The following is a 57,671-nucleotide window of genomic DNA, read 5'->3' on the forward strand; positions in this document are numbered from 1 at the left end:
ACGTTCACACATTGCATACAGTCGATACAATCCCCCAGGTCCTGCGCTTCTTTCCTGAATTTCCCGCGCGGTTCGCCTCTTCCGTAATCATATGCCACCACCACGGAATTCTTGTCGAGCAGTACGCTCTGCAGGCGCCCGTACGGGCATACCACCGTGCATACCTGTTCCCTGAAAAACGCGAACACGGCGTAGAACACGAACGAGAAGGCGATCATGGCGAGGAAGCCGCCGAGGTGAACGCTGAGCGGGTCTGTGATGATGTGTTTCAGTTCGCGGACGCCGATGATGTAGGCCAGGAAGGTATTGGCGATGATGACAGACAGGAGGAAGAACGCGGCGTGCTTGCCGGATTTCTTTACGATCTTTTCCGTGTTCCACGGCGCGCGGGCAAGGATTTTCTGCTGCGCTGCGTCTCCTTCGATCCAGTATTCAATTCTCCTGAAAAGCATTTCCATGAAGATCGTCTGCGGACAGATCCATCCGCAGAAAATCCTCCCGAAAGCCATGGTAAACAATACGATGAAGAGGATGAACGCGAGCATGGCCAGGCCGAAGATGAAGAAATCCTGCGGCCAGAACACGGCGCCGAAAATGGTGAAGCGGCCGTTGGGAATGTCGAAAAGGAACAAGGGCCTGCCGTTGATTTGAACGAACGGCAGGCTGAAGAACAGTAGAAAATAACAGATGCTCAGTACCGTTCTGGCTGAATATAGCTTTCCTGACGGTTTCTTGGCATAGATCCATTTGCGTTTTCCTTTCTCGTCGATGGTGGCCAGATGGTCCCTGAACATTTCTTGCGCTTCCATTTTTACCTTGTTTTATTCCGTAACCTCCGCGCCTTCGGGCGCTTTGGGATTGGCCGGCGTCGTGCCTTTTATAGAGTGGATATAGGCGCACAGCTGCGCGATCTGTTTGGGGGAGAAATCATCTTTCCAGGATTTCATCCCTTTATCGGGCACGCCGTACTTGATGGTGGAAAATACTTCGTTCACTTTTCCGCCATGCAGCCAGAATTTATCGGTGAGGTTGGGCCCCACGAGCCCCTGGCCTTCCGGACCGTGGCAGGCGGCGCAGTTGGTGGCGAACATTTTCTGTCCGGCGCCGATGTCTGCCGCTTCGGTGAGGAGTTTCACGTTATTTTCGTCGATGTTGTTAGCGGAATTCTTGAGATATGCTGCTTTCGCTTCCGCCGCTTTCGCATCGGCGATGGCCAGTTCCTGCAATTGCAGCGGCGCGGTTTCGGAGATGTGGTAACGCCAGATGTAAATCACGCCGAAAACGATGCTGAGGTAGAATGCCCAGCGCCACCAGGGCGGGGTAGGGTTGTTCAGCTCGCGGATGCCGTCGTAATCGTGTCCCAGGTCCACTTCTTCTTCGGATTCGGCATCGAGGCTGCGGGTCTTGTTGAGCCGCTCCATCCAGGTGATGCGCGGTTTGCCGGGAACGGCGGCCTTCGCCACTTTTTCCTTTTTCTTCCGGGTGATGCCGGTCAGGATGCGCAATGCCTGGAGGAGGAACAGCAGCACGAGGATCTCGAGCCCTACCACCGTGAGCAGCATATAGAAAGTGGTGTCCGACAATCCCGCTACAACGGGTTGAGACACTTTTTCCACCGCCGCTTCCGCTTCCTGTGCAAAGGCGCCGTGGCCTGCGGCGAGCAGGAGCAATACGAGCGGGAGTTTTTTCATGCGGTCGCGGAAGATGTCGATCGCAGAGATGACCGTATTTCCGAGCACGATGATGGCGATCAGCAGCCCGAACGCGATGGTGATCAGCAGGATGGCCACCGGGTGCGTGAGCTCGCCGTAAGGATCGGGCGGCGCACCGGCTGCGAATGCCTGCAGGGTGAAGATGGTCAGCAGAAATGTAAGAATGCGTTTCATGGGCTTGCTATTTTTCAGGTGCGTCGTTGTCGATCGGGTAATGACTGATGGCGTCCATCGTCTGCTTGTCTGTCCGGAAGGCGAGGTACGCCGCGGCGAGGAAGAAGACGGAGAAAAGGATCAGCGACACCATCGGGTAAATGCTGACGTCTTGTATCGTTTTGAGATAGTTGATGAATTTCATGGCGATCAGTTGTTGGATGCGGTGGTTTTAATGTCTTTACCAAGTCTTTGCAGGTAGGCGATGAGGGCTACGATCTCACGGTCTGCCGGAATTTCCAGTTTATCCTTTTTCAGGTTGGCGGCGATTTCGTTCGCCTGTTTTTCCAGGTCGGCTTTCGACTGCTGCTCGTACCCTTCTGCGTACGGTACGCCGATCTTGCGCATGACGTTGATCATGGCGGGCGTCTTGCCTTTGTCTATCCGGTTGTCGAACAGCCAGGGGTACGAGGGCATGATGGAACCGGGGCTCATCGATACGGGGTCGAGCATGTGGTTGAAGTGCCAGGAGTCCGGGTACTTGCCGCCGAGCCTGGCCAGATCGGGCCCTGTTCGTTTGGAGCCCCATTGGAACGGGTGGTCGTAAATGAACTCGCCTGCTTTGGAATATTCGCCGTAGCGGGCCACTTCGTCGCGGAAGGGGCGCACCATCTGGGAGTGACAGGTGTAACAGCCTTCGCGGACGTAAATGTCGCGGCCATGGAGCTCCAGCGGGGTATACGGTTTCACGCTGCTGATGGTGGGAATGTTGCTGCGTACCAGGAAGGTGGGCACCATTTCCAGGATACCGCCGATCCCAACCACGATAAGGCTGAACACGACCATCTGCACGGGGCGCTTCTCGATCCAGTTGTGCCAGTGGCCTTTGTCTTTGCTGTTGGCTACGGCCGCCACTTTCACGAGCGGCGCGGCTTCTGCGGGCTCGTCGGCCACGAAAGTTCCGCGGCGGACGGTTTTGCTGATATTTACGATCATGAGTACCACACCGGAAACGTAGAGCAATCCACCGAGTGCGCGCAGGGCGTACATGGGAACGATGACGTTCACGGTTTCGATGAACTGGTATTTCAGCGTTCCGTCTTCCGTAAACTGTTTCCACATCATGCTTTGCGTAAACGCAGCCCAGTAGAGGGGAATGGCGTAGAAGATGATACCGAGCGTACCGATCCAGAAGTGGGCGTTGGCCCATTTGCGGGAGTATAATTGGGTGTTGAACAGCCGGGGGATCATCCAGTACAGGATGCCGAAGGTCAGGAAGCCGTTCCAGCCGAGGGCGCCTACGTGTACGTGCGCGATCGTCCAGTCGGTATAGTGGCTGATGGCGTTCACGTTCTTGAGCGAAAGCATCGGTCCTTCGAAAGTAGCCATACCATAAGCGGTGAGCGCCACTACGAAGAATTTCAGCACGGCGTCTTCCCGCACACGGTCCCACGCGCCACGGAGTGTCAGCAGGCCGTTGAGCATACCACCCCAGGAGGGCGCGATGAGCATGATGGAGAATACGGTGCCGAGGGATTGCGCCCATTCAGGCAATGCGGTATACAACAGGTGGTGCGGCCCGGCCCAGATGTAAATAAAGATCAGCGCCCAGAAGTGGATGATCGACCAGCGGTAGGAATAAACCGGGCGGTTGGCGGCTTTCGGTACGAAATAGTACATAAGGCCGAGGTAAGGCGTGGTGAGGAAGAATGCCACGGCATTGTGGCCGTACCACCATTGCACCAGCGCGTCCTGCACACCGGCGTACCAGGAATAGCTCTTGAAAAGCGAGAGCGGCATCTCGAAAGAGTTCACGATATGCAGCATGGCGATGGCCACCCAGGTACCGATGTAGAACCAGATGGCTACGTAGAGATGGCTCACGCGGCGCTTGAGGATGGTGCCGAGCATGTTGGCGCCGAACACCACCCAGATGAGGGTAATGGCGATGTCGAACGGCCATTCCAGCTCCGCGTATTCTTTACCGGTGGTGTAACCGAGGAACAGGGTGAGCGCGCCGCCGGCGATGATGGCCTGCCAGCCCCAGAAGTGGATTTTGCTGAGCAGATCGCTCCACATGCGGGCTTTACAAAGGCGCTGCAGGGAATAATACACCCCCATGAAAATGCCGTTGCCCACGAATGCGAAAATCACTGCATTGGTGTGCACAGGCCGGAGGCGTCCGAAAGTAATGGGCGCGAAGCCGAGGTTGGCGCCGGGGATGACGAGCTCCAGCGCAGCCCAGAGGCCCGCCAGCATGCCGATCAGACCCCAGAAAATGGCGGCATAGGCAAACCATTTGACGGTGCGGTTGTCGTACGAGAATTTTTCAAGAGACATATGAACGGAGGTTTATTCTTTACTGGTTTTATCGTCGAAAAGGATCCGGTGCGCGGGAGAGTAATCGTCGTCGTACTGCCCGTCTTTGACAGACCATATAAAGGCGACCAGAAAAAAGATGGCTACGGCGAGGCTGGCGCACAACAGCATGATGATCACACTCATTTGTTAAAGTTTTTGTAATTGTGGTGTAAAAGTATCGAGGCGGCCGCCGGTATTGGATGACACGCGTCAAACCACCCGATGATGCTCATCAACGCAACAGTTTCCTGCCGGCATATTCGCTCATCCCCCAGGTCAGCAAGATGATGCTGATGGAGCTGGAAGGCATGAGGATGGCCGCTGTCAACGGGCTCAGTATCCCCTGCACGGCGAAGAAAAGGCCGGTCAGATTGTACACGATCGAGTATACGAAAGCGATGAGAATGATGCGTTTGTTGATTTTGCTCATCCGGATGAAAGCCGGCAGGCGGTGGAGCTGCGATGCTTCCAGGATGCCGTCGCTGGCGGGGGTGAAGTTGTTGGAGTCTTCGGTAAGACTGATCCCGCAGTCGCTCTGGCGCAGGGCGCCGGCATCGTTCAGCCCGTCTCCGATCATCAGTACTTTTTCCCCTTTTTCCTGCAACTGCACGATGCGGTCGAGCTTGTCGTGCGCCTGCTGCTTGAAAAGCAACGTGGCGTTGGGGCCCATCATCCTGCGGAGGTTGTCCGCTTCCCCCGGCTGATCGCCCGAAAGGAGCGTGAGTCCGAAATGGCGCTGCAATTCGTCCAGCATTTCGGGAATGCCTTGTCTGTAAGCATGTTTCAGCAGATAATACCCCGCATGGTCGCCGTTTATATTGACATGGACCACGCTGGCGCCGGGCGTTTCCGCATCGCGCGCGCCGGTGTAGGCCGCGCTGCCGAGCTGAACGTGCATCTGGTGCACCCATCCCTGCAAGCCCTGCCCCGTCTGTTCGCTGAACCGGTCGATGGTGTGTACGATAGGTTTACCTACGAACTCGCGCACCTGGCGACTGGCCGGGTGCTGGGAATGCGCCGTCAAAGCCGCTACTGCGCTTACTTCCGCATGCGTCAGTTCCCGCCCGTGCCACGTTACGGTAGTGCTCGATTTGCCCGTCAGCGTCCCCGTTTTGTCGAACACGATATGCGTGAGCCCCGCCATCCGCTCGATGGCCTGGGCGTTGCGGAGGTAAAGTTTATGCCGGCTGAGGATGCGCAGCATATGGCCGTTGGTGAAGGAGGCGGCCAGCAGCAACGCGCAGGGGCAGGCGATGATGAGGATCGCCGTCACGGCGGGCCAGATCTTCGCACTGTCGTAAATCCCCCAGTAAATGGCGGTAACGGCGGCGATGATCAGCACCACCCAGGTGAAATATTGTCCGAGCAGGTGTATGAACGAGGGTTTGCCGGGATTGTCCTTCCGCAGTTCCTCGCGGTTCCAGAGGCTGGTGAGGTAACTTTGCGCCACTTCGCGGATGGTGAGGATTTCCATGTTCCCGTCCAGCTGGCGCCCGCCGGCGTAAATGATTTCGCCCATCTGCTTGCGCACCGGCACGGATTCTCCCGTCACGAAACTATAATCGATCAACGCGGAACCCTTTACCAGCAAGCCATCGGCCGGTATCAGCTCCTGGTGGTGGATGAGGAGCGTATCGCCAGTTTTGACGTCGGGCAACTGCGTGGGCGCTTCTTCCCCGTTTTTCATCACGGTAACGGCAATGGGGAAATAGGCGGTATAATCCCGGTCGAACGAAAGCCCCCGGTACGTTTTATCCTGCAACAGCCGGCCGATGAGCATGAACATGACGATGCCGGTCATGGAGTCGAAATACCCGCCGCCCGAGCCGGAAAGCACATCCACCACGCTGCGGGTAAAGGTGGTGACGATGGCGAGCACGATAGGCAGGTCGATATTGAGGAAACCATGCTTCAGGCCTTTCCAGGCGGGCATATAGAAAGCCTGGGCGGAGTAGAAGAAAACGGGAAGGGAGAGGAGGAGGTTGAGGTATCTGAAAACCACGGTCATCTGGCCTTCCATATGCCCTTCGCCTGAAAAGTATTCGGGGAACGACAGTAGCATGATGTTGGAGAAGCAAAATCCGGCCACGCCCAGCTGATAGATGAGTTTGCGGTTGGGCGCGGGTTTGCGGGCGCGGAGGTCTTGCAGGGAAATATACGGTTCATAGCCGATGCTGGTGAGCGTTTCGGCGATTTTTCGCAAAGTAGTTTGAGAAGGATCGTAGATGATGTGGGCTTCCTTTTCCGCGAAATTGACTTCGGTGCGCTGCACGCCGGGGTCGAGGCGATGGAGGTTTTCCAGGAGCCAGAGGCACGAGCTGCAATGGATGTGCGGAATGTGGAAGGTGACGTGGGCCTGCTTTTCGTCGCGATACCGGAGCAGCTGCTGCTGGGTGCGCTCGTCGTCCAGGAAAGCGAATTTGTCTTTACGGACGGTCTGGCGCTGCGCTACGCCCGGTTTTTCGTTGATCTCGTAATACCGGCAAAGGCCGTTATCGTTCAGCAGTTCGTACACTGCCTGGCAACCCTGGCAGCAGAACTGGTCTTCGGGTGGGCAAGGTTCACCGCAATGCGCGCACTGGTGGCTGACTTCCCGGGCTTGTTTGATCATGGCCCAAAAGTATCCGCCATTGCGCGCATGGGCGATGAGTGGCATCACGCCGGCCGATGATCGTCATCAGCTTCCCTGCAGGGAAAGTATGAACCCGGTCAGTTGCGCGATCTGCCGGTCGCTCAGCTGTTTCTCCCAGGCCTGCATGCCTTTGAGGGGCACACCGAACTTGATGGTTTTGAAAATCTCGTTGGGGCTGCCGCCGTGGAGCCACTGGTCGTCTGTCAGGTTTGGCCCGATCGTTCCTTTGGCGTTCCCGCCGTGGCAGGCGGTGCATTTGCGGCTGAAAAGCTGTTTCCCGGCCTGTATGTCGGCCGCATCCGTGAGCAGTGGCACGTTGGCGGGGTCGATGGGCGCTTCCGCGGCCTTGGGGACTGCGGCCACGGCGCCTTTTTCGGCGGGAGCCGCGTTCGAAGGGTTGTTCAGCGCAAAAATCCATACGTAGCCCAGAACACCGGCGAGGATGAAGGTGCTGGCCCAGGCCTTGTTGCCCACGCTGATGCCCGTCAGGAAGCGGAGGAGCCACAACAGCGCCAGGATCACCACTACTTCCAGGATGAGCACGGCCGCCAGGGTGGCGAACATATCGTTGGGCAATGCGGGTACGATAGCCGCGGCAGCAAAACATTTGCCCAGTTGTTTTTTGATGTGTTTTTCGCGGTATACGTCCATCGCGGAGATAACCGTGGAGCCGAGGAGGGCGATGACAAGCAGCAGGCCGATGGCCGTCAGGAGCATAAACAACGCTACGGGGTGTGTGAGCTCCATCCAGGTGGAATCGTTCATAGGTTCAGATTTGACAATAGAAAGCTACGAAGGGGCGTCATGACAGGGGATGAGGCGCCTCAGGCGGGCGGCTGACTTTGATCAGTTGGCCGGCCGGGAATGTTGTAATAGAAGGACATAATTGTGTAACGACGGGGCCGCGGGGTTGGGGTACCTTTGCTTTATCATTCAAAATGCGCCATTTATGAAATTGATTAAAAGCATATTCCGATTTATCGGTTCACTCTTTGTGAAGAAAAATTGTTGCAAGTAAAAAATCAGAGCATGAAACGAATCACACTACTGGCCTTTTTGACGATCGCCACCATATCCGCCTTCGCGCAGCACGAGCATCATCAGATGCCGAAAAAAGATACCGTTCCCGCGAAAGACCCGCACGCCGGCCACAACATGCCGATGCAGAAAGACACCATGCAAATGGACCACGCCGGCCACGATATGGGCAATATGACCCACGCCTACAGCCTCAACCTTCCCATGAGCCGCAACGGTTCGGGAACGAGCTGGCTGCCCGATAACAGCCCGATGTACATGTATATGACCGGCAACGACCGCACCAACTTCATGTTCCACGGCAACGTGTTCATCCGTTATACCTCCACCGACTTCACCGCCAAAGGGAGCCGCGGCGCCGCCAAATTCGACGCGCCCAACTGGTTCATGGGCATGATGAACCATCGGGTGGGTAAAAAAGGCCTCTTCAACGCCACGGTGATGGTCAGCTTCGATAAGCTCGTCATGGGTGGGGAAGGGTACCCGCTGCTCTATCAATCCGGCGAAACCTGGAACGGCAAGCCGCTGGTAGACCGTCAGCACCCGCACGATCTCTTCGCCGCCGTGAGCGTGGGCTACACGCACGCTATCAATAAAGACATGGACGTTTACGCTTACCTGGGCTACCCCGGCGAGCCGGGCATCAGCGCACCGGCCTTCATGCACCGCGTTTCGGCCATGAACAACCCCGACGCGCCGCTGGGCCACCACTGGCAAGACGCTACGCACATTACCTTCGGCGTTGGTACCCTGGGCTTCCGGTACAAACAGGTGAAAGCCGAATTCTCCAGCTTCACGGGCCGCGAACCGGACGAGAATCGCTATAATTTCGATAAACCGCTGTTCGACAGCTACGCTTACCGCGTGAGCTACAACCCCTCGCGCCAGTGGGCCCTGCAATTCTCCCAGGCGTTCGTCCACAGCCCGGAAGCCGGCGAGCCCGACGAAAACGTGACCCGCACCACCGCCTCGGCCATTCACACCGTCCCTTTCCGCAAACCCGGCAGCTTCGTGGCTTCCACGGCAGTTTGGGGATTGAATTCGAAGTCCGACGGACATAAGGAACATTCCATCCTCGCCGAAAGCAACCTCCAGCTGCAAAAGAACGCGGTTTACGGACGGTACGAATTCGTGGAGAAATCCACCCACGAACTGCAACTCGAAGACCAGTTCGGGGAAGATAAATTCGGCGTACATGCCTTTACGTTAGGATACGCCCGTACGCTCGGCACTTTCTGGAAAACGAACGTGGCACTCGGCGCACAGGGAACGGCACATTTTACCAATTCGGCACTCGACGGGCTGTACGGAAAGAATCCGCTCAGTGGTCAAATATACCTGCGGATCAGCCCCGCGATGCATAGATAAATATTAAGGATTAAGTAATTACATCAATTGTGAAAACCTGCGGGAAATACGTATTCCCCGCAGGTTTTTACGCATTATGGCGGAATCACACGTTCATTGCAGCACGGTCTTTGCAATAATCACTACATTCGACACCAAATTCAATCGGATCCAAAGAATGAGATACTGCAAGATCATACCGGCGATGCTTTGCATCATGGCTATGGGCGCCGCCTGCGGGCAGAAGAAGGGAAAACCCCGTCAGCAGGAAGTTGTTAAAAACGTTCAGCAACTAGACGAGGTAGTGCCGCAGCAGATCGTGGAAAGACTGCAATATGTAGACGGGAACGACGGGTTGATGGAAGACAGCGTGATGGCGCTCAGTCCAGCCGCGCTGCATGCCGCGTACGACGGGCAGGGCGGGAAGGCGATATGGTCGAGCAACGGGAAGGCGATCCCCCAGGCCGACAGTCTTTTCCGCTGGATCAGGGACGCCCGGTTATACGGATTGAACCCTGCGCATTACCACGCCGTCGCATTGCAGCAGGCGCTGGAACGAAGGAATACGGACAAGGAATCCCTCCGCGACGCGGCGCTCTGGGCGCAAACCGACGTCCTGCTCACAGACGCGTTTTTCAAACTGGCGAGCCATTTGCATTACGGCGTTATTCCGCGGGACAGCATTGCGTTGAGAAAGGATTCGCTGCTGACGGACGATGTCCTCAATATGCTCCTCCGGGAAGCCATTACCGGCAATCATATCAGCGAAATTTTACAATCCCGCGAACCGACGCACGAAGCGTACCGGCTGCTCAAAATCGGGCTGGCGGAATACGAATCCCGGTATAAGGATGTGGTGTGGGATACGCTGCCTTCCGAATACACGGATACCGTCGCTTTCCGGCACCAGCTGGCGGTGAGGCTCGCGGAAACGGGGCATCTCGATACGCTGGAAAATAACATCGGAGATACCGTGGCGCTGAAGAAAGCCGTCAAACAGTTCCAGCAGGAAATCAATTTATACCCGGACGGTGTGGCCGGTAAACGGACCATCCAGTACCTGAACCGCCAGCCGGGAGACTGGATCGAACAGGCCGGCATCAACCTCGACCGCTGGCGCAAAATGCCCGATACTTTACCGGCGCGTTACCTCATGGTGAACATTCCCGCATTCCGCTTGCAGGTGTGGGACGATTCGGCCGGCACCGTACTGGAATCCCGCGTGATCGTGGGAACGCCCCGCACGCGTACGCCGCAGCTCAGTTCCGTGATGACCAATTTCGTGCTGTATCCATACTGGCGCGTGCCGTACAGCATCGTGTTCAAGGAAATGCTGCCGCAGATCAAAAAGAACAGGCATTACCTCGTCGAAAAGAACCTCGAAGTGGTAGACCATCACGGCAATATCATTTCCCCCGATTCCATCGACTGGCAGAAGCTCAACAAGAATTACTTCCCGTATGTGTTGCGGCAGATGGATGGATTGGATAATTCGCTGGGCATTATGAAGTTCAACTTCGCCAACCGTTTCAGCGTATACCTCCACGATACCAATAACCGCAAGCTTTTCGCCAATTCCAACCGCGCCCTCAGCCATGGCTGCGTGCGGGTACAGGCCTGGGACAGCCTCGCCATGTACCTCGTGAGCAGCGATCCCCGGCCGGAGATGGCAGACAGTGTGCGGGCGTGGCTCAGCCGGGAAGAACAACGGACGTACGCCTTCCCGAAGCGGTTGCCCATTTATATCCGCTATTTCTCTTCCGAGTACCGCGACGGGCGCCTGCGGTTTTATGAAGACGTATACGGGGAAGACGCCCGCGTCCGGCAGTATCTTCGTTAATACCATTCATTCCTTAAATCATACGATTCACGAATCACGGCTTTTCACAGGGACGAACAAGGCGCACATTTGCCTTAAAAAGAACCCCCGATGAAAATGATCTTCGCATTGTGCCTGAGCGTGCTTGCCGCCAAGAACCTCGTGGCCCAAACGCTTCCCAAACAAACCGTGAAAGGCGTCATCACCGACAAATCCACCCATTTCCCGCTCCCCGGCGCCGCCGTTTCCATTCCGGCCCTGGGCAAAGGCGCGGCTACCAATGAAAAAGGCGAATTCCGGCTGGCCGATGTGCCCGTGGGCCGGCACAACATCCAGGTGAATATGATGGGATACGAGCCTGTGATGCTGCAAATGGTGGAAGTGAACGCCGGCAAGGAAACCGTCCTCGAAATCCCCCTCACCGAAACCGTCATCACCCTCAAAGGCGCCGAAGTGACCGTGAAGCGCGGCGAAGGGCCGGTGAGCCCCCTGGCGCTGGCCAGTGCGCGGCAGCTCAATATCGAGGAAGGGATGCGGTATGCCGGCACGCGGAACGATCCGGCCCGCATGGCGCAGAACTTCGCGGGTGTGTCTGGCGCCAACGACGGCCGGAACGATATCATCATCCGCGGCAACTCGCCCGCCGGTGTATTGTGGCGGGCCGAAGGCGTGGATATTCCCAATCCCAACCACTTCAGCACTTTCGGCGCTACGGGCGGCCCGGTAACGATACTGAACACCAACACCTTGCGGACGTCCTCCTTTTTGACGGGCGCTTTCCCGGCGGATTACGGCAACGCTTTGGCCGGGGCCTTCGATCTGCGGCTGCGCAACGGGAACAAAGACCGGTACGAGATGCTGGCGCAAGTGGGTTTTAACGGCTTCGAAGCCGCGGTGGAAGGGCCGATCGGGAAACCCGGCGGCGCCTCGTTCCTTGTGGATTACCGGTATTCCCTCATCGCCGCGGTGCACGCGCTGGGATTGAGCGTGGGCACCGGCGCCACCGTTCCCAAGTACCAGGACCTCACCATGAAAATCAACCTCCCCACCAAGCGGGCCGGGACTTTCGGCGTTTTCGCCATGGGCGGCCTGTCCAACATCCACTTCATCCCCGGAGAAGATTCCACCGATCTGTACAACTCGGGTAAATACGAAGTGCTGACGACCTCGAACACTGGCGTGGCGGGCCTCACGCACAGCTTCAACTTTTCGCCCAAAACGTATGGCCGCGCTTTCGCCGCCATTTCGGCCGCGGAAAGTAAAATGGATAATTTCGAAAACAAGGATGAAATACGCGGCAAACGCAGGATGGACCTCGATTACAGCCTGATCCGCACCAGCTTCGGCTATCGCCTCGATCATAAGTTCAATGCGCGGAACCAACTCAGCGTCGGCGCTTCCGGCGAAAAAATGCAGCTCGATATGCGCAACCGCCGCATCAAAGACGGTGACGACGACCTCAGCGAAATGGTGAACGCCAGCAACGGCGCCTGGCTGGGAAAAGGATGGATGAACTGGCAACATCGCGCCGGTAACGATTTTACGTTCAACGCCGGCGTCTACGGCCAATATTTCGGGCTCAACGATGGATTTGTGGCCGAACCGCGCCTCAACATGAAATACGACCTGTCGAAAAAGCAGTCGCTTACCCTGGGCCTTGGCCTCCACAGCCAGTTGCAGCAGCTGGAAGTGTACTACAACGAAACCGGCGGAAGCCTCACCAATAAAGATCTCGCGCCCACCCGCGCCATGCACGCCGTGCTGGGATACGACCAGCTGCTGGGCGAGCGCCTGCGCTTCAAGGCGGAAACGTATTATCAGCATATTTACGATGCGCCGGTGGAACGGGCGCCTTCGTCGTTCAGCCTGCTGAATTACGGCGCCGACTTCGGATTCCCCGACAAGCCGAACCTCTTCAACAACGGTACCGGTCGGAACTATGGACTGGAGCTGACGTTGGAGAAATTCCTGCACAAGGGGTTCTACTTCCTCTTCACCCAAAGCCTTTTTGATTCCAAATACCAGGGCAGCGACAAAACCTGGCGCAACACCGCCTTCAACGCGCAATACGTCACCAACTTCCTCATCGGCCGCGAATGGACGGTGAAGCCGGGTTTCAGCGTGGGGGCAGACAGTAAGGTGAGCGTGGCCGGCGGGCAATGGTACACGCCTTTCAATGAATCGGCCACCGTGGAAAAGGGGTATGTCGTGTACCAGGAAGACAAGGCGTATTCGCTGCGGAATGATATGTATTTCCGCTGGGACCTGAAATTTTCCTTCACCTGGGAGCTTGGCCGCACCACTCAGAAATTCTTTATAGATTTACAGAACCTGACCAACAGGAAGAATATTTATACCCGCACGATCGACACTGAAACCGGTGTGGTGAAGCAGGTGAACCAGATCGGGCTTTTCCCGAACGTTAACTACCAGTTTACCTTTTAAAGCAAACAGACGAGGCTTATGCGCAACAACGAAACGGCGCTTGGATTCAACGATAAATGGTTTGTGTTGCTGGGGATCCCGGTGCTGGGGTTCCTCACGCCGATCATGTACTTCGGCGTGAGGTTCACCCGCGAGCCGCGGTACTCCTGGCTGGCTTTCGCCTTCTCCGTGGCCATTACGGCGCTGTTCTGGCTCGGCAACCGCTGGATCATCATCCGCACGCGCCGGAAGTTCCCGCTGCTGGCCCAGGCGCCGAAACGGATCGCCATTATGGTTTTGCTGATGTTCGCATTCACATTTGCCGTGTCGAATTTTAACGGGATCACGCCGCCATTCTGGTCAAACGTAGTGTTGCCCTATCCCGACCTGAATATCGTGGGGATGGTCAACACCCTCATCATCGCCGGTATTTACGAAGTGATATGGTACCAGGCGCAACTGCGGCTGTCGATGCAGGGCCAGGAAGATCTGCGCAACGAAAGCCTGCAGGCACAGATCCGCGCGCTGAAAACACAGGTAGACCCGCATTTTCTTTTCAATAACCTCAATACCCTCAGCTCAGTCGTACACAGCGATCCCGACAAGGCGGAACATTTCATCCAGCAGCTATCCAAACTCTACCGCCATATGCTCGAAGTGCAGGACACGACGCTGGTTACGGTAAAGGAAGAACTGGGCCTGCTGGACGCGTACGTCTATCTTCTCAAAACCCGCTTCGGCGATAATCTCCGGGTAACCATCGACGTGCCCGAAGCGTACCACGACCGGCGCATCATCCCGTTCGCCCTGCAGATCGTCGTGGAAAACGCCATGAAGCATAATGTTGTGTCGGCAGCGCGACCGCTGAACGTGAAGATAGAAGTGGTGCAAGACAAGATCGTGGTGACGAACAACCTCCAGCGCAAAATGCACGCGGTGCCGTCTACCGGCAAAGGACTGGAAAACATCAATTCCCGGGTGCGCCTGCTGCGCGAGCAGGAGGTGGAATCCGTGGTGACGGCCGATCATTACATCGTTTTACTCCCCATATTCCCTGCAGTATGATCAAAGTGGTCATTATAGAAGACGAGGCCCCGGCCGCCAACAAGCTCAAAACCTTGCTGAAGCGCCATGACGAAGAAGTGGAAGTGCTCGCGGTGCTCGACAGTGTGGAGGAATCCGCCAAATGGTTCCGCCATTTCCCCGCGCCCGACCTTATTTTCATGGACGTGCAGCTGGCAGACGGCCTCAGCCTCGAAATCTTCAAACAGGCGAGCCTCAACGCGCCCGTGATTTTCACTACGGCCTACGACCAGTACATGCTCCAGGCCTTCCGCAACAACGGGATCGAGTATCTCCTCAAACCGCTCGACGAGGCCGAATTGCGCCAGGCACTTGCCAAATTCCGGCAGTTCTGCCAGCCGAAGCAAGAAGCCGGGGGGTGGGAAGACAAGATCCACCAGCTGCTGCAATACGTGCAGCCTTCGGGCCACAAGGAGCGCTTTCTCGTGAAAAGCGGGCAACAGTTGTATTACGTGAACACGGCCGACCTGGCCTGCCTCTATGCAGACGGCAAGCTCGTCTACGCCATTGATTTCGCGGGGAAGAAGCATGTGATGGAAGACAATCTCGCTACTATCGAGCAGCAACTGCCGGTGCGGGAATTCTACCGGGTGAGCCGCCACCTGGTGGTGCATGTGAAAAGCGTCCGCAGGGTGCATCCCTGGTTCAGCGGCCGCCTGAAGCTCGATCTGGAGCCTTCGCCGGCGGTGGACCTGGAAGTGAGCCGCGACCGGGTGGCGGGGTTCAAGGAATGGCTGGGGAAATAAGTTTTTAGTTTGCCATACAAAGAAAAAGGGCTGCCGGAGAAATCCGGTCAGCCCTTTATAATTCAACTGTGGTACGCTTATTTGATCACTTCCGCGAGTTTGGCGGCCAGTGCATCGCCACGGAGGTTCTTGGCGATGATTTTGCCTTGCGGATCGAGCAGGAAGTTCTGCGGGATGGCGCGCACGGCGTAAAGGGCGGCGGCTTCGTTTTTCCAGAATTTCAGGTCGGAAACCTGCGTCCAGGTGAGGCCGTCGTCAGCGATCGCTTTCAGCCATTTGTCTTTTGCATTGGGCTGGTCGAGGGAAACGCCGAGGATGGTGAAGTTTTTGTCTTTGAATTCGTTGTACGCTTTCACGACGTGCGGGTTTTCTGCACGGCAGGGGCCGCACCAGGAAGCCCAGAAGTCGATCAGCACGTATTTACCGCGGAAAGACGCCAGGGAAACGGGTTTCCCTTCGGTGTCGTTCTGGGTGAAATCGGGAGCGGTGGCGCCGATGGAAACGGCTTTCACTTTTTCGAGCATGTCTGCATAAGCCTTGCCATCTGCGCTGGATTGCACGGCGGGAGCCAGTTTGGCGAACATGGGCTGGATGGTGCCGTAGTCGGGCGCGGAGCCGGCGAATTGTTTCAGGGCTTCGAGGCCGGGGAGGGTTTTGGTATGCGTTTCCGCGAATTTCTTCATGATCGCATCTTCGTCATCGCCGATCTGTTTGCTTTCGGCCATGATGGCAGCCATCCAAACGGAATCTTTCTTCTGCTCGTCGGTAGATCCGTAGTATTTGGCCATGAGGGCTTTGTTCTTGTCCATCAAGGGTTTCAGCTGGGTTTCCAGGGCCACCTGGTCGGTGGTGTGCACGCCGCCTTTCACGGTAGCGTTTTTCAGGGAATCCGCGCTCTTGATGTTTACGGTGCCGGGCTCCAGGTAAATTTTTACCGATTCGCCGTTACGTGAAGAACGGGGGGCGTTCGGGCCGTAATCCATTACCACGGTAGCTTTGGTGATACCGGCAACGGAGCCGCTGAAGGAGAATTCACCGTTTTTCAGCGTGGAGGAATCTTTCTTCTGATCGCCGTCTACGGTATAAATAAGATAAGCCTGGGTGGGGGCGTTATGGCTGCCGACCTTGCCTTTTACGGCGTACTTGGTTTGGGCATGTACGAGCGCCGGCAGGAGGAGCACTGCAGGCAGGATCTGTAATCTTTTCATTTGATTGGTTTGATTTTACGTCCTAAAAGTAGGGAAAGAATTCGGTTGACAGGTTGCCGTTTGTCACAAAATACAGGGCTTACCCACCCCTTTGCTGCCGGTACTGGTTGGGGGATATGCCCATCAGCCGGGTAAAAAACCGCGAAAAATAGTACGGATCGCTCATGCCCACGCTGGCCGCCACCTCCTTGATCCGCATATCGCTGTACAACAGCAGTTCACAGGCTTTCTGCACCTTCAGGTTGTTGAAATACTCGATGGGCGTGTATCCCGTCTTCTTTTTGAACTGGTGCACGAAATGGGAAACGGACAGGTTCGCTTCCTCCGCCAGCTGCTGCAACGTGAGCTGCCCGCCGATCTGCAATTTCATCTGCCGGGTTGCCGTTGCCACGATCTCCCGGCTGTCGCCCGTTGTATCCGGGGTGAACCGTTCCGGGAAAAGGAGGGAGGCGAGGAATTGGCCGAAACAGAGGTTGGCATACAGGATGTTGTCGAGGTCGTACCCGCTTTCCAGCTGCCGGTAAATAGACCCGAACAGCGCGATGCGCTGGTCCAGCCAGGGAACGGTGCCCTTCAGCGACGCGGTTTTGTGCTCCAGCGTGCGGGCCACGGCGTCGGAGGCGCTTCCCACGAAATGCACCCAGTAAATCGTCCACGGATCGTCTTCGTCCGCACGGTAAGTATGGGCCGTTTTCCGGGGAATGACGAAAAAGTCGCCGGCGCCGATGGTAAACGTCTGCCGGTTGAACCGGGCGCTGCCCCGGCCGTCTACACAATAAATAAGGATATGCTGGTCTACCCCTTCCGGCCGCACCCGGTGATGGTAGCGGGCCTTGGGATAATAACCCATATCGGTAATGTAAAGTCCTGCCGTTAATTCATTTCGTGCGCACTGTTCCTCGAGAATTTTGCGGGGGATGACGATCGACTGCTGTCCGTCGAATCCATCTTTTTCTTCATACGTGGTATAGTTGAGGCTGGTCGTAAGATTGTCCATTTCAGGACAGCGGTTGCCGCTTGCCGGCACGTACCTTAAATATACGTTATGCCCGTGGTTTATTGTTAGCGTTTATTATCAAAGATCGATACAGGATTTGCAGGGCTCAAATCGGTGCCAATCTATTTCGGCATAAAATCCATCATTAACCTTCTCGCATCCATTTTCCCGATTGAATTACTCTTTTAGATTTGTTGCACAATACATTAGGAAAAAGATCAGCAATAAGTCAACCAAACCAGTTACTAAAGCATTAAAATCTCCGCTATGAAAGTGATCCACGTTCGTTTCCGAACGGGCAGGCAAGCGATTTGTCCGCCCGGGGAGAAACATTTTTCCCGATTCATCCCGATATTCCTGACAGCGCTCGTCTTTCTGGCGTTCCTGCTGCTTTCGCCCGGTCGGGCCGTTGCGCAGGAGAAGGGCGCGAATACGGTAACGGGCAGTGTGAAGGATTCCGTAGGCAACCCTTTGCCCGGGGTCTCCGTCATCGTGATGGGCCATTCCGGAAAAGGCACTTCCTCCAATGCCGACGGCCGGTTCATCATCGACGTGCCGCCCAACGTTACGCTGCAATTCGTGCTCATGGGCTATGAATCCGTGCTGGTGCCGCTGGCAGGCCGGCAATCCGTACATGTGGTGCTGAAGGAAAAGGTCAGCCAGCTGACGGATGTCGTGATCACGGCCTACGGTAAAAAGCAGCAGAAAGAGGCCATCGTGGGGGCGGTTACGACCGTCAACCCCAAAGACCTCAAAATCCCCGCCAGCAACCTCACCACCGCACTGGCCGGGCAAGTGGCCGGGATGATCGCTTATCAGCGGAGCGGACAGCCGGGGCAAGACAATGCCTCCTTCTTCGTGCGCGGCGTCACCACTTTCGGGTACAAGCAAGACCCGCTCATCCTCATCGATAACGTGGAGCTGACGACTACCGACCTGGCCCGCCTGCAGGTAGACGATATCGCCAGCTTCTCCATCCTCAAAGACGCCAGCGCCACGTCGCTCTACGGCGCGCGCGGCGCCAATGGCGTTATCCTCGTCACCACGAAAGAAGGAAAGGCCGGCAAGGCGAAAATCAATTTCCGGTTCGAGAATTCCATGTCGCAGGCTACCCGCAACCTCAAATTCGCCGACCCTGTGCAGTACATGGAGTTGTATAATGAAGCCATCGAAACGCGGGATTCCCTCGGTGTTCCGCGCTTCGACCAGAACAAGATCAACCACACAAAGAACGGCGACAACAAATTCGTGTATCCCGCGGTTGACTGGATGAGCGAGCTGTTCAAAAAACGGACGAACAACCAGCGCGCCAACCTCAGCGTAGGCGGCGGCGGGGAGATCGCGCGGTATTATGTGGCGGGCTCGTACAGCCGCGACAATGGTATCCTGAAAGTGAGCCCTGTCAACAATTTCAACAACAACGTGCGGCTGAACAACTATCAGTTGCGGTCCAACGTCAACATCAACCTCACTAAATCCACGGAATTGGTGGTGCGCCTGTCCGGCAACTTCGATGAATATACCGGGCCGATAACGGGAGACGCCTCGTTCAGCACCGATCTGTATTCGCAGGTGATGCATACCAGCCCCGTAGACTTTCCCGCGTTTTTCACGCCAGATTCCTCTACCTATTTCGAAAAGCATATCCTGTTCGGCAACAAAGCGCGGGAAAATGGCTCGCTGGGCGTGAACCCTTACGCACAGCTCATGCGCGGGTACAAAAACTTCTCCCAGTCGCGCATGTCTGCCCAGCTGGAATTGACGCAGAACCTTTCGTTCATCACGAAAGGGCTTAATTTCCGCGGGATGCTGACTACGAACCGGTTTTCGTTTTTCGACGTTGCCCGTCAATACAAACCGTTTTACTACCAGGTCAGCGATTACGATAAGCAGTCGGACAAATACCGGCTGATGTGGCTGAACAACAAGCCCAACGAGGCTACGGAATACCTGGATTACTCGCCGGGCAGCCGCAGCATTTCGACGTTCGTGTACATGCAGGGCATGCTGGATTACAACCGCAGTTTCGGCGATCATACCATCAGCAGCACTTTGATCGGCACGCGCCAGCAGACGCTGACGACCGATGGGTCTTCGCTGCAATCGTCGCTGCCGTACCGCAACCTCGGCCTGGCGGGGCGCGCCACGTATTCTTACCTGAGCCGCTATTTCCTGGAGTTCAACTTCGGGTATAACGGCAGTGAGCGCTTTTCGTCGAACAACCGGTTCGGTTTTTTCCCGACGATCGGTGCATCGTGGGTGATTTCCAATGAAAGGATGTGGGAGCCGCTGCGCGATGTGGTGACCCGCGCCAAAGTGCGGGCCAGTTACGGCCTGGTGGGGAACGACGCCATCAGCGGACAGCGGTTCTTCTATATGTCTGAAGTAGACATGAACGCGGGTTATGGTTCCATATTCGGGAAGAACAACGGTTACAGCCGCAATGGAGTCGCGATCCGGAACTACGAAAACCGCGACGTGACCTGGGAAACTTCCCGCCAAACGAACCTCGGCCTGGAACTGAGCCTCTTCGGCAAAGTGAATTTTATCGGTGAGGTATATCACCAGTTGCGGTCCAATATCCTGCAGCAACGCGCGTCCATCCCCAATACCTCCGGGCTGGAAGCGGGCATCAGCGCCAATATCGGAGAAGCGGAATCCCGCGGAATGGACCTTTCGCTGGATTACAAGCAGAATTTCGGAAAAGAGCTCTGGGCGGCCGTCCGCGCCAATCTCACCTATGCTACCAACAAGTACAGGGTGTATGAGGAACCCCAGTTCAAGGAGCCCTGGCGCTCCCGCGTGGGCAATTCCATCGGACAGACTTACGGTTTTATCGCGGAAAGATTGTTTGTGGACGACGCCGAAGTGGCCAATTCGCCCAAACAGAATTTCAACGGGTTCGTGCCCCGTGGTGGCGACATCAAATACAAGGACGTCAACGGCGACGGTGAGATCACCGAACGCGATATGGTGCCCATCGGTTTGCCCACCACGCCTGAGCTGGTATATGGCGCCGGATTCTCCGTGGGCTATAAAAGCTTCGACGTTTCCGCGTTTTTCCAGGGCCTGGGCCGCGAGTCGTTCTTCATCGATGTTTCGGATTACGACCGCCGGGGCGGGGAATATTACAACAGCACCATGCCTTTCATCGACAACGGGCAAGTACTCAAGGCATATGCAGACAATCACTGGTCGGAACAAAACCAGAACATCTACGCCATGATGCCCCGCCTGTCTGCCGCCATGAACTTCAATTCGGCGCCGTGGCCGCGTGAAGGGGAAACCATCGCCAACACCTGGTTCATGCGCAATGGGGCGTTCCTGCGGCTGAAAAGCGTGGAAGTGGGGTATACCATCCCGAAACACGTCCTCAAACGCTACCACATCGAAAACCTGCGGGTGTACTTCAACGGGCTCAACCTGCATACCTGGAGCAGCTTCAAGCTGTGGGACCCGGAAATGGGCGGCAGGGGCCTGGCTTACCCACTGCAGAAGGTGTTCAACATCGGCGTAAACATCAATCTGTAGCCATTTAAAACGCAAATCATGAGAAAAAACATACAAACGTGGATCGTGGCGGCGTTGCTGCTGGTCAGCTTTCCCTCCTGTAAAAAGTACCTGGATGTGATGCCGGACAACGTGGCTACCATCGACTATGCGTTCCGCAACCGGAATGAGGCGGAGAATTACCTGTTTACCTGTTACGCCACGATGCAGCGGAACCTGTTCTACACCTGGAATGATCCCGCGTTTACCATGGGCGGCGAGATTATTCACCCTATTCTCCAGGAAGGCGGCGGCGGCGATTTCGGGTTCCGCGCCCTTCGGTCGGGCAAAAACGTCATGTCTGTGGAGTTCGATCTGTTCAATGGCTCGAACGGGGGCGTAAAGCTGTACCAGGCCATCCGCCGCTGCAACATTTTCCTCGATAACGTGGATAAGCCGATCGATCTGACGCCGACTGAAAAAGCACGCTGGACCGCGGAGGCGAAATTCCTCAAGGCATATTACAATTACTGGCTGGTGCGGCAATACGGGCCTGTTCCCCTCATCCGGAAAAACCTGCCGCTGAACGCTTCGGTTGAAGATGTGCGGGTGAAGCGGGAGCATGTGGACACTGTTTTCAACTACATCGTGCAACTGCTCGACGAAGCCGTGCCCGGATTGCCGCCGGTGATCACTTCGGCGGCCAGCGAATCGGGGCGCATCACGAAAGCTGCGGCGCTCAGCCTGAAAGCGGAGGCGTTGACATGGCAGGCAAGCCCCCTGTTCAACGGAAACCCCGACTACATTTCGTTCCGCACAAAAGAAGGACAGACATTGTTCCCCGAAAAATTCGATCCCGGAAAATGGACGCGCGCGGCCGCGGCCTGCAAGGAAGCGGTGGAAGCGGCGCATGATGCCGGTATTAAACTGTACGATTTCGTTCCGCCCGCCAACCTGTCCAACATCAGTGACTCCACGATGAAGCTGCTCGCTTTCCAGGGAACGGTTTCGCATCTCTTTAACGACGAAGTGATCTGGGGCGCCAATCCCGTGCACGCTGATTTCCAATATTACTGCGTTCCGAAAATGACCCCGGAATCGCAGGCGAACGATATCATCTTCGGCAGCCTGTGCGCGCCGCTGGCCATCGCGGAATTGTTTTATACGGAAAACGGTGTGCCCATCAACGAAGACAAAACCTGGGATTACGCCAACCGCAATACGCCCCGCGCCAGCGACGATGCGCATAAATACTACATCCACAACGGCTACCAGACCGCCGGCCTCAACCTGCATCGCGAAATGCGCTTTTACGCCAGCCTCGGCTTCGATGGCAGCAACTGGTTCGGCAACGGTACGCTCGACGATGAGAACCAGCAATACATCCAGGGCAAGATGAAACAGGTCAGCGGCGCCGCGATGGCGATCAAAACCAATGCCACGGGGTACTGGATCAAGAAGCTCGTGTCTTACCAGAGCGAATTCCAACGCCAGAGCCTGCCGGTAGCCTTCGCTGTGCCCCGCATCCGGCTGGCCGCCATGTACCTGCTCTACGCCGAAGCCCTCAACGAAGCGGGCAACCAGGCCGAGGCGCTCGTCTGGATCAATAAGGTAAGGGAAAGGGCCGGACTGAAAACCGTGCAGGAATCCTGGAGCACCTATTCCAGCCAGCCCGGCAAATTCAATACCAAAGACGGTCTGCGGCAGATCATCCACCAGGAAAGGCGCATCGAGCTGGCATTCGAAAGCCAGGTTGGTTGGGACATGCGGCGGTGGAAGGAAATGAAGGACTACTTCAGCAGCCCCATCCAGGGATGGAGCGTGTATGAAGAATCCGTTGCCGGATATTACCGCCGGCGCACCATCTTCATGCCGGTGTACAGCACAAAAGAATATCTCTGGCCCATCAGCGACAACGATCTCACCGTGAACCCGAATCTCGTACAGACGCCGTTGTGGTAAACCAGCCCATCCATCAATAAAAATCAAGCAAGATGAAAACTTCACAAACCAGAATATTCGCACTGCTCGGCTTCATGGGGCTGGCAACCATATGGGGCGGCTGTTTCAAAGACGATATCTACAACGGGCCCACGGAAAAAGACGGTACCAAGCCCGGCCCGGTCTCCAACGTCCAGGTGAAAAACGTCAACGGTGGCGCCACCATCACCTACAAACTGCCGAATTCGTCTAACCTCCTGTACGTAAGGGCCAGATATAAAGCCAATGACGTAACTGCCCGCCAGACGCAGGTTTCCTACTATTCCAACAGTATCGAACTGAGCGGGTTCGCAGAGAAAAAAGAATATGAAGTGACGCTGACCGCCGTTTCGCGGGGAGAAGTGGAATCCGACCCGGTAATCGTGAAAGTGCACCCGGAAACACCCATCCACCGCCTCGTGCTGCCCACCGTTGAAATCAATCCCGATTTCGGCGGCATCTTCGTATCCGCGCAAAATCCCGTCCGCGAGAAGATCGGCGTCATCGTGATCACGGCCGACAAGAACGGAGAATTCAAGCCCATCGAAAGCAAATACCTCACAACGGCGGAAATCGGCTTCAGCGTCCGCGGATACGAAAGCAAACCCCGGAAATTCGGCGTGTACGTCGTAGACAGGTGGGGCAACAGTTCCGATACCCTGTTCGCCGACATTACACCGCTGTTCGAATCCATGATCGAAAAGAGCAAGTTCGCGGAATATCCCCTGCCTGGCGATGAGCCCATGGATTACGGATGGGCGCTGCCTTTCCTGTGGGACGATAAAACGGAAGAAGCCAACGGCAACGGTTTCCATACCACCACCGTAGGCGCGCTGCCCAAGCACGTAACGTTCGACATGGGCGCGAGCTACAACCTCAGCCGCTATAAAATGTGGCATCGTGTGAACGACTGGATGGCCTTCTCGCACGGCAACCCGAAGCGTTGGAAGCTCTGGGGCACGAACACCAAACCCGCTACCAACGGCAGCTTCGACGGCTGGACGCTCATCGGTGAATACGAAACGCCGACCAAGCCTTCCGGCAGGCCGCCCTACGACAATACACCGGAAGACGTGGCCCGGGCAAGGCAGGGCTTTGAGTTCAACATCCCGTCAAACACGCCGAAAGTAAGGTACATCCGCATCCAGGTCGAGGAAACCCTTTCCGGCGCCAACTTCTGGCACCTGATGGAAATCACTTTCTGGGGTCAATGATCATTCAAAACGCATTAACACATGAAAACACTCAATCCATATACCCTCCTGGCCGCCGGCTGCGCGATGCTCCTGGCTTTGGGCGCCTGCGACAGGGAACCGACCGATTACCGGGAATTCCTCGGCGGAAAAGAAAGCGTCTATCCCGGCAAGCCGAACAACCTCAAGGCCAGTCCCGGCCGCGACCGCGTGGAGTTTTCCTGGAATCCCAGTGCAGACCCCAGCGTGAAACGTTACCGCATCACCTGGAACAATGGCCGGAATGCTGCAATGGTAGACGCTTCCACCCATGATCCCGCGGAATTCATAAAAGTGGTCGTGCCGGCTGTGAATGAAGACAGGTATGAATTTGCGTTGTACGCCCTCGATGCGGCGGGCAACATATCGGTGCCCAGTCCGATTTCTGTTCGTACGTACGGCGCGCGGTACGAAAGCGGCCTGAACAACCGTGGCGTTCTTTCCAAGTGGTTCGAAAGCGAAACGCTCGTGATCCAGTGGGCAACGGCAGATACGGTGCACACCGGCTCCCGGATCGCTTATACCGATGTGAACGGACAGAAAAAAACGTACGACGTGCTGCCCGACGCTTTGGAAACGCGCGTGCCTAATTGTAAGGCGGGAGAAGCGGTCAGCGTTTTATCCGGCTACAAACCGGTGACGCTGGCTATCGACACGTTTTACGCATTGAAACCGGATACATTGAAATTTTAGTACACTGTACTGTTTGTATGTTGGCCCTCGGGAATAGACGCCCGGGGGCTTTTTTTATGGGGACAGGTGCCATAAAAAAAACGGCCTCCGCAAGGGAGGCCGTTCCTATCGCAAGTGATCGGATTACTTGGAGAGTTTGGCTTTCAGGCCTTTGTCCAGCTCTTCGAGGAATTCCTCGGTGTAGAGATAGTGCTTGCCGTGCTCCACTTTGTTGCCGTGGATGCAGACAGCGAGGTCTTTGGTCATTTTGCCGCTTTCTACGGTTTCGATGCACACGGCTTCGAGGGCGTGGCAGAAATCGATCAGGGCCTGGTTGCCGTCCAGTTTGCCACGGAACTCCAGGCCGCGGGTCCATGCGAAGATGGAGGCGATGGGGTTGGTGGAAGTGGGTTTACCTGCCTGGTGATCGCGGTAGTGGCGGGTTACGGTGCCGTGGGCGGCTTCCGCTTCCATCGTTTTGCCGTCGGGCGTAACGAGGGTAGAGGTCATGAGGCCGAGGGAACCGAAGCCCTGGGCCACGGTGTCTGACTGCACGTCGCCATCGTAGTTCTTGCAAGCCCAAACGAAGTTGCCGTTCCATTTCAGGGCGGATGCCACCATGTCGTCGATCAGGCGGTGCTCGTAGGTGAGGCCGTTCTTGTCGAACTCGGCTTTGAATTCCTTCTGGTAAACGTCTTCGAAGATATCTTTGAAGCGGCCGTCGTATTTTTTCAGGATGGTGTTCTTGGTGCTGAGGTACAGGGGCCATTTCTTCATGAGGGCCTGGTTGAAGCAGGCGCGCGCGAAGCCGTAGATGGATTCGTCGGTATTGTACATCGCCAGGGCAACGCCGTCGCCTTTGAAGTTGTACACTTCGAATTCCTGTACTTCACCGTTTTCGCCTTCGAACTTCACGGTCAGTTTGCCTTTGCCTTTGGTCACGAAGTCGGTAGCGCGGTACTGGTCGCCGAAAGCGTGGCGGCCGATGCAGATGGGAGCGGTCCAGTTGGGCACGAGGCGCGGAACGTTGCTCATCACGATCGGTTCGCGGAACACGGTGCCGTCGAGGATGTTACGGATGGTGCCGTTGGGGGATTTCCACATCTGCTTCAGTCCGAATTCCGTTACACGTTGCTCGTCGGGCGTAATAGTGGCGCATTTGATGCCCACGTTATATTGTTTGATGGCGTTGGCGGCGTCAATAGTCACCTGGTCGTTGGTGGCATCGCGGTGCTCCATGCCCAGGTCGTAATATTTAATGTCCAGCTCCAGATACGGTGTGATCAGTTTGTCTTTGATGAACTTCCAGATGATCCGCGTCATTTCGTCGCCATCCAGTTCAACCACAGGGTTTGCAACTTTGATTTTTTGTGACATCGATGTAATGTTTTGTGTTCTTCTTATAAAATCTTTATGAGACACGAAATCCCGCTACAGATTACGTTTTTCTATCAAATGATATTATTTGAATGTCGAAAGATAGTATTATCCTTCAAAAAAACGTAATCGTGGCGGGAAAATCGCTGTTAAGGCTATCTTAAAGCTGCTTGATGATCTCGTCTGCGAACTCGCTGGTCTTCACGAGCGTGGCGTCGTCCATCAGTTTGTAGAAGTCGATGGTAACGCGTTTGCGCATGATGGCGGTGCTGAGCCCGTGGGTGATGATATCAGCGGCTTCCTTCCATCCCAGGTATTCCAGCATCATTACGCCGGAAAGGATCACGGAGGAAGGGTTCATGGTATCTGTGTCGGCGAAGCGGGGCGCGGTGCCGTGGGTGGCTTCGAACACGGCGTGGCCGGTAGCGTAGTTGATGTTGCCGCCGGGCGCGATGCCGATACCGCCTACTGCTGCTGCCAGCGCGTCGGAGATATAGTCGCCGTTGAGGTTGAGCGTGGCGATCACGGAATAGTCCTGCGGGGCGAGGAGGATCTGCTGGAGGAAGTTATCGGCGATCACATCGTTCACGATGATCTTGTTATGCGCCTTTGCTACCGCGATTTCCTTGTTGGCCGCATCTTCGCCCAGTTCCTTCTTCGTTTTTTCCCATTGCTCCCAGGTATACACGTATTCGCCGAATTCGCGGGCCGCCAGTTCGTAGCCCCAGTTCTTGAAGCCACCTTCGGTGAACTTCATGATGTTGCCTTTGTGAACGATGGATACGGTAGGCTTTTTATGCTCGATGGCATATTTGATGGCAGCGCGCACCAGTCTTTCCGTACCTTCCTGAGACACCGGTTTGATGCCCAGCGATGAGGTTTCCGGGAAGCGGATCTTGTTCACGCCCAGTTCTTCGGTGAGGAATTTGAGGAGCTTGTTGGCGCCTTCTGTGCCATACATATATTCGATGCCGGCGTAGATGTCTTCCGTGTTTTCCCGGAAAATCACCATGTCCACCTTCTCGGGGTGCTTCACGGGGCTGGGTACTTTGTTGAACCAGCGCACGGGGCGCACGCAGGCGTAAAGGTCCAGCTCCTGGCGCATGGCCACGTTCAGGGAACGGATACCGCCGCCCACAGGGGTCGTCAGCGGGCCTTTGATAGACACCAGGTATTCCTTCAGCGCGTCCAAAGTCGTTTTGGGCAGCCATTCGCCCGTTGCCTGGAAAGCCTTTTCGCCCGCCAGTACTTCTTTCCACTCGATCTTCCGCTCACCACCGTAAGCTTTCTCCACAGCCGCGTCGAACACCCGCACGCTCGCACGCCAGATATCCGGCCCGATGCCGTCCCCGATAATAAATGGAATAATAGGATGGGCAGGAACCTTGATCTGCCCGTTGATCATCTGAATTTTTTCTGCCGGCATATTGCTTTTCTTTATTGACCGCAAAGGTAACACATTTACAACGGTCCCCACCCCCCGATTTGTGAGAATTAACTTAAATTCGGGATAGAATTGTCTGACCCGTAAATCCGGACTCCATGGAGCAACATATTGTCACAATATTGGATATAAGCCCTGTTACGCACGACGTCAAACGCTTCAAAATCCGTAAACCCCAGGGGTACACGTTCATACCCGGACAGGCGACGGACGTGGCCATCAACAAACCTGGCTGGAACGACCAGCTGCGGCCTTTCACCTTTACGGCGCTCAACGACTGGGACCATCTTGAGTTCACTATCAAGATTTATGACGACCACGACGGCGTCACCCACCAGCTGGGGCAGCTCCGGGCGGGCGATGAACTGATCATCCACGACCCCTGGGGCGCCATCCAGTACCAGGGCGAAGGCGTGTTCATCGCCGGAGGCGCCGGTGTTACGCCGTTCATCGCCATTTTCCGGCAGTTGCGGGAAGATGGGAAAATTGGAGGTAACAAATTGATATTCAGTAATAAAACGCGGGAAGACATTATCCTCGAGCCCGAATTCCGCGCCATGCTCGGCCCCAATTTCATCAATACCCTTACCGACGAGGCCCGGCCGGGGTACGATCATCATTATATAGACGAAGTGTATCTGCGCGATAAGGTCAAGAACTTCAAACAGCACTTCTATATCTGCGGCCCAGACCCCATGGTGGCCGCTTTGCAGCCCATTATCCGGAAATTGGGCGGCGAATCCGTCATCGTCGAGCTTTGACCGGTTTCACCGACGATTTCCCCCTTTTTACCGGTAAATCCACCCTCGCCCGCCTGATAGCGGTTGACCGGCGTATATGCGCTCCGTATGTTTGCATCATCAATCAAACAATCCTAACCTACAAAACGCAAACACTACAATTTATGAGCAGGTATAATCGTCAACATGAAAGCGGCAGCAACGGAGGACTCTGGGCCGGTCTCATCATCCTCTGTATCGGTATCTTCATCCTGTTGAGAAGAATGGGGGTTTTCTTCCCCGACTGGCTGTTTTCCTGGCCGATGATCCTTATCGCCGTGGGTTTCATCATGGGCGTGAAAGGAAAATTCCAGGGCGTGGCCTGGTTCATCGTCACCTTTATCGGCTGTATCTTCCTGGTGGGGGATATTGTGCCGTACGACTGGAACCTGCGACGGTTCCTCTGGCCCGCGATCCTCATCGTTATCGGGGTATATATCATCGGCCGGGCAACGAGTAAAAAGCAACAGTACGAACAGATATTTACGTCGGACGATAGCGCCAGCCAGGACGATTTCCTGCAGGCCACCACGGTTTTCAGCGGCACCAACAAAGTCGTGCTTTCCAAAAACTTCCTGGGTGGTAACATTACCACGATTTTCGGCGGTACGGAACTGAACTTTTCGCAGGCGGATATCAACGGAGAAGTGATCCTGGAGATCACGAACCTCTTCGCCGGTACGGAAATCATCGTGCCTTCGAGCTGGAACGTGAAAGTAGACATCAACACCGTGTTCGGCGGGATCGAAGACAAACGCGTTGTTCCGCCGGCCGTTCCGACCAACAAGACGCTTATCCTCAGGGGCTCCTGCACATTCGGCGGGGTAGACCTGAAAAGCTATTGATCCTTTCCTTCCGCCCATCTTTCATCCATCGTACGTTTCCCCCATTCCATCCATCCATCCTTTATATCACCGAAAACCTTTAAAACATGTATTGGTACGTAGCCAAGATCGTTTACCAGATCATTTGCGGAACAGGCGACCACCTCCCGCAATTCGACGAGCAGCTGCGCCTCATCAGCGCAACGAGCAAGGCAGAAGCCTGGAAAAAGGCGGTGCAGATCGGGGAGCAGGAACAGTATGCTTTCCGCAACCAGCGCGAAGAACTGGTGGAATGGCGATACATCAACGTTCCCGAACTGCATACGCTCGACGAGCTGAAAGACGGTATGGAGATCTATTCCCGCGTGGAAGAGCCCGATAACGCCAACAGCTATGTGGCCCTCCTGCAAATGAAAGCGGCGCAGCTGCAAACGCAGAAGATGTTCGAACTGAATGTTTAATCCGGAAAACGACTCCCTTGGCAACACATCTGTTAAAAGAAAAGCCCTTCCGGTGGACGTTCCTCATCGCCTGCTGCGTGTTCTCGGCCGTGCATGGTTTCATCCTGCATTACTGGCTCGGGGTAGACGGGCCCAACGCCTGGATGGACGCCAACATCCACAACATTCTCCTGTTCATCGCGGTGGCCGCCATCACCCAGATGCAGGCTTATTATAGACCGGTGAGGATGCGCTACGTGTATGTGGCCGTCCTCACCACCGTCATCAGCGCACTCTGGCTTTTGCTCACGCTGGTGATCCTCCGGGCGGTGTTCCCGAAAGACGCGGTATACCTGCAATGGCTGTCAGACACCGCGCCCGTGCGGTTCGCGCTGGGATGGCTTTTGCTCATGGGCACGGGGTTCCTCAGCTTCATCATGTACGAAATGGAAGACCAGCGCCAGGCGCTGGCGCGCAAAGACGCGGCGGAAAAGATGGCCCGCGAGGCCGAGCTCTACAAGCTCCGCCAGCAATTGCAGCCGCACTTCCTGTTCAACAGCCTCAATTCCATCAACGCGCTCGTTTCCATCCGGCCGGAAGAAGCACGGCAGATGATCCAGCAACTGAGTGATTTCCTGCGCGGCACGCTCAAGCGCGAAGATCAAGGCTGGATCCCCCTGCGCGAAGAGCTCCAGTATTTACAATTGTACCTCGATATCGAGAAAGTGCGCTTCCGCCACCGGCTCACGACAGAACTGGTGACAGACCCCGGGGCAGGGGAGTTCAGCATCCCGCCCATGCTCCTCCAACCCGCCGTGGAAAACGCCATCAAATTCGGATTGTACGACACCACCGAAGCCATCAGCATCCGCATCCACGCCTGGACCGAGCACGATGTGCTCTTCGTTTCCGTCACCAATCCGTTCGACGCAGACATGCCGGCCACCGCGCGGAAAGGCACCGGCTTCGGCCTCAATTCCATCAGCCGCAGGCTATACCTGCTATTTGCCCGGCAAGACCTGCTGGAAACGAAGACCGAAGGCAATATTTTTACCACACTCATTAAAGTACCTCAGCAGCATGATAAAGACCATTTTGATAGATGACGAGCCCCTCGCCCGCGAACTGGTCAGGGAATACCTGCGCGATTTCCCGCAGGTGGAAATAGTGGCCGAATGCAACGACGGTTTCGAAGGGCTCAAAGCCATCCAGCAACATCAGCCCGACCTCCTTTTCCTCGACATACAAATGCCCAAGATCAACGGTTTCGAAATGCTGGAACTGGTAGACAAGCTGCCACAGGTCATCTTCACCACCGCTTTCGAAGAATACGCCCTCCGCGCTTTCGAAGTGAGCGCGGTGGATTATTTGTTGAAACCGTTCTCCAAAGACCGCTTCGCCAAAGCCTTGCAGAAAATGCTGGAACGCAGCAGCGGCATCAATCCCGAGCTGCTCGACAATGCCGCCCGCGAAATGCCCATGCAGCAAAACCGCGTGGTGGTGAAGATCAACGGAAAGATCAAGATCATCCCCGTCCAGGATATCCATTATCTCGAAGGGGCAGATGATTACGTGAAGATCATCACGGCGGAAGGGGCTTTCCTCAAGAATAAAACCATGACCTTTTTCGAAAAAATGCTTGATCCGCAGCAATTCATCCGCGTGCACCGTTCCTATATCCTGAACGTTACGCAGATCACGCGCATCGATCCCTACGAAAAGGAAAGCTATCTCGCCATTTTGCGCGACGGCAGTAAAGTGATGGTAAGTAAAACGGGTTATCCGAAATTGAAGGAAGTATTGGGTTTGTAGCGTTTCAACTTTTCATATTCGAATCGAGAGACTGGAACAGCCGTTCCAGTTTTTCTTTTTTCAGGATCTTCTGACCCGTTTTTCCTTTGGCGACGAGCCTTCCGTTACAATGCGCTTCGAAACCGCAGATGATTTCATTTCCGGCGACGCTTTCGGCGACGGCGGTGAAATCCACGGTGGAACCTTCGGTGGCGGGACTGATATGTTCAACGGAAATCATGGTGCCGATGCCTTCTTCTTCGGTGGATTTGACATCGAGCACGAAGAGGCGGCAACACCATTCGGCATCGCGCGCGAGGGCGAAGGTGGCGTAAACGGGGTGAACGGAACCGCTGTCGAACGCAGCGCAATCTTCCGGGCGAACGTGGCGGCTGAAGCGGCGCTGCTCGCCGGGCTGAATGGGAATGGCCATTCCTGAAAGTACGAAAATTATTGCACGACCAGCACGGGGATGTGGACCTTGTGGCGGACGTAATTCACGGTTTCGCCATAGAGCCAGTCTTTCAGCCCGGAGTGGCCGTGGCCGCCGAGGATGAGCAGGTCTGCATTTTCCGCTTTCACGATCCGTGCGATTTCCTTGGCGCGGTGGCGGTAGCCCAATTGGCCGGTGGCTTTTACGCCGCGTTGGGCGAGGAGGCGGATGTAGGTGTCTAGCTGTTCCTGGTCTTTTTGCGTTTCGAAATCGTGTGCGTCTTTTCCGAAATAGCGGGCAGACGCGCTTTCCACGATATGGATGAGCACGTAATGGGTGCCCGGGTTCCCTTGTGCGAGGGCGTTGGCGATCACGCGCTCGTCTTGCTGCGAAAAGTCGAGCGCCATGGCGATGCGGCCGTAGACGGGCTTTTCGAGATCGCCGAGGGAAACGTTGGCCGGGTGCATCTGCGCCGAGCGCATTTTCCGGTAACGGCTGAGCCAGGGGTAGATCACGGTGATGACCAGCAGGGCGATGAAACCGAGGATCACCGTGAGGATGAGCCCGTCTACCCACCAGGGGTTATCGGCCGTGAAGAGTGCTTCCGCTTCGTTGTAAACCATCCGGATATTAAGATACACCAAAACGCTGGAAATGAGCCAGGCCGCGGCTTTCACATACGGTTTGATGGCGAAGATGCCCATCGTTTGCTTATCGCTCACGAAATGGATGAGCGGGATGATGGCGAATCCGAGCTGCAGGCTCAGCAACACCTGGCTGAACACGAGCAGCTCCCCGATCTTTTCTTCCCCCGCCACCAGGATCACGATCAATGCAGGGATAATGGCCACCAGCCGCGTGATCAGCCGGCGCAGCCAGGGGTTGATGCGCAGCCGCAGATAGCCTTCCATGACGATCTGCCCGGCGAGGGTTCCCGTAACGGTAGAGCTTTGGCCGGCCGCAATGAGCGCCACGGCAAAGAGGATAGGTGCGAGCTTGCTGCCCAGCAAGGGTTCCAGCATTCGGTGGGCCTCATGGAGGTCTGCGATGCCGGTATGGCCGGCTTTATAAAATACGGTGGCGGCGAGGATGAGGATGGCGGCGTTCACGAAAAACGCGAGGTTCAGCGCAATGGCCGTATCCGCGAAATTGATGCGCAACGCCCTGCGGATGCCGCTGTCCGTTTTGCTGATCTTACGCGTTTGCACGAGCGCGGAATGCAAATACAGGTTATGGGGCATCACCGTGGCGCCGATGATCCCGATGGCGATGTAGAGCGCCGTTTCATCCGGCAGCGCCGGCACGAAGCCTTTTACCACTTCGCCCATGGGCGGCTCCGCGATGAGCAGCTGTACGAGGAACGACGTTCCCACAATAGCCACCAGCGCAATGATGAACGCTTCCATCTTCCGGATGCCGTACCGCTGCAGGATGAGCAGCAAAAACGTATCGAGCACGGTAAGGCTAACGCCCCACATGAGCGGAAGCCCCGTCAGCAGCTGGATACCGATCGCCATGCCCAGCACTTCGGCCAGGTCGGTAGCGGCAATGGCAATTTCGGCGAGGATATATAAAATGAAGTTGACCGGCGCGGGATAGGTTTCCCGGTTGGCCTGCGCGAGGTCGCGCCCGCGAACGATGCCCAGGCGCGCACTGAGGCTTTGCAGGAGCAGGGCCATGATATTGCTCATCAGCAGTACCCAAAGCAAAGTATAGCCGTAGCGGCTGCCGCCTGCGAGGTCGGTAGCCCAGTTCCCCGGGTCCATGTACCCCACGGAAACGAGGTAGGCCGGGCCGAAGAAGGCGAGTATCCTTCGCCATTTGGAACGATGGGGCCGGGTGGTGTCTATACTCTGGTGAACTTCGCTGAGTGAGGCGCTGGATTCCTGCGTACGCATGCTGCCGGTTTACAATGATTTGACCATGATGTTCTTCGATACCTGTTCGCTGAGTGTAAAGGCAGACTGATTGCGGATCTTGACCTCCACGGAGTTGTCGAATTCGTATCTTTCTATAATATCGAGCTGGGTGCCGAGCCGGATGCCCTTGGCGTTGAGGAATTCCAGCAGGGCAGACGATTGGTCAGACACGCCGGCCACTTCGAGCCGCCGCGCCGTGGCTTTGTCCAGCGAAATGAGGGGCTGGCTTTTGGAGATCCGGCCCTGCGCGTCGGGGATGGGGTCGCCATGCGGGTCGGTAGTGGGGTTGCCCAAAAACTCGCTCAGCCGCGTGATCAGTTTTTCGCTCCGCACATGCTCCAGCTCTTCGGCGATCTCGTGCACCTCGTCCCAACTGAAACTTAACTTTTCTACCAGGAAACATTCCCACAAACGGTGGCGGCGAACGATCTGCAACGCAAGCTTACGGCCTTCGGCGGTGAGGCTGATGCCCTGGTACTTCTCATAATCGATCAACTTCTTCTCTTTCAGCTTCTTCGCCATATCCGTTACCGAAGCCGGCTTGGTGGCCAGGTCGTAAGCGATGGCATTGGTGCTCACCACTTCATCCCCGTCCTGCAGCTTGTAAATGCTTTTGATATAGTTCTCTTCCGCGACCGTCAAGTTCATATGCTCTAAAATATTATTTAGACAAATCTAAATAAATTATTCCGAAAGGAAAAGAACTGGGAGAAATTTGGAATTATGACTACCTTTTCGCCGAATTACGACAAATCACTATGCGGAGCATTCTTTTCCTGTTTCTGGCGATCGGCGTACTGGCCGGCTGCAAATCCCGTAAAAAGACTATCAGCGAAGACGATCGCGAGCTTACGTTCGCGGACTATTCCAACAAGTTCCCCCTGCGGAGGCGCTGCGCTGGAATGCAGATTCGTTGAAACGGAAGCGGACAGACAGCCTGGCGTTCAAGTCCCGTTACCTGAAACAGTTCCTCCCCGACACCCTCAGCAAAGGCGTTTTCGGTGCTGCCGAAAAACCCAGGTTCTGGCCGGTAGGGCAGGTAACGCTTACCGAAGACCTCCGCCTTTTCGTAGTGGAAGGCGCCGCCAAATCGGGCGCCGCGGCCTGGATGTGCTTTTACGATAAGAACGGCACTTTCCTCAAAAGGCACCTCGCCGCGCAATATGCGGCCGGCGGGAATAAGAAGACGGGTTTTTCCATCGATAAGAAGGGCAATATCCGCATCACCACCGAAACCGGCGCGGCCATCGCGCGGGAAGACGTGTTCGCCGCCAACCCCGACGGCAGCCTGGCGCTCATTCTCACGAATTCCAACGAGCCCGCGGTAACAGGGCTTTTTAATCCTATAGACACCCTTCCCCGCAAACACAAGCTCTCCGGCAACTATACCGCGGGAGAAGGCAACATCGTTTCCATCCGTGACGGGGAAACGGCGAAGGAATTCCTTTTCTTTATTCACTTCACGCGCGACAAAGGCGCCTGCACCGGCGAGATCGACGGCACCGGCCGTTTTACCACCGCCACCACGGGGCAATGGCGCGACAAGCAGTCCGGCTGCATCGTGGATTTCAAGTTCAGCGGCAGCAAGGTAACGATCAATGAAACGGGCTGTGGCGCCTATCGTGGCATCAAATGCGCGTTCGAAGGCACTTTCACGAAAAAACGCAAGTAGGGAAATTAATCGAGGTTGCGCTGCACCGTGTCCAGGAAGGTGACGCGGCTCACGAACCTTGCGCCCAGGGAGGCGAGGTGATGGGTATGTACCTGGCAGTCGATAATGGCGAGCCGGGTGGCATGGTCTTGCACGAAAGTGATGAACGCAGCCTTGGAAGCGTTGCTCACGGCGGCGAACATGCTTTCGCCGAAGAAGCAGCGGCCGATCTTCACACCATATAATCCACCCACGAGCGCATCATTCTGCCAGCATTCCACGCTCATGGCGTAGCCCTGTTTGTGGAGGGAAGTATAGGCGCGGAGCATATCCCGCGTGATCCAGGTGCCGTCTTGCCCTTCGCGGGGAGCGGTGCGGCAGCGGTCTACCACGGTTTCGAAGCATTCGTTATAGCTGATCCGGAAGGTCCCTTTTTTGAGGACCTGCTTCATGCTGTGGGAAATGTTCAGTTCTGAAGGATAGAGTACGAACCGGGGATCGGGGCTCCACCAGAGGATGGGCTTACGGTTGTACCAGGGAAAAATACCGGAACGGTAGGCCAGCAGGAGCCGCTCCGGGCTAAGGTCTCCACCGATGGCGAGCAGTCCGTCGGGTTCCGACATAGACACCGGCGGGAAATACAGTTCGTTTTCGGGGAGATGGAAAAGGGGCATTTATGAAGCAACTGTTTCTTCGATGGTGGCGCTGATGCCGCGGTCGAGCAGGGCTTCGAGCATGGGCTTCAGGTCGGTCAATGAACCGTTTTTAACAGCGTATTTGCCGTTGAAGTGAATGATGAGCGCGCATTGTTCGGCCTGTTCTTCGGTATGGCCGCACACTTCCATCAAAGACTGGATCACCCAGTCGAAAGTGTTCACTTCATCGTTCCATACTATCAGGCTAAATGGGAATTGTTCCGCCGTTTCCACCAGCACATCCTCCGCTTCCTGAACGGATACGCCTGTTCCCGTGTAATGCATGTTCGGTTCTATGTTTCTGCAAAGTTACATTTTTTTGCGATCGTCCGGGAGTTTACGGGAATGGTCGTAAATTAACAGCCATGAAACTGCGGTTGCGGAGTTTCTGGACTATTTGAACGTAAATGGATTATTGATGAAAGGATTGGTTTTTCTCTTGAATATCAGCTTGCCCCTCAAAGACCCGGTTCCGATTTTCAGCCTGGTGTTGTTTATCATCCTGCTCGCGCCGATCATCCTGCGCAAATTCCGCATTCCGAGCATCATCGGCCTGATACTGGCGGGCATGGCGATAGGGGACCACGGGTTCAGGATCATCGAACAGGGCAGCATCAAGCTGTTCGGGAACGCAGGGCTGTTATATATTATGTTCCTGGCCGGCCTGGAGCTGGATATGACGGAGTTCCGCAAGAACCGGCACCGCAGTGTCGTGTTCGGGGCTTTTACCTTTTTCATACCGCTTTTGCTGGGCTATGTTTTGTGTACCTACGTACTGCATTTTAACCTCATGGCCACGCTGCTCATCTCCAGCATGTTCGCCACCCATACCCTCGTGGCGTACCCGCTGGCCAGCCGGCTGGGCATCAACAAGAACGAAGCCGTGACCGTGGCCGTAGGCGGCACCATCATCACCGATACGGCCGTACTGCTCATCCTGGCCGTTATCACCGGCGCGCAAACCGGCAACCTCGACACCGCTTTCTGGCTGCGGCTGGGCATTTCCTTCACCATATTTTCCGTGGTGGTGATGTGGGGTTTCCCGATGATCGGGCGGTGGTTTTTCAAGAAGATAAAAGACGACAAGACGTCGCACTTCATATTCGTACTGGCGCTGGTGTTCCTGGCCGCGTTCCTCGCCGAGCTGGCGGGCGTGGAAGGGATCATCGGGGCGTTCCTGGCGGGGTTGGCGCTCAACCAGCTCATTCCCCACACGTCTCCCCTCATGAACCGCGTCGAGTTCGTGGGCAATGCCATCTTCATTCCCTTTTTCCTGATTTCGGTAGGGATGATCGTAGACCTGAAAGTATTGCTGAAAGGCCCGGAAGCCCTCATCATCGCGGGCTCGCTGACGGCCATGGCGCTCCTCAGCAAGTGGTTCGCCGCTTTTTTCACCCAGCTCGTTTTCGGATATACGCCCACCCAGCGCAACGTGATCTTCGGCCTCAGCAGCGCCCACGCCGCCGCCACCATCGCGGTAGTGCTGATCGGGTATAATATGGGCATCATCAACGAAAATGTGCTCAACGGCACGGTGGTGCTCATCCTCGTTACGTGCATGGTCAGCTCCTTCGTGACGGAAAGCGCCGGCCGCAGACTGGCGCTCGTAGAGGCCGACCGCAAGCCCGAGATCACCGGCGGACCGGAACGCTTCCTCATCCCCATCGCCCAGCCCGAACGCATGGAGCCCCTGCTGGATTTCGCGCTCATGGTCAAACAGCCCGGCAACCCCGCGCCCGTGTACCCCCTCGTGGTGGTGCAGGACGATGAAGAGGCCCGCGAAAAAATCCACCTCAGCAACAAAACCATGGAAAAAGCCGTGATCCACGCCGCCGCGTCGGAAAGCAACCTGCAGGTAGTGACGCGCGTAGATCTCAACGTAACCGACGGCATCTCCCGCGCCGTGAAAGAACTGCTCATCTCCGACGTGATCCTCGCCTGGAGCGAAAAGAACAGCGCCACCGACCGTATCTTCGGTACCATCTTCGGCTCCACTACCGACAACGTGCTGCAAAGCGTCTGGGAAACCGTCTGGATCTGCGATTTCCATTCGCCCATCAATACCACCAAAAAGCTTGTCCTCATTTTACCCCGCAACACGGAATACGAACTGGGTTTTTTGCATTACATGGAAAAGATCGTGCTGCTGGCCAAACAGGCCGGGGCGCGCATCCTGGCGTACTGTGGAAAGGGAACGCAGGGCGCGGTGGAGAAATATATCGCGGAGGCGAAAGTGAGCGTGGAAATCACTTTCCGCACGCTGGAAAACCCGGAAGATTTTCTCGTTATCGCCCGCAGCGTATCGGCAGACGATATGATCGTGGTGGTTTCCGCGCGGAGGGGCACCATTTCCTTCCAGCCTTACCTGGAAGGCATCCCCGCCAAAATGGTCCGCCACTTCCGCGAAAACAACATCATCCTCATCTATCCCGAACAACGCACCGCCGAAAACAGCGAGCCCGGTATGCAGGACGAAGATATTTCGCTCATGCCCATCCAGGAACAGCTGCGCAACATCCATAAGCTGGGGCGCGCCGTGAAGAAAATCTTCAAAGGCCCCAACGGGAAAAACGATCCTGAAGCATAAGATTCAAATGATAAAAACGGAAAGGCCGTCTCATTGCGAGACGGCCTTTCATTTTGGGCCGGATTACGTTTACTGTTTAATTACTTTTTTAGTGATAACGCCCAGTTTGCTGAGGATATGCACGAAATACATGCCCGGCGGCTGTTTGGACAGGTCGAGCTGGATGGTTTCTCCGCCCAGGGCTTTCCTCGCATGCAGGAGCGTGCCGGTGATATCGGTCATTCGAAGTTCCACGGGCCGTTTGCCTTCGCCGTTCAGCGTAACGTTTACGTAAGAACCGGTGGGGTTCGGGTACACCTTGATGTTGGCGTGCTCGCCGTTCGCTTCCGGAATGCCGGTTATCAGCTGGTTGGGGAGGGTGGCGGGGTAGACGAGTTTCTTCTCGCCGTTATACCCGATCGCAAATACCGCGGTGGCCGTGTCGGGGAAGAATACTTTGGTGACGCTCCTGTCGCTGCTGCCGGTGCCGAAGATGGCCACATCCACCAGGGTATCGTTTTTGTACGTTTCGAATGCCACGGCATGTTGCCATTGGGCCGCATCAACGGTAACCGTGTTGTTGCTTAAAGTGGCGCCAATGCCCGAAGTGCCGGTCAGTGCCTGTTGAAGCCGGTAGGAGTTCACGCTGTTGGCGGATATGTAGTTGATGACGGGCGAAGCCGGAGCAGGATAGTTTTTCGCTTTGATGGCGGCGATCGTTGCGTTCACTTCCTGTTGTGTAATCGTTACGAATTCCGAGGAATAGTCGCCCACTATTTCGTTGATCGGCACCAGCAGGCCCGCTTTTACGAAGAAATCCGTCAGGTCTTCTTTTACGACGTCGCAAATGTTGACCATGCAATTGAGGATAAGTTGTTTGGTGGACAGCCCGGTTTCATCTGTAGTCCGCACTTTTTCCAGCATATCGGCCAGCCAGTAGGCTACATCGGGCTGGTTGCCGCCGGGGGCGGGTGTTCCGGTCAAACGTTGCTGCAGCGTTGGCAGGTTTTTGCTGGCACCGGCCGCCTGGTAGTACAGTTGCAGTTGCCAGAACAGGATCAGCCGTTTGAAAACGTCCGGGTTCGTCATGATGGGCCGTTTGTTGATCAGTCCGTACCAGATGCCGCCGTTGATGCGCCCGCCGATGATATCCGGCCGCACATCGTCTACCGAAACACTTTCCACTTCCAGCCTTGTGAATCCGGGATAGGTGCTGCCCATCGTATATTCACACCAGGTGGAATACAGGTTGTTGGTGACTTCCGTGGTGCCCGTCCATTTGAAACCGGGGCGCACCTGGTTCACATGCCCGAACTCATGCGCAATGCCCCAGGGATACACGAATACGCCATCCGCGTTCGCGAGGCCATACTCGCCCCAGGTGAGGTCGAAATGCGCGCCCCATCCGCCGGCGTACCAGCCGCCCTTGTATTCAGAATAGGTGAACATATGGTTTTTCGGCACCCGGTTGTATTTGAAAAGCCCCATGAGGATGTACTGATTCTTCACGATGGAATCGTACACCTGGACCAATGCTTTCCCGGAGTTGAACGAGTTGGCCAGCAACGCCGATTTGTGATAGGCCATGTTGACGTATTTGCCCTTGATGTCGAGACTGGGATAGATCTGGTTGGTAAGATACTTGTTCCAATCTGCATCCGTATCCGTCAACGGATCATAATACCCGTTGACCCTGCCGGTGGCGATGTGGACCCTGATATCGGGCAGGGCCGCATTATCGTTGTAATAACTGATATACGCGAGGCCGTCTGCGGTAACGTCGATCAGGTTGAGCCCTTCTTTCAGCGGATACACCTGGTCAGTGATGGAAACGGGCGATCCGAAATCGGTGATTCGGAGCGATGGGGTAACGCCATGGGTGGGGCCCACGAAGAGCACCGCTTTGTCATTGGCTTTGAAGGCGATACCGGTCGGGTTTTCGAAGGAATTGTAAGTGGATGTTTTCAGCGCGGCGGCCGTGGTACCAACGTTCGGGTACACCTTGTACGACTGGTAACGGAATTTCCTGTCGTACGTGCCGTTGAAGAGGCACTGCGCCAGCGATTTGAAGAATGGCATGGAGATCGTGTCGATCTTCGCCTGCGTAACGCCGGGTTTCAGTTTTGAATAAAGGCTGTCGAACAAATTGCTGTAGATGTTCGCTCCTGCAGTGTTTTTGCTGAAGAAAGCCATTTCCGCGCAGCTGGCGAAGTTGTTCCCGCCAGTCAGCACTTTGACCGTCAAAGAATGGATATTCACCAATGCCGCCGGCAGATCGATCCGCGTGGGGGAATCCGTGAACCCCAGCGCCACGCTTTTCGCTTTCACGGCGGCCGACGAAGACGTGGCCTTATACCAGATTTCCACATCCCCGAAACGGCCGTTGATGTTGCCGTCTTGCCGCGGCGTAATTAAAACATAATCAATCCTGTTGGAAGCGCCGAAATTGTAAGTCAGCTGCATGGGGAAACCACCGCCCGCCCAGCTGGAGGTATAAAGCGTGTTAACGTTATTGTCCAACGTTCTTTCGATGCCTTCGCCCGGTTGCGATGCCGGGGAAACGGAAGCGCTGGTTACGGTTTGCTTTTGGTCAAGCAATCCCGGCAATCCGGTGGCCGGGTTCGCGCAATCCACCGGCACCACGGGGGCGGTGGGCGACCAGAAATTGATCTCGTTGCAGGTAGACCACATGCCCGTGGCCGAAGTTACGATGAACCGGACGCAGGCGGGTGTATCGATTGCGCCTGCCGCTACGTTATAGACTTTGGTAACGTTGTCATTGGCCCAGGTGAGATCGGCGATTTTCACGAACGGGGTATTTGCTTTCCGGGCATACACCGACACGGTACGCCAGATGCCGTTCAATCCGCTGGCCCGTGGCACATATTCGATCTTGTTGATGCTGCTGACGCCGCCGAAGAAAAAGTCCACGGTGTCTGGGATGGCGTTGAGGCCCCAGTTGGATTCGTAGCCTGTTGTGACGTCGCCGTCGTAACACCGGCGGAGCTCCAGCCCGGGTTGCGCGGGCCTGGGAGAGAAGGCATGAATGGGTGTGGCTTTGAACTGGGCTGACAGGGCGCCACTGAGCCCCAGCCCCAATAAAAGAGTAGTGATGTATTTCATAACTGATGGTTGAGCTTCGGTGCTTGCAAGCCTTGGAACGGAAATGCCGTTCGCCATCCGCACGGGGTCGTGTTGCAGTCGGCCTGCTGATCAGGGAAATCCCATTCGGTAATTGGTCTCCCTGCATGTTTTCAGCGATATGATGCTGGTCGAAAAATCCTGTACGCAATTTACAGGATGCGCCGAGGCGTTTGTTTAACAGAATTACCGGCCGGATTTTTTTATGCTAAGATTGTTTAGGTAGCCGGGTTGGTCGGGTGTAAAACGGAAAGGCCGTCTCATTGCGAGACGGCCTTTCTGGTTATAATCGGAAAAACGATTATTGTTTGATGACTTTTTTAGTGATAACGCCGTGTTTGCTGAGTACCTGCAGGAAGTACATACCCGGCGGCATCCTGGACATGTCTACCTGAACGGTTTCTCCACCAAAAGCTCTCCTGGCGTGCATCAGCGTGCCGGTGATGTCGGTCATGCGCAGGTCCAGGGCTCTTTTTCCCTCGCCGTTCAGCGTAACGTTCACGAAAGAACTGGTGGGGTTGGGATATACCTTGATATTGGCGTGCTCGCCATTGGCTTCCGGAATGCCGGTCACCACCTGGTTGGGAAGCGTGGCGGGATAGACGAGCTTCTTCTCGCCGTTATACCCGATGGCAAACACCGCTGTCGCCGTATTGGGGAACAGTACTTTGGTGAAACTGTTGTCGCCGCTGCCGGTTCCGAAGATGGCCACATCCACCAGCGTATCGTTTTTGTAGGTTTCGAACGCCACGGCGTGTTGCCATTGCGACGCGTCTACGGTGATCGTGTTGTTGCTTAAAGTAGCGCCCACGCCCGAAGTGCCCGACACCGTCTGCAGGTTTTTGAATGTATTGACGCTGTTGGCAGACAGGTAGTGGATGACGGGAGATACCGGGGCGGGGTAGTTCTTAGCCTTGATGGCGTTGATCGTGTTGGTTACGTCCTGTTGGGTGATGGTGATCCTGCCGGGCGAATAATCGTCTACGATTTCGTCGATAGGCGCCAGCAGACCGGATTTCACGAAGAAGTCGGAAAGGTCTTCCTTCACCACGTCGCAAACGTTCTTCACGCAATTCAGGATGAAGTCTTTGTTCGTGAGGCCCGCATCATTGGTGGTGCGCACTTTTTCCAGCATGTCGCCGAGCCAGAACGCCACATCGGGCTGGTTGCCGCCGGGAGCAGGCGTGCCTGTCAACCGTTGCTGCAAAGTAGGCAGGTTTTTGCTCGCGCCCGCAGACTGGTAATACAATTCCAACTGCCAGAAAAGTACCAGCCGCTTGAACACGTCGGGGTTCGACATGATCGCCCTCTTTTTCACCAGGCTATGCAGAATGGCGCCGTTGATGCGGCCACCGGCGATATCCGGGCGAACATCGTCCGGCGAAACCGGTTCGTCGTCGAGCCTCGACCGGCCGGGGTACGACGTTCCCATCGTATAATCCACCCAAACGGAATACAGGTTATTGGTCACTTCGGTGGTGCCGGTCCATACGAATCCCGGGCGTACCTGGTTCACGTGGCCGAACTCATGCGCGATGCCCCAGGGAGACACCTTCACGCCTTCCGCATTCGCGAGGCCGGGCTCGCCCCAGGTGAGGTCGAAATGCGCGCCCCATCCGCCGGCGTACCATCCGCCGCTGTAGGCCGACCAGGCGAACATGTGGTTTTTCGGCACGCGGTTGTATTTGTATAAGCCCATGAGGATATACTCGGTGTTGACGATCGAGTCGTACACTCCGATGAGCGCATGCCCGGATTGGGGAGAATTGCCCAGCAGCGCGGCTTTATGATAGTTGAGGTTCACGAACCGGCCTTTAATATCCAGCGTGGGATAGATCTGGTTGGTCAGATAGCCGAACCAGTCTGTATCCGTATCGGTTTTCGGATCGTAATACCCGTTCACGCGGCCGGTTGCGATGTGGATTTTGATATCCGGCTTCGTGGAATCGTTGTTGTAATAGTTAATATAACCAAGCCCGTCTGCCGTGATGTCGATCACGTTCAGGCCTTCAGACAATACGTAGCTCCGGTCTGTGATGGAAGCGGAGCCGAAGTCGGTCACGCGCAGGGAAGGTGTAACGCCGTTGGTGGCGCCAACGAACAGCACGGCTTTCGTGTTTGCCTTGAACGCGATGCCCGTGGGGTTTTCGAAAGAATTGTAAGTGGATGTTTTCAGCGAAGCGGCGGTAGTGCCTACCTGCGGATACACTTTGTAGGATTGATACCTGAATTTCCGCTGGTACGTATGGTTGTAAAGGCATTGCGCCAGCGTTTTGAAGAACGGCATGGAAACCGTGTCGATCTGTGCCTGTGTTACGCCGGGTTTCAGCACGGAGTACAGGCTGTCGAACATATTATTGTACACGCTGCCAGACGCGGGGTTCTTCTTGAAGAATTCCATTTCCGCACAACTGGCGAAATTGCTCTGTCCGCTCAACACCTTCACGATCACGGCGCGCACGTTCACCAGCGGGGAAGCCAGCTCGATGCGGCTGGGTGTGCCGCTGAAATTCAGGCTGGCGTCTTTCGCTTTGATGGGCGTTCCGTTCGGGGTGGTCTTGTACCATATTTCGACGTTCCCGAAATGCCCGTTGCCGCTGCCGTCTTGCCGCGGCGTGTACACGATGTAGTTGATCTGGTTGTTCCCCTGGAAATTGTAGGTCATTTCGATGGGGAACCCGCCGCCCGCCCAGGAAGAGTGGTAGAACGTGCTCTTGTTGTTGTCGATGGTTTTATCGATCCCTTCCCCGGCGCTGTTGGCGGCCGGCGAAACGGACGCATTCTGGACGGCAACTTTCGTGTCCAGCAGGCCGGTGAGCCCGTCGCCCGGGTTGGTGCAGTCGATGGGCACTACCTGTGCGGCGGAAGACCAGAACTTCATTTCCGCGCAACTGGAAAAGTTCCCGGTGGCCTGGGTGACCACGAAGCGCACGTAGGCGGGCGTGTCCAGTCCGTTTCCGGGGAGGTTGATGACTTTCATGGTGTTGTCGTTCGCCCAGGTGAGGTCTGCAGCTTTGACGAAAGCCGTATTGGCTTTCCGGGAATACAGTTCCACTTTTTGCCAGACGCCGTTGAGGCCGCTGGGCCGGGGAAAATATTCGATCTTGTTGACGTTGCTGACGCCGTTAAAGAAGAAGTCCACCGTGTCGGGGATGGCGTTGATGCTCCAGCTGGAATGATAGATGGTGGAAACGTCTCCGTCGAAACATTTACTGAGTTCCGTTCCAGGCTGAGCGGGCCTGGGCGACGTTGCGAAAATGGGGGAGACCTGGAACTGTGCAGACGCGGCGCTGCATAGCCCTATCCCGAAGAGTAGCGTAGATATGTATTTCATAACTAAATGGTTAAGCACATTTGATACAAACAACTTCCGCTTCGCAGCGTATCGGTTGCGGCGTGGGATTTCGGTTTACTGATGACGATCCGGGAAAGTTCCTGAGGGTTTGGTTAATCTTATCACACATTAGATTTTGATACGGTCGGGTCTCTTCAGGAGTAATTTCTCCTTCAATATAGCATCTTTTTTTGAAATCTGTTTATCTGGATAAGAAAAGTCATCTTCCCGCGAGGAAATCCCCGTCGATGATGAGGAGGGTGACGCCGCTTTCGGTGCGGGAGCGGTGGATGCTGGCGTTGTCGGAAACGATGTACGTCATTCCCTGGGTGAGGGTATGGGTGGCGCCGTCTTTCAGCTCGCTGTCGAAGCTGCCCTGCAGGCAATGGACGATGTGGCCTTTGGCGCACCAATGGTCTGCAAGGTATCCCGGGCCGTAGGTGACGATGCGGACCCGAAGGCCGGGGAACTGCAGCGTCTGCCAATGCGCAACGCCTGTTTCGCCGGGGTGCGTGGTGGGAAGGATATCTTGCCAGTTGACGACGGTGAATGGAATGCTCATGGGAATGTTTTTGGGATGGATAAAATTACGGATTCCCCTTGACCGCGAATGCCGTTTTCCGCCGAAATTGACGAATGTGATGTTCGAAAGTTATAAAACAGGAGCAGGTATCGTGGGAGAACTGCATCGATCCTAACGGTCTTTCGCTATCATTTTTCAAGATATAACGATGCGTCAAAAAATGGATACCCTGTCGAGCCGGGAAATTTCAGTTAATCATGAAACGTGGGAAAACTGCATCTCTCTGGTCTTTCGCTGTCATTTTTCAACACATACCGTTGCATCAAATTATGCATATCCTGTCTAGCACGGAAAGTTCGGGTAATCATGAAAAGTTGGAAAATCGCATCGATCCAAACGGTCTTTCGCTATCATTTTTCAAGATACATCGATGCATCAAAATAATGCATATCCTGTAGTGTGGGGGAATTTTGGGTAATCATGAAACATGGGAAAGTTGCATCTATCCAAACGGTCTTCCGCTATCATTTTTCAAGATAAAGCGATGCATCAAAAAATGGATACCCTGTCGAGCCGGGAAAATTCGGGTTATCAGGAAAAGTTGGAAAACTGCAACTATCCAACCGGTCTTCCGCTATCATTTTTCAATATACCTCGACGCACCAAAAAATGCATTGCCTGTCATGGCTGAAATTTTCGGGTTATCGTGAAACCGGTATGGGCAAGTTGATAAAAGGAGTGGAGAATGGACATAAAAGAAAAACGGCAAAGAAGATGTACTTCTTTGCCGTTTGTAGTGTGGGAGCTGGCGGATTCGAACCGTCGACCCTCTGCTTGTAAGGCAGATGCTCTGAACCAGCTGAGCTAAGCTCCCTTTTTGTTTCCCCGTTTCGTGAACGCTTGTCGTTCGATGGGAGTGCAAATATATAGACAAATATTTCAAAAACAATCAGCTGCGCAGAAAATTTTTTTAATCGTTTTTCGGAGGAAGAAGAAGCCCGCTACAGGAGCGGGCTTCAGCGTATCAGGCTATTTCCGGTTCCGTGAGTAGCAATGCATCGTCGTTATGCAAAGCGGGATGGAAAATTTCCATCAGCACGAAAAATGAAGCGAACGCCGCAATGCTAAACAACATGGCCAGCGGTAAAACTTCAAGGAAAGTGAGCACCAGCAGCAGGATGTTCATCGTCACAATAAAAAAGACCGCGCTCCGATGGTTGTACAGCAACACATAACCCAGCACTTTAATGAAATAACCGGCAATGATCAGCAGCAACGATAACTTTATGAGTTGCATCCCGGAATCACCCATATCGCCGAAGGCATAAAAGCTGTACATCTTTTCGCTCAGAAAGCTGTCGTACGAAAGCCAGGTGCGCACCCCGCCGATCAATGCAAAAAGGACCCCCAGCACCACGATCCAATGCGCCAGGGCCGATGTATCGCGCTGTATGTAGTATTGCGCGTTTTCCTTCGGCGTATGATTTTTCTGCGGCGCGTCGTGCAGCATGAACATCGCCAGCAGGTTCAGTACCGGGATAAAGTGCATCGCAAACACGAGCCCGTTGGATTGCTGCGGGGTGGCCATTCTGCCGGTCACCAGGTTCCCTGATCAGGCAGAGGCCCAACAACGCCACGGCAAGACAGCGGGTGGCCATTCGCGCCACCACCACACGGCGCATATACGCCGCCGCGATGCCCAGGGTAACGAGCGCTCCCGCCATCCGGAGCAGCAGGATGAAAATGAAAGGCGTGTCGGTTTCCTGCAACAACGCCTGATGGCGGATGAATGTGGTAACTCAGCTAAAAATATACTCAATATAATAAATAATAATAATTCTATATATGAATAGGGAAGATGGAGTTTCCCGGAATGGACATCCTTTCTCCGCATATGGTAACACCGAATCCGGAATTTGCGCCTTCAAACATTACCAAACACATGATACATTCCTACAAATGGGCCGCCGGTGCCTGCGCCGCGGCAGTGATGCTGGCAGCCTGCTCCAAAGACGATAAGGATGAAACGCCCGTTCCCACGGGCAATTACAACAAGCTGATCTCGGTCGCCAATTTCAATGGAGATACCACTACCAGCAAAGCCACCATTTACTTCAGCCTGGAAATGGAAAAGGCCGGTTCCCCGAAGAACCTGCAAAGCGGGGATTGGGACGTGGCGTTCGGCGGTAACGCCAATTCCGCCGTTTCCGGTAACTACGGGGTCAATGAAGATGGCAATACTTCCGCTGGAAAAGGTGGCCCGGGCAAAGGAGGCGTGCTGATCATCGATAAACCCTTCGACCAGGTGACCCGCGTCCCCGACGGAGCCGTCTTCATCACCACTTCAACCGGCGTAGGTCTCGATACCGCGGGCTTCTTCGGCACCACCACCGGCTGGTGCGTGTACGATTTCGCAGGCACGCTGCGCGCCACCAAAGGCATCGGCGGCAATAGCGCCACCACGCAGAAACACACCGTTTGGGCCCGCCCAGACCGTACGATCATCGTCCGCACCGCCAGCGGCAACTACGCCAAACTGAAAATCACGAGCATGTACAAAGATGCGCCGGCAGAACCGGAAACCGCCACTGCGCGCCCGTTCTTCCACTTCCAGTACGTACTGGCGGCGCCGGGCTCGAAAGATTTTACCATCAGGTAACCTCCTTCATTTTTTAATATTCTGCTAAAAAACGACAAGTACCAGAACGTCCCGCTCGCGGGACGTTTTTTTTAATGCAATGAGCTCACAATCAAAAACAGCAGGAGGCATAGCAACACGGGCAGGAAGAAATAAGCAGTCAGCCAGGCCGTAATTTTGTATGGCAGCTGCCGCTCCTTCAGGGAATAAGTTAACACAGCACCGGTGATACAAAACAATAAATTACAGACGAACCAGACCATGAATGGCCCCAGCAAATCGAACGGTAATGTGATCGTTTTATAAATGTGCAGTAGGGTGACGATGAAAAATGTCATCGATAATATCGCCAGCCATGTGAGCCATTTATTGATTTTTGCAGGATTCATTCGTATCTGGAATATTTCCGCTAAAAAACATATAAATATTGGAACGTCCCGCTCGCGGGACGTTTTTTATGGAAGTTTGGTCAGCGCCCCGGAATTCCTCAGCAGGAAAACGTACTGGAAATAATCCGTCGTAACCGCACCTTCGACGGGCATGAAGTTTTCCCCGAACATCCGCGCCTTCACCTTCATCAGGTGCTGCGATTTTGCATAGGGAGACTGCGCCCCGTCGATCCTGAAAAGCGTGATGGAATGGGGTTGGGTGAGTGCTTTTAAATCCTGGATACCTTTCACCAGCATCAATGGGCCGTCGGCATTTACCCAATCAACTTTTTCGTCGGCAGGGGTGGGGAATTGCGGGTTTTTGGGAAGGTACATGTCGCTGTCGAGCGTATAGCTGACGAAGCTCGTAGTCCGGATCCCGGCGGCTTTCAGCTTTTCGGCGAACGGATGCTTGCCCGGCGCGATGGTATTTTGCAGCACATGGAAGAAACCGAAGAAGCCGTAGAATTTTTCATTTTCCAGGTGACGTTCCGCTACGGCATGCGCAAAATTGAGCATCATGGCGGAGTCTCTTGTGATGGTGGCGTCTTTGTCGTCGAAACCTTTATCGATGCCGATGACGGTGATCTTTAAGGAATCAGGCTGTTGGCTGTTATAATCGTGGATGGCCATCCATTTTTCGAACAGCTCGCGGCTGGATTGTTGCGGGATCCTTTTGCGGATATCGGAAACCGCTTCGTGGAGGATCGCTTCGTTTTTCGGGTTGCTGCCGAGGAAGGCATTGAATTTGTTCGCGGTGGTGCTATCCATTTCCGCGATGTAATATTTCACGCCGGCATTTTTATGGAGGAACAGCAGCATGGCTTTGTCCAGCTTTTGATTGTCGGCATACCCGTGGATTTCTCCCATGAGGAAAACCTTCGAACCGTAAAACGCGTCGTCGAATAATTTTCCGTTGATGGAATCGCCTGCGGGGACATGCTGTTTCGTGAGGTAGTCGATGTTATCGTTATCCTTGAACCCGATAAAAAGCTTGCTGTCGACGTAGAGATAAAGAAAGACGGCCGCGATGATACCGATGATGGAGATGGTGATGATCTTGATGATTTTTAGCAATTTCTTCATAAGCATTGATGTAATTTATTGCTGCTGATTTTCAGTTGGGGCCGCCGTTCCGCCAATCCGGACGGGTTGACAGTGGGTTGACAGTTGCGGATGCTGGAAAGGCAGCGTGGGATGGAATAACCCGGAATAAAAAAGCCCCGCAAATTGCGAGGCTTTCTGTGGGAGCTGGCGGATTCGAACCGTCGACCCTCTGCTTGTAAGGCAGATGCTCTGAACCAGCTGAGCTAAGCTCCCTTTTTTGTGAACGCTTTTCGTTCGTTGGGATTGCAAAGGTAGAATCTTTTTGAATTCCGCCAAATTTTTTTTCAGATTTTTTTAACGAAGTGCCCAATCCACGATTTTATTGCTCCATTCTTCACGGAAAGGCGTCGAGATTTTGATGTAGTTATCGGTATAGCCTTCCATCATCCCGTCTTTCCCGTGCGATTCGAAAAGCACGGGGCGCGTTTGCCCGATGTGCTGTTCGGTGAAGTACGACATTTTCTTGTGGCTCAGGTTGCGCAGGGCTTTGTTGCGCTCCTGGCGAACGTTCACCGGCACCACCGGCGAAATGGTGAGGGCGTGGGTATTGTCGCGCTCGCTGTAGGTGAACACGTGGAGGTACGACACGTCGAGGCTATGGAGGAAATCGTAGGTTTCGAGGAAGTGGTCGTCGCTTTCGGAAGGGAAGCCCACGATCACGTCTACACCGATCGCGCAATGCGGTATTTTCTCCTTGATCCGCGCTACTTTTTCGGCATACAGCTCGCGGCGGTAGCGGCGGCGCATCAGGGCGAGGATATCGTTGCTGCCGCTTTGCAGGGGAACATGGAAGTGCGGCATGAACTTCTGGCTTTGCGCCACGAAATCGATGATCTCGTCGGTCAGCAAATTCGGTTCGATGCTCGAGATCCTGTACCGTTCGATGCCTTCCACGGCATCCAGCTGCTGGATGAGCTCGTAAAACGATTCTTCGCGCTTCTTGCCGCCTTCGAACCCTTTGCCGAAGTCGCCCAGGTTTACGCCGGTGAGCACGATCTCTTTCACGCCGCCGGCCGCCAGTTCGCGGGCGTTGTTCAGCACCCCGGCGATGGAGTCGCTGCGGCTGATGCCCCGCGCCATGGGGATGGTGCAGAAAGAACAGGTATAATCGCAGCCGTCCTGCACCTTGAGGAAGGTACGGGTACGGTCGTTGATGGAATAGCTGGAGTGGAAGGTGTTGACGTCCTCAATGTCGCAGGAGCAGACCTTGGCGCCATTGTCGCCCTTGGTAAGCTCGCGGATATGATCTGCGATATTGAATTTTTCGGCGGCGCCGAGCACGAGGTCTACCCCCGGGATTTGGGCGATTTCCTTCGGTTTGAGCTGGGCATAGCAGCCGGTGATGACTACCATGCTGCCGGGCGCGCGGCGCTGGATGCGGCGCACGATCTGCCGGCATTCTTTGTCGGCATTGTCTGTCACGGAACAGGTGTTGATCACGTACACGTCTGCCGTGTCGTCAAATTCCTTCCGCACAAAGCCGTCCTTTTCCATCATCCGCCCGATGGTGGAAGTTTCGGAAAAGTTCAGCTTGCAGCCGAGCGTGTGAAATGCTACTGATTTTTGACCTGTCATAAGGATGGCAAAGGTACGATTTCCGGGCGTTTTTCCGTCCATTGATATGTCAAAATCCCGATATGTGTTTCCCGCCCTTGAAAAGCTGCGCCGGATGCAGTAACTTGCCGGTTTTATGCGCGTTATTTCGAAAGTTCTCAAGGGCGTCTATGTCGTTTACGCCGGGGTGATCTGGCTGGCGATCATGCTCGTGATCCTGCTGCCCATCGTGGCCGTGTCTTTCCTGGGAAAAGTGAAGGGCGGGAACCTTGTGTTCTACTTCCTCCGTTTCTGGGCCCATGTCTGGTTCCCCGCCGTGGGCATATTCGTTACCCGCAGATGGCATTCCCCCCGCACCAAGGAGCCCTGCATCTACCTGGCCAACCACGCCAGCTACCTCGATGCTGCCCTCGCCGTGAAGGTAATGCCCCTCCCGTTCCGCCCCCTCGGTAAAAGTGAGCTTTCCAAAGTACCCCTGTTCGGCATGATCTACAGCCGTTCCGTAGTACCGGTAGACCGCTCCAGCGCCCGTGGCCGGGTGCAGTCGGTTCGCGACATGATGTTCATGCTCCAGCACAAAGTGAGCCTCCTCATCTTCCCCGAAGGCACTACCAACAACTCTACCCAGCCCCTGTTGCCTTTCCACCAGGGTGCTTTCCGCATCGCGATAGAAACGCAGACCGACATCCGGCCCGTAGTGTACGTGGATTGCCGCGCCCGCCTCGAAGACCTGAACCCCATGAGCCTCAACCCCGGCAAATGCCGCGTGATATTCATGGAACCGGTGTCCGTGAAAGGGCTCACCATCGAGGATGTTCCCAAGCTCCGCCAGCAGGTATATGAAATGATGGACGCCGAACTGCGCAAATACAGAGTATATCCGGCGCTCCAGCCTGCATGAAATACGCCGACGTCATATTGCCCTTAGCCCTGCCGCGGAACTATACCTACGCCGTTCCGCCGGAAATGGAATCCTCCATCCAACCGGGGTCCCGCGTGGCCGTTCAGCTCGGTAAGCAAAAAAGGTACGCCGGCATCGTGAAGCGCATCCACGACCTGCCGCCTTCCAATTACAAAACCAAGCCCATCCTCGACGTGCTCGACAAAGAGCCCGTGGTATACCCCACGCAGCTCGCCTTCTGGGAATGGATCGCGCAATATTATATGTGCAACGAAGGAGACGTGCTCAACGCCGCGCTCCCCGCTCACCTCAAACTTTCCAGCGAAACGGTGCTGCTGTATAACGACGCCTTCGGCGACGATTTCACGGCCCTTTCCGACCACGAATACCTCATCGCCGAGGCGCTCCAGATCCGCAAGGAACTGCGCATCGGCGAAGTACAGCTCATCCTCGACCGCTCCGACGTCTATTCCCTCATCAAACAGCTCATCGAAAAACGGGTATGCCTCGTCTACGAAGAACTGAAGGAATCCTATAAGGCGAAACTCGAGAATTATGTGCTCCTGAACCCCGCCCTCGAAAGCGATGAAGCCATGGCCCCGCTGTTCGACGAGCTGAGCCGTGCCCCCAAACAGCTGGAGCTCCTGCTGGCGTATCTCCACCTCGTGCGCACCCAGGGCGCCGTACTGCAAAGCGAACTGCTCAAGAAATCAGGCGCTTCGGCTGCCCAGCTCAAAGGCCTGGTAGACAAAGGCATCCTGCAGGTGGAAAAACGGCAGGTAGACCGCGTACCGCTCGGCAAAATGGAAACGCAGCTCGATTTCGACCTCAGTCCCGCCCAGGAAAAAGCCCTGGCCGAAATCCGGACGGGCTTCCAGGATAAACAGGTGGCCCTGCTGCATGGGGTCACATCCAGCGGAAAGACCCAGATTTACGTCAAACTCATCGAAGCCGCGCTGGCCAACGGGAAACAAGTGCTCTACCTGCTCCCGGAAATCGCGCTGACGGCCCAGATCATCCGGCGGTTGCAGAAGCACTTCGCCGGACAGATCGGTATTTACCATTCCCGCTTCTCCAACAACGAGCGCGTGGAAATCTGGAACAAGGTAAAAAGCGGCGAAATCCGCATCGTGCTGGGCGCCCGGTCCAGCCTGCTGCTGCCTTTCCGCGACCTCGGCCTCATCATCCTCGACGAAGAGCACGACGCTTCCTTCAAGCAGCACGAGCCCGCGCCGCGCTATCACGCCCGCGATGCAGCCATTTACTACGCCAGTCTTTTCAAAGCCAAAGTACTGCTCGGTTCTGCCACGCCCGCGCTCGAAAGCTATTATAACGCCAAACAGGGCAAATACGCCCTGGTGGAGCTGGGTGAACGGTTCGGCGGCATCGATATGCCCGACATCGAGATCGTGGACATGAAAAAGGAAACCGCCCTGAAGGAAGTGGTGAACAACTTCTCGTCGGTGCTCCGGAAGCAGATCACCCAATCGCTCGCAGACAAGAAACAGGTGATCCTTTTCCAGAACCGCCGCGGATACGCGCCGTTCCTGCTTTGCACCACCTGCGGATGGATACCCAACTGCAAACAATGCGATGTTTCCCTCACTTATCACAAACATCAGGACAAACTCAGCTGCCACTATTGCGGCACGCGTTATCCTTACATATACGTTTGCGGGGCTTGCGGCAGCCAGACCCTGTTCCCGAAGAACTTCGGTACCGAAAAGATCGAAGAAGACCTGCAGGCGCTGTTTCCCGAGGCGCGCATCGCGCGGATGGACCTCGACGCCATCCGGAGCAAAGACAGTCATAACAAGATGATCCAGTCGCTGGAGCAGCGCGAGATCGACATTCTCGTGGGTACGCAGATGGTGGTGAAAGGGCTCGATTTCGAGAACGTGAACCTCGTCGGCATCCTCAGTGCAGACAGTTTGCTCAGCTATCCCGATTTCCGGGTGAACGAGCGCGCTTTCCAGCTGATGGAGCAGGTGAGCGGGCGCAGCGGCCGGCGCGACGGGAAGGGCAAGGTGATCGTACAGGCCAGCAATACGCGGCATCCGATCCTGCAGTTCGTGGTGGAGCATAACTACCGGAAAATGTACGAAAGCGAGATCGCGGAGCGGGAACAGTTCGGTTATCCGCCGTTTTACCGGCTCATGAAGATCACGCTCAAGCATAAACAGCAGCAAACGGTGGAACAGGCCGCCATGGTGCTCGGCAACTGGCTGAAACCGCACCTGGGGCATCAGCTCGTGGGGCTGGCGGCGCCGCTGGTAAGCCGGGTGAGAGGGTTTTACCTGCAGGAAATGCTCATCAAATTACCGAAAGACAGCAAGAAGATCTCCCAGATCAAACAGCTGGCGAAAGAAATGTTTTTACAATTGACGATCGAGAAGCAGTTCCGGTCGGTCATCATTCTCCCGGATGTGGATTGTGTGTAGTTTTGGCTTGATGGAAAAGCACATAATGCACGCCCGGTTCCCCTTTTTCAGATAATTCCCGCATTTTTTTAGCGACATCTTCCGCTTTGGCAGGGCGGTATTTGGCCCATCTGCCGCGCAGCAGGCAGCCGAAAACCGGCATTACCCACAGGGCTACCTGTTCCCCGAAGCGCATTTCCTTACGGTTGCCGATGAGGAAACTGGGTTGATAGATGAACATGGCCGGGAATTCGAGCGCCCGCAAAGCGGCTTCTGTACGGCCTTTGGTGCGGAGGTAGAAGTTTTTGGAGGATGCCTGCGCGCCGATCGAGGAAACAAGATGGAACTGGCGGATGCCGTTTTTCCGGGCGATGGTGCCGCAACGCACGGGGATCGCGTAATCGACCGCGATGAAGGCTTCTTCGCTGCCGGCTTTTTTGATGGTGGTGCCGATGCAACAGAACAATACATCGCCGTGGAGCACGGATTGAAGGGCGGCTTCGTCCGTGAAATCCACCACGATCTGTTCCAGCTTCCCGTCGCGGAAGGGGAGGGGCTTGCGGACGAGGGCTTTCACTTTCTCATAACCACTGTTTTCCAGCAGGTCCTGCACCAGCAGCGAGCCTACGAGCCCCGTGGCCCCGATCACAATTGCTGTTCCCGGCATATGAATGTTGATTATATTTGTTCCGTTATTAAAGATAGGATATTTGAACACTTGCATATGAGGGTATCTGAAAATGTTTCGCTCCGGCCTTACAATACATTCGGCATAGACGCCACCGCACGGTATTTCGCGGCTTTCCACTCGCGCGAGCAGCTGGAAACGCTATTGCTCGACCCGAAATGGGCCACCATGCCCAGGATCATCCTCGGCGGCGGCAGCAACATCCTGCTCACGAAAGATTTCGACGGCATCGTGCTGAAGAACGAGATCAAAGGCATCCAATCCGTAAGGGAAAATGATGAGCATGTGTACGTGCAGGCCGGTGCCGGCGAGAACTGGCACCAGTTTGTTCAGGATTGCATAGCCAAAGGGCTCGGTGGACTGGAAAACCTGTCCCTCATCCCCGGTAACGTTGGCGCGAGCCCCATGCAGAACATCGGCGCGTATGGGGTAGAAATCAAGGATACGTTCGAGCAGCTGGAAGCGTTCCATTTGCAGGACCGCGAAGTGCATGTGTTCAATAAAGAGGCCTGTGAATTCGGGTACCGCGAAAGCGTTTTCAAGCACCGGTACAAAGAGCAGTTCGCCATCCTCCATGTCACGTACCGCCTGTCCAAACATCCCACTTTTAATACCAGTTACGGCGCCATCGAGCAAGAGCTGGAGCGCATGGGCGTGAAGGAATTATCCATCCGCGCCATCAGCCAGGCCGTCATCAATATCCGTTCTTCCAAGCTCCCCAATCCCGCGGAGATCGGCAACGCCGGCAGCTTCTTCAAAAACCCGGAAGTGACCGCCGAAACCTACGAATCCCTTAAGCTCGCGTTCCCCAACATCGTTGCGTACCCCTTGCCCAACGGGCATTTCAAACTGGCCGCAGGCTGGCTCATCGAACAGGCGGGCTGGAAAGGTTACCGCGACGGCGATGCCGGCGTGCATGAACGGCAGGCGCTGGTGCTCGTTAACTACGGCCGCGCGGAAGGCGAGCAGATCGTGGAACTGTCCTGGAAAATCGTGGACAGCGTGAAAGAGAAATTCGGCGTCGTGCTCGAAAGGGAAGTCAATATCGTTTAGTTTTTCGAGGCAATGTGGCGGATGATCTTGTCTGCATGTTCACGGGAATTCTCGATGAACCAGACATGCGTGTTCATGCCCCCGCAAACCACACCGGCCAGGTAAATACCCGGCATATTCGTTTCCATCGTGTCTTCATTATAGACCGGCTCCCGCACGCCATCGGCCGACAGCTGCACGCCCACGTTTTCCAGGAACGGAAAATCAGGCTGGTAGCCCGTTGCGGCGATCACGAAATCGTTGGGGATGGTAACGACGCCCTCCGGCGTGAGGATGTCTGCTTCCTGTTCGCGCACGCCCACGAGCGAGGAATGGAAGAATGCCTGGATACTGCCCTCTTTGATGCGGTTCTCGATGTCGGGTTTCACCCAATATTTCACCCGTTTGCCGATTCCTTCCTCCCTGACCACCATCGTCACTTCGGCCCCTTTGCGGTAGGTTTCCAGAGCCGCGTCCACGGCGGAGTTGTTGGCGCCGATGACGATCACTTTCCGCGTGGCGTAATAGTGCGGGTCTTTGTAGTAGTGCGTTACTTTGGGAAGGTCTTCCCCCGGAATGCGGAGCAGGTTGGGGATGTCGTAAAAGCCGGTGGCGATAACGATGTTGTCTGCCCCGTACACGGCTTTATCGGTGATGACGGTGTAGCCTTTTTCAGCGGGTTTTACCGTTTCCACTTTTTCGAAGAGATGGATGTTGACGTGCTTGCTCACGGCCACGCGGCGGTAATATTCGAGGGCTTCCGGGCGGGTGGGTTTCGCGTTGTTGGACACGAAGGGGATGCCGCCGATCTCGAGCCTTTCGCTGGTCGAGAAAAAGGTCATGTTGATGGGGTACCGGTAGAGCGAATTGACGAGGCAGCCCTTTTCGATCACCACATAGTCTATTCCCTGCTTTTGCGCCGCCAGCGCGCATGCGAGGCCGATGGGGCCGCCGCCTACGATGAGTAATGCTACCTTTTTTGCCATATGCTAATGTACGGCATTTTGCGCCAGCCTGTCCAGCAGGCGGAACAACGTAGCTTTGGTTTCCCTGGCATGGGGAAGGCCGTCCCGCAGCTCTTCCGCGTTCTGCA

At 55.4% G+C, this 57,671-nt stretch carries 46 protein-coding genes and 2 tRNA genes (2 of these 48 only partly in view); 20 read left to right on the forward strand and 28 right to left on the reverse strand.

Features of this window, described 5'->3' with window-relative positions; translation table 11 throughout:
* From ccoG to WJU22_RS10645, 7 genes are all read right to left on the reverse strand, one after another.
* Window positions 1–809, reverse strand: the 5' portion of a protein-coding gene (ccoG, locus tag WJU22_RS10615; RefSeq protein WP_341843215.1) for a cytochrome c oxidase accessory protein CcoG. It extends 577 nt beyond the left edge of the window; only the first 809 of its 1,386 coding nucleotides appear in the window; the start codon lies at window positions 807–809; its stop codon lies beyond the left edge, outside the window.
* A gap of 12 nt (window positions 810–821) precedes the next feature.
* Window positions 822–1,886 carry a cbb3-type cytochrome c oxidase N-terminal domain-containing protein gene (locus tag WJU22_RS10620; RefSeq protein ID WP_341843216.1) on the reverse strand — a complete coding sequence of 355 codons (1,065 nt, stop codon included), beginning with the start codon at window positions 1,884–1,886 and terminating at the stop codon, window positions 822–824.
* A gap of 7 nt (window positions 1,887–1,893) precedes the next feature.
* The gene (locus tag WJU22_RS10625; RefSeq protein WP_126245431.1) at window positions 1,894–2,070 is read right to left on the reverse strand and encodes a CcoQ/FixQ family Cbb3-type cytochrome c oxidase assembly chaperone; all 177 of its coding nucleotides are present in this window, start codon (window positions 2,068–2,070) and stop codon (window positions 1,894–1,896) included.
* A 5-nt stretch (window positions 2,071–2,075) separates the two neighbouring features.
* Window positions 2,076–4,205 (reverse strand): cytochrome-c oxidase, cbb3-type subunit I, encoded by a 2,130-nt coding sequence (gene ccoN / locus WJU22_RS10630; RefSeq protein WP_341843217.1) that lies wholly within the window; start codon window positions 4,203–4,205, stop codon window positions 2,076–2,078.
* Window positions 4,206–4,217: 12 nt separating this feature from the next.
* A complete protein-coding gene (gene ccoS / locus WJU22_RS10635) occupies window positions 4,218–4,370 on the reverse strand; it encodes a cbb3-type cytochrome oxidase assembly protein CcoS (protein WP_341843218.1) in 153 nt (50 codons plus the stop codon).
* An 88-nt stretch (window positions 4,371–4,458) separates the two neighbouring features.
* The gene (locus tag WJU22_RS10640) at window positions 4,459–6,837 is read right to left on the reverse strand and encodes a heavy metal translocating P-type ATPase (protein WP_341843219.1); all 2,379 of its coding nucleotides are present in this window, start codon (window positions 6,835–6,837) and stop codon (window positions 4,459–4,461) included.
* Between the two features lie 66 nt (window positions 6,838–6,903).
* Window positions 6,904–7,623, reverse strand: a complete 720-nt coding sequence (locus tag WJU22_RS10645; RefSeq protein ID WP_341843220.1) for a c-type cytochrome — start codon at window positions 7,621–7,623, stop codon at window positions 6,904–6,906.
* 264 nt (window positions 7,624–7,887) lie between these two features.
* Here WJU22_RS10645 and WJU22_RS10650 point away from each other — a divergent pair, with 264 nt between their 5' ends.
* The 5 genes from WJU22_RS10650 to WJU22_RS10670 all read left to right on the forward strand — a co-directional run bounded on the left by WJU22_RS10650 (window position 7,888) and on the right by WJU22_RS10670 (window position 15,315).
* Entirely contained in the window at window positions 7,888–9,264 is a 1,377-nt protein-coding gene (locus WJU22_RS10650; RefSeq protein WP_341843221.1) for a hypothetical protein, read from the forward strand.
* Between the two features lie 157 nt (window positions 9,265–9,421).
* Window positions 9,422–11,083, forward strand: coding sequence for a L,D-transpeptidase family protein (locus WJU22_RS10655; RefSeq protein WP_341843222.1), 1,662 nt, complete (start codon window positions 9,422–9,424; stop codon window positions 11,081–11,083).
* 90 nt (window positions 11,084–11,173) lie between these two features.
* Window positions 11,174–13,507: a TonB-dependent receptor gene (locus WJU22_RS10660; RefSeq protein WP_341843223.1), complete on the forward strand. Its 2,334-nt coding sequence runs from the start codon at window positions 11,174–11,176 to the stop codon at window positions 13,505–13,507.
* Between the two features lie 18 nt (window positions 13,508–13,525).
* Window positions 13,526–14,551, forward strand: coding sequence for a sensor histidine kinase (locus WJU22_RS10665; RefSeq protein ID WP_341843224.1), 1,026 nt, complete (start codon window positions 13,526–13,528; stop codon window positions 14,549–14,551).
* Window positions 14,548–15,315, forward strand: coding sequence for a LytTR family DNA-binding domain-containing protein (locus tag WJU22_RS10670; protein ID WP_341843225.1), 768 nt, complete (start codon window positions 14,548–14,550; stop codon window positions 15,313–15,315). The genes WJU22_RS10665 and WJU22_RS10670 overlap by 4 nt, the downstream gene beginning before the upstream one ends.
* A 77-nt stretch (window positions 15,316–15,392) precedes the next feature.
* On the opposite strand, the gene WJU22_RS10675 is transcribed toward WJU22_RS10670, so the two are convergent.
* Entirely contained in the window at window positions 15,393–16,523 is a 1,131-nt protein-coding gene (locus WJU22_RS10675) for a TlpA disulfide reductase family protein (protein ID WP_341843226.1), read from the reverse strand.
* 79 nt (window positions 16,524–16,602) lie between these two features.
* The gene (locus tag WJU22_RS10680) at window positions 16,603–17,520 is read right to left on the reverse strand and encodes an AraC family transcriptional regulator (RefSeq protein WP_341843227.1); all 918 of its coding nucleotides are present in this window, start codon (window positions 17,518–17,520) and stop codon (window positions 16,603–16,605) included.
* 267 nt (window positions 17,521–17,787) lie between these two features.
* Between WJU22_RS10680 and WJU22_RS10685 the strand changes: the two genes are divergently transcribed.
* From WJU22_RS10685 to WJU22_RS10700, 4 genes are read left to right on the forward strand one after another with little or no spacing between them, the layout of a single operon-like run.
* Window positions 17,788–21,051 carry a TonB-dependent receptor gene (locus WJU22_RS10685; protein ID WP_341843228.1) on the forward strand — a complete coding sequence of 1,088 codons (3,264 nt, stop codon included), beginning with the start codon at window positions 17,788–17,790 and terminating at the stop codon, window positions 21,049–21,051.
* A gap of 18 nt (window positions 21,052–21,069) precedes the next feature.
* Window positions 21,070–22,971: a RagB/SusD family nutrient uptake outer membrane protein gene (locus tag WJU22_RS10690; RefSeq protein WP_341843229.1), complete on the forward strand. Its 1,902-nt coding sequence runs from the start codon at window positions 21,070–21,072 to the stop codon at window positions 22,969–22,971.
* A gap of 32 nt (window positions 22,972–23,003) precedes the next feature.
* The gene (locus WJU22_RS10695; RefSeq protein ID WP_341843230.1) at window positions 23,004–24,203 is read left to right on the forward strand and encodes a DUF5000 domain-containing lipoprotein; all 1,200 of its coding nucleotides are present in this window, start codon (window positions 23,004–23,006) and stop codon (window positions 24,201–24,203) included.
* A 21-nt stretch (window positions 24,204–24,224) separates the two neighbouring features.
* Window positions 24,225–24,914, forward strand: coding sequence for a DUF4998 domain-containing protein (locus WJU22_RS10700; RefSeq protein WP_341843231.1), 690 nt, complete (start codon window positions 24,225–24,227; stop codon window positions 24,912–24,914).
* A 123-nt stretch (window positions 24,915–25,037) separates the two neighbouring features.
* Here the strand turns inward: WJU22_RS10700 and WJU22_RS10705 are convergent, their stop codons facing one another.
* Together WJU22_RS10705 and icd are read right to left on the reverse strand one after the other, a co-directional pair.
* A complete protein-coding gene (locus tag WJU22_RS10705; protein ID WP_126245459.1) occupies window positions 25,038–26,270 on the reverse strand; it encodes an NADP-dependent isocitrate dehydrogenase in 1,233 nt (410 codons plus the stop codon).
* Window positions 26,271–26,430: 160 nt separating this feature from the next.
* Window positions 26,431–27,696, reverse strand: coding sequence for an NADP-dependent isocitrate dehydrogenase (icd, locus tag WJU22_RS10710; protein WP_341843232.1), 1,266 nt, complete (start codon window positions 27,694–27,696; stop codon window positions 26,431–26,433).
* A gap of 116 nt (window positions 27,697–27,812) precedes the next feature.
* On the opposite strand from icd, the gene WJU22_RS10715 reads away from it, so the two are divergent.
* The 5 genes from WJU22_RS10715 (at window position 27,813) to WJU22_RS10735 (ending at window position 31,569) form a co-directional block, all read left to right on the forward strand.
* Entirely contained in the window at window positions 27,813–28,475 is a 663-nt protein-coding gene (locus tag WJU22_RS10715; protein WP_341843233.1) for an FAD-binding oxidoreductase, read from the forward strand.
* 143 nt (window positions 28,476–28,618) lie between these two features.
* Window positions 28,619–29,338 carry a LiaF transmembrane domain-containing protein gene (locus WJU22_RS10720; RefSeq protein WP_341843234.1) on the forward strand — a complete coding sequence of 240 codons (720 nt, stop codon included), beginning with the start codon at window positions 28,619–28,621 and terminating at the stop codon, window positions 29,336–29,338.
* Window positions 29,339–29,424: 86 nt separating this feature from the next.
* Entirely contained in the window at window positions 29,425–29,778 is a 354-nt protein-coding gene (locus tag WJU22_RS10725) for a DUF4288 domain-containing protein (protein WP_126245467.1), read from the forward strand.
* Window positions 29,779–29,795: 17 nt separating this feature from the next.
* Window positions 29,796–30,863 carry a sensor histidine kinase gene (locus WJU22_RS10730; RefSeq protein ID WP_341843235.1) on the forward strand — a complete coding sequence of 356 codons (1,068 nt, stop codon included), beginning with the start codon at window positions 29,796–29,798 and terminating at the stop codon, window positions 30,861–30,863.
* Complete coding sequence (locus tag WJU22_RS10735) at window positions 30,838–31,569, forward strand: LytTR family DNA-binding domain-containing protein (protein WP_341843236.1); 732 nt, start codon at window positions 30,838–30,840, stop codon at window positions 31,567–31,569. Before WJU22_RS10730 ends, WJU22_RS10735 begins: the two co-directional genes overlap by 26 nt.
* 4 nt (window positions 31,570–31,573) lie before the next feature.
* On the opposite strand, the gene WJU22_RS10740 is transcribed toward WJU22_RS10735, so the two are convergent.
* Genes WJU22_RS10740 through WJU22_RS10750 form a run of 3 tightly spaced genes read right to left on the reverse strand, consistent with a single transcriptional unit; the run spans window position 31,574 to window position 34,548 of the window.
* Window positions 31,574–31,981: a thioesterase family protein gene (locus tag WJU22_RS10740; protein WP_341843237.1), complete on the reverse strand. Its 408-nt coding sequence runs from the start codon at window positions 31,979–31,981 to the stop codon at window positions 31,574–31,576.
* Window positions 31,982–31,998: 17 nt separating this feature from the next.
* Complete coding sequence (locus tag WJU22_RS10745) at window positions 31,999–33,879, reverse strand: Nramp family divalent metal transporter (protein ID WP_341843238.1); 1,881 nt, start codon at window positions 33,877–33,879, stop codon at window positions 31,999–32,001.
* A gap of 9 nt (window positions 33,880–33,888) precedes the next feature.
* The gene (locus WJU22_RS10750; protein ID WP_341843239.1) at window positions 33,889–34,548 is read right to left on the reverse strand and encodes a metal-dependent transcriptional regulator; all 660 of its coding nucleotides are present in this window, start codon (window positions 34,546–34,548) and stop codon (window positions 33,889–33,891) included.
* Between the two features lie 265 nt (window positions 34,549–34,813).
* Between WJU22_RS10750 and WJU22_RS10755 the strand changes: the two genes are divergently transcribed.
* Window positions 34,814–35,572, forward strand: a complete 759-nt coding sequence (locus WJU22_RS10755; protein WP_341843240.1) for a hypothetical protein — start codon at window positions 34,814–34,816, stop codon at window positions 35,570–35,572.
* Window positions 35,573–35,577: 5 nt separating this feature from the next.
* Here the strand turns inward: WJU22_RS10755 and aat are convergent, their stop codons facing one another.
* Window positions 35,578–36,225 carry a leucyl/phenylalanyl-tRNA--protein transferase gene (aat, locus tag WJU22_RS10760; protein ID WP_341843241.1) on the reverse strand — a complete coding sequence of 216 codons (648 nt, stop codon included), beginning with the start codon at window positions 36,223–36,225 and terminating at the stop codon, window positions 35,578–35,580.
* Window positions 36,226–36,531 carry an ATP-dependent Clp protease adaptor ClpS gene (locus WJU22_RS10765; RefSeq protein WP_341843242.1) on the reverse strand — a complete coding sequence of 102 codons (306 nt, stop codon included), beginning with the start codon at window positions 36,529–36,531 and terminating at the stop codon, window positions 36,226–36,228. It abuts the gene before it with no gap.
* Window positions 36,532–36,664: 133 nt separating this feature from the next.
* Between WJU22_RS10765 and WJU22_RS10770 the strand changes: the two genes are divergently transcribed.
* Entirely contained in the window at window positions 36,665–38,833 is a 2,169-nt protein-coding gene (locus WJU22_RS10770) for a cation:proton antiporter (RefSeq protein ID WP_341843243.1), read from the forward strand.
* A gap of 69 nt (window positions 38,834–38,902) precedes the next feature.
* Here the strand turns inward: WJU22_RS10770 and WJU22_RS10775 are convergent, their stop codons facing one another.
* The 5 genes from WJU22_RS10775 to WJU22_RS10795 form a co-directional block, all read right to left on the reverse strand.
* Window positions 38,903–41,935 (reverse strand): M60 family metallopeptidase, encoded by a 3,033-nt coding sequence (locus WJU22_RS10775; protein ID WP_341843244.1) that lies wholly within the window; start codon window positions 41,933–41,935, stop codon window positions 38,903–38,905.
* Between the two features lie 319 nt (window positions 41,936–42,254).
* Complete coding sequence (locus WJU22_RS10780) at window positions 42,255–45,287, reverse strand: M60 family metallopeptidase (protein WP_341843245.1); 3,033 nt, start codon at window positions 45,285–45,287, stop codon at window positions 42,255–42,257.
* Between the two features lie 220 nt (window positions 45,288–45,507).
* Window positions 45,508–45,849: a DHCW motif cupin fold protein gene (locus tag WJU22_RS10785; RefSeq protein WP_341843246.1), complete on the reverse strand. Its 342-nt coding sequence runs from the start codon at window positions 45,847–45,849 to the stop codon at window positions 45,508–45,510.
* Between the two features lie 760 nt (window positions 45,850–46,609).
* Window positions 46,610–46,684, reverse strand: a tRNA-Val gene (locus WJU22_RS10790).
* Window positions 46,685–46,834: 150 nt separating this feature from the next.
* Window positions 46,835–47,410 carry a hypothetical protein gene (locus WJU22_RS10795; RefSeq protein WP_341843247.1) on the reverse strand — a complete coding sequence of 192 codons (576 nt, stop codon included), beginning with the start codon at window positions 47,408–47,410 and terminating at the stop codon, window positions 46,835–46,837.
* Between the two features lie 342 nt (window positions 47,411–47,752).
* Here WJU22_RS10795 and WJU22_RS10800 point away from each other — a divergent pair, with 342 nt between their 5' ends.
* Window positions 47,753–48,469 (forward strand): HmuY family protein, encoded by a 717-nt coding sequence (locus WJU22_RS10800; RefSeq protein ID WP_341843248.1) that lies wholly within the window; start codon window positions 47,753–47,755, stop codon window positions 48,467–48,469.
* Window positions 48,470–48,540: 71 nt separating this feature from the next.
* Here WJU22_RS10800 and WJU22_RS10805 read toward each other — a convergent pair whose 3' ends face one another.
* The 4 genes from WJU22_RS10805 to mtaB form a co-directional block, all read right to left on the reverse strand.
* Window positions 48,541–48,837: a hypothetical protein gene (locus tag WJU22_RS10805; RefSeq protein WP_341843249.1), complete on the reverse strand. Its 297-nt coding sequence runs from the start codon at window positions 48,835–48,837 to the stop codon at window positions 48,541–48,543.
* Between the two features lie 66 nt (window positions 48,838–48,903).
* A complete protein-coding gene (locus WJU22_RS10810) occupies window positions 48,904–49,962 on the reverse strand; it encodes a hypothetical protein (RefSeq protein WP_341843250.1) in 1,059 nt (352 codons plus the stop codon).
* Window positions 49,963–50,121: 159 nt separating this feature from the next.
* Window positions 50,122–50,196, reverse strand: a tRNA-Val gene (locus WJU22_RS10815).
* A gap of 81 nt (window positions 50,197–50,277) precedes the next feature.
* Window positions 50,278–51,558, reverse strand: a complete 1,281-nt coding sequence (gene mtaB / locus WJU22_RS10820) for a tRNA (N(6)-L-threonylcarbamoyladenosine(37)-C(2))-methylthiotransferase MtaB (protein WP_341843251.1) — start codon at window positions 51,556–51,558, stop codon at window positions 50,278–50,280.
* Window positions 51,559–51,673: 115 nt separating this feature from the next.
* Between mtaB and WJU22_RS10825 the strand changes: the two genes are divergently transcribed.
* A complete protein-coding gene (locus WJU22_RS10825) occupies window positions 51,674–52,438 on the forward strand; it encodes a lysophospholipid acyltransferase family protein (protein ID WP_341843252.1) in 765 nt (254 codons plus the stop codon).
* Window positions 52,435–54,879: a replication restart helicase PriA gene (priA, locus tag WJU22_RS10830; RefSeq protein ID WP_341843253.1), complete on the forward strand. Its 2,445-nt coding sequence runs from the start codon at window positions 52,435–52,437 to the stop codon at window positions 54,877–54,879. Before WJU22_RS10825 ends, priA begins: the two co-directional genes overlap by 4 nt.
* Here the strand turns inward: priA and WJU22_RS10835 are convergent.
* The gene (locus WJU22_RS10835) at window positions 54,851–55,525 is read right to left on the reverse strand and encodes an NAD(P)H-binding protein (protein ID WP_341843254.1); all 675 of its coding nucleotides are present in this window, start codon (window positions 55,523–55,525) and stop codon (window positions 54,851–54,853) included. The genes priA and WJU22_RS10835 overlap by 29 nt on opposite strands.
* A gap of 57 nt (window positions 55,526–55,582) precedes the next feature.
* Here WJU22_RS10835 and murB point away from each other — a divergent pair, with 57 nt between their 5' ends.
* Window positions 55,583–56,599: a UDP-N-acetylmuramate dehydrogenase gene (gene murB, locus WJU22_RS10840; protein ID WP_341843255.1), complete on the forward strand. Its 1,017-nt coding sequence runs from the start codon at window positions 55,583–55,585 to the stop codon at window positions 56,597–56,599.
* On the opposite strand, the gene WJU22_RS10845 is transcribed toward murB, so the two are convergent.
* Together WJU22_RS10845 and WJU22_RS10850 are read right to left on the reverse strand one after the other, a co-directional pair.
* Window positions 56,596–57,564 (reverse strand): YpdA family putative bacillithiol disulfide reductase, encoded by a 969-nt coding sequence (locus WJU22_RS10845; RefSeq protein ID WP_341843256.1) that lies wholly within the window; start codon window positions 57,562–57,564, stop codon window positions 56,596–56,598. The genes murB and WJU22_RS10845 overlap by 4 nt on opposite strands.
* A gap of 3 nt (window positions 57,565–57,567) precedes the next feature.
* Window positions 57,568–57,671: the end of a type 1 glutamine amidotransferase gene (locus tag WJU22_RS10850; RefSeq protein WP_341843257.1), read on the reverse strand. It continues 574 nt past the right edge of the window; 104 of the gene's 678 nt are visible here — the last part of the coding sequence; the start codon falls outside the window, past its right edge; it ends in the stop codon at window positions 57,568–57,570.

Origin of the sequence: Chitinophaga caseinilytica (assembly GCF_038396765.1) — a bacterium.
Classification (GTDB): domain Bacteria; phylum Bacteroidota; class Bacteroidia; order Chitinophagales; family Chitinophagaceae; genus Chitinophaga; species Chitinophaga caseinilytica.

Bases quoted from the DNA above. Each gene is read 5' to 3' on its own strand.
- WJU22_RS10775 (WP_341843244.1), bottom strand. From the start codon at position 41,935: ATGAAATACATCACTACTCTTTTATTGGGGCTGGGGCTCAGTGGCGCC.
- WJU22_RS10740 (WP_341843237.1), bottom strand. From the start codon at position 31,981: ATGGCCATTCCCATTCAGCCCGGCGAGCAGCGCCGCTTCAGCCGCCAC.
- WJU22_RS10720 (WP_341843234.1), top strand. From the start codon at position 28,619: ATGAGCAGGTATAATCGTCAACATGAAAGCGGCAGCAACGGAGGACTC.
- WJU22_RS10785 (WP_341843246.1), bottom strand. From the start codon at position 45,849: ATGAGCATTCCATTCACCGTCGTCAACTGGCAAGATATCCTTCCCACC.
- icd (WP_341843232.1), bottom strand. From the start codon at position 27,696: ATGCCGGCAGAAAAAATTCAGATGATCAACGGGCAGATCAAGGTTCCT.
- WJU22_RS10685 (WP_341843228.1), top strand. From the start codon at position 17,788: ATGAAAGTGATCCACGTTCGTTTCCGAACGGGCAGGCAAGCGATTTGT.
- ccoN (WP_341843217.1), bottom strand. From the start codon at position 4,205: ATGTCTCTTGAAAAATTCTCGTACGACAACCGCACCGTCAAATGGTTT.
- WJU22_RS10800 (WP_341843248.1), top strand. From the start codon at position 47,753: ATGATACATTCCTACAAATGGGCCGCCGGTGCCTGCGCCGCGGCAGTG.
- WJU22_RS10715 (WP_341843233.1), top strand. From the start codon at position 27,813: ATGGAGCAACATATTGTCACAATATTGGATATAAGCCCTGTTACGCAC.
- aat (WP_341843241.1), bottom strand. From the start codon at position 36,225: ATGCCCCTTTTCCATCTCCCCGAAAACGAACTGTATTTCCCGCCGGTG.
- WJU22_RS10665 (WP_341843224.1), top strand. From the start codon at position 13,526: ATGCGCAACAACGAAACGGCGCTTGGATTCAACGATAAATGGTTTGTG.
- WJU22_RS10660 (WP_341843223.1), top strand. From the start codon at position 11,174: ATGAAAATGATCTTCGCATTGTGCCTGAGCGTGCTTGCCGCCAAGAAC.
- WJU22_RS10625 (WP_126245431.1), bottom strand. From the start codon at position 2,070: ATGAAATTCATCAACTATCTCAAAACGATACAAGACGTCAGCATTTAC.
- WJU22_RS10705 (WP_126245459.1), bottom strand. From the start codon at position 26,270: ATGTCACAAAAAATCAAAGTTGCAAACCCTGTGGTTGAACTGGATGGC.
- WJU22_RS10845 (WP_341843256.1), bottom strand. From the start codon at position 57,564: ATGGCAAAAAAGGTAGCATTACTCATCGTAGGCGGCGGCCCCATCGGC.
- WJU22_RS10835 (WP_341843254.1), bottom strand. From the start codon at position 55,525: ATGCCGGGAACAGCAATTGTGATCGGGGCCACGGGGCTCGTAGGCTCG.
- WJU22_RS10650 (WP_341843221.1), top strand. From the start codon at position 7,888: ATGAAACGAATCACACTACTGGCCTTTTTGACGATCGCCACCATATCC.
- WJU22_RS10825 (WP_341843252.1), top strand. From the start codon at position 51,674: ATGCGCGTTATTTCGAAAGTTCTCAAGGGCGTCTATGTCGTTTACGCC.
- WJU22_RS10810 (WP_341843250.1), bottom strand. From the start codon at position 49,962: ATGAAGAAATTGCTAAAAATCATCAAGATCATCACCATCTCCATCATC.
- mtaB (WP_341843251.1), bottom strand. From the start codon at position 51,558: ATGACAGGTCAAAAATCAGTAGCATTTCACACGCTCGGCTGCAAGCTG.
- WJU22_RS10680 (WP_341843227.1), bottom strand. From the start codon at position 17,520: ATGGACAATCTTACGACCAGCCTCAACTATACCACGTATGAAGAAAAA.
- WJU22_RS10805 (WP_341843249.1), bottom strand. From the start codon at position 48,837: ATGAATCCTGCAAAAATCAATAAATGGCTCACATGGCTGGCGATATTA.
- WJU22_RS10780 (WP_341843245.1), bottom strand. From the start codon at position 45,287: ATGAAATACATATCTACGCTACTCTTCGGGATAGGGCTATGCAGCGCC.
- WJU22_RS10700 (WP_341843231.1), top strand. From the start codon at position 24,225: ATGAAAACACTCAATCCATATACCCTCCTGGCCGCCGGCTGCGCGATG.
- WJU22_RS10655 (WP_341843222.1), top strand. From the start codon at position 9,422: ATGAGATACTGCAAGATCATACCGGCGATGCTTTGCATCATGGCTATG.
- WJU22_RS10750 (WP_341843239.1), bottom strand. From the start codon at position 34,548: ATGAACTTGACGGTCGCGGAAGAGAACTATATCAAAAGCATTTACAAG.
- WJU22_RS10765 (WP_341843242.1), bottom strand. From the start codon at position 36,531: ATGCATTACACGGGAACAGGCGTATCCGTTCAGGAAGCGGAGGATGTG.
- WJU22_RS10770 (WP_341843243.1), top strand. From the start codon at position 36,665: ATGAAAGGATTGGTTTTTCTCTTGAATATCAGCTTGCCCCTCAAAGAC.
- ccoS (WP_341843218.1), bottom strand. From the start codon at position 4,370: ATGAGTGTGATCATCATGCTGTTGTGCGCCAGCCTCGCCGTAGCCATC.
- murB (WP_341843255.1), top strand. From the start codon at position 55,583: ATGAGGGTATCTGAAAATGTTTCGCTCCGGCCTTACAATACATTCGGC.
- WJU22_RS10690 (WP_341843229.1), top strand. From the start codon at position 21,070: ATGAGAAAAAACATACAAACGTGGATCGTGGCGGCGTTGCTGCTGGTC.
- WJU22_RS10670 (WP_341843225.1), top strand. From the start codon at position 14,548: ATGATCAAAGTGGTCATTATAGAAGACGAGGCCCCGGCCGCCAACAAG.
- WJU22_RS10745 (WP_341843238.1), bottom strand. From the start codon at position 33,879: ATGCGTACGCAGGAATCCAGCGCCTCACTCAGCGAAGTTCACCAGAGT.
- WJU22_RS10640 (WP_341843219.1), bottom strand. From the start codon at position 6,837: ATGATCAAACAAGCCCGGGAAGTCAGCCACCAGTGCGCGCATTGCGGT.
- priA (WP_341843253.1), top strand. From the start codon at position 52,435: ATGAAATACGCCGACGTCATATTGCCCTTAGCCCTGCCGCGGAACTAT.
- WJU22_RS10675 (WP_341843226.1), bottom strand. From the start codon at position 16,523: ATGAAAAGATTACAGATCCTGCCTGCAGTGCTCCTCCTGCCGGCGCTC.
- WJU22_RS10645 (WP_341843220.1), bottom strand. From the start codon at position 7,623: ATGAACGATTCCACCTGGATGGAGCTCACACACCCCGTAGCGTTGTTT.
- WJU22_RS10735 (WP_341843236.1), top strand. From the start codon at position 30,838: ATGATAAAGACCATTTTGATAGATGACGAGCCCCTCGCCCGCGAACTG.
- WJU22_RS10725 (WP_126245467.1), top strand. From the start codon at position 29,425: ATGTATTGGTACGTAGCCAAGATCGTTTACCAGATCATTTGCGGAACA.
- WJU22_RS10695 (WP_341843230.1), top strand. From the start codon at position 23,004: ATGAAAACTTCACAAACCAGAATATTCGCACTGCTCGGCTTCATGGGG.
- WJU22_RS10620 (WP_341843216.1), bottom strand. From the start codon at position 1,886: ATGAAACGCATTCTTACATTTCTGCTGACCATCTTCACCCTGCAGGCA.